Genomic DNA, 54834 nt, shown 5'->3' on the forward strand with positions numbered 1-54834 from the left:
CGAGCTCGGCGGCGTGGTCGATGAACCTCGCCATGATGTCCGGGGTGAACAGGTACAGGGCGTCCCGTTCGTAGCCGGCCGGGCAGTAAAGCGTGAAGTGCTGGTCGAAGTCGCCTTCCAGCGACAACCGCTGGGCGCGCTGGAACGCCGCCGGGAGGTTCGAGCCGAACCCGTTGTTGCCGATCGCATCGAGCACGATGTTCGGCAGGGGGACGTCGAGCTTCACCGCGACGTACCCCAGTGGTGCGTCGTCGAACTCTTCCCGTGGCGGACCGTGTACCGGTAGTTGCCGAACTCCACGGGGCGGGGACGAGCGCCCCGCAGCACGTCGGTGGCCTGCCGCGACGATCCGATCCCGAAGATCATGCCGGGGAACGGCGGGTAGCTGAGGTCGGCGGTGTAGGTCATCCCGTTGGCTGCGGCGAACTGGGAGAGGCGGAAGCGCTTGATGCGCCTCGTGCGCCAGGAGAGGACCGCGACCACCGCGACGGCGGCGGCCGCGAGGAGTCCGATCCCGAGCAGCGGCGTCGGGCCGGAGCCGCCTCGAGAGGCCGAGGACACCGTTCCCAACAGGACGAACCCGGCGACGACGACCACGACGACTCCCGCGATCAGGCCGATGAACAGCCGTGCGGAGGGCGCGCGGTGGTACGCGGGCGCCTTCGCCATGGCCTCGCTGTCGACCGGATCGATGAGCGCTCGGGTGTCGATCGTGCTGTCCATGCCCACACGCTACCCGCCCCCGATCGCGGGCCTCGGTCACATCGAGCGGCGGAGCCAGCTCTCCACGCCGCTCACATGCACCGTCACGAGGGCCCGGGTGAGTTCGATGTCGCGTCGCTCCAGGGCGTCGATGATCGCGTGGTGCTCCTGCAGGGTGCGGGCGACGGCCTTCTCCTCGGTGAGGCCGCGCCAGATGCGGGCGCGGACCGTCTTGCTGCCGAGGGCGGCCAACAGGCTCGCGAGGTAGGCGTTGCCGCTCAGCTCGATCACGCGGGCGTGGAATTGGAGATCGTGAGCGACGAGGTCCTCGACCGTGGTCGACTCGTCCACCTCGTCGACCATCGCGCGCAGTTCGGCGATCTTCTCGTCGTCGAGATGCTGGATCGCCATCACCGACGCGGACGGCTCGAGGATCCGGCGCACCTCGAACATCTCGATGAGGGAGCCGTCGGCGTGCATGTCGATGACGAACGACATCGCCTCGTGCAGCAGGCTCGGTTCGAGCGTCGTGACGTAGGTGCCGTCGCCGCGACGCACGTCGAGCACGCGGATGAGTTCCAGCGCCTTCACGGCCTCGCGGAGTGAGCTGCGCGACAGCCCGAGCGTCTCGCTGAGTTCCTTCTCCGGAGGGAGCCGCTGCCCGGGCTTGAGATCGCCCGAGACGATCATCGCCTGGATCCGCGCGATCGCCTCGTCGGTGACTGCCATGAAGACCCCCTGCTCATGCGCGGCGGTCGTCGGTCGCACCGCCTCGCGCCATGATACATCCGACGTTTCGCGTGGCCGGGCCCGGCGGCTGGTCCGCGCCAGGCGTTGTGTTACGTCAGGTTGAGCGGCCTCTCGCGGCCCTCCCCGTCCGTCCCTACTGTTACTGCAACCCCGACGTCCCGGTGCAGGTCACCACCGCACCGACAGCGGACGGCGGCCCCGACCCACCCCCGCACCGTCCCGCGCCCCACCGTCCTCTGGAGTCCCCATGCGTCGTCGATCGCGCCTCGCGCTGTCCATCATCTCGCTGGCCGTCGTGGCCGGTCTCGCCACCGGCTGTTCGCTGAAGCAGTCCTCGTCCGGCGAGTCGACGAGCGGCCCCGCGGCCAGCTCCGCTGCGTCCGACGCCGACGTCCCCTCGCTCGAGGGCAAGACCGTCGGCGTGGCCGCGAAGGACGTGGTGCGTGACTTCGGTCGCCTCACCTACCAGGGCGTCCAGGACCGCTTGGAGGAGCTCGGCGCGAAGGTGGTCGCGACCCAGGCCGACGCGCAGGACGACAAGCACCTCGCCAACGTGGAGAACCTCGTCTCGCAGAAGGTCGACGCGATCGTCGTCATCCTCGGCGACGCCACGACGCTCGCGCCGGCGCTGCAGCAGGCGAAGGACGCCGACATCCCCGTCTTCACCATCGACCACGCCAGCGAGAACTCGGTGAACAACATCGGTTCCGACAACTGGCAGATCGGCTCCACGCTCGCCCGCACCCTCGCTGAGGACATCGGCGGGAAGGGCAAGGTGCTCGTCTTCAACGGCTTCTACGACGTCACCCCCTGCCAGATCCGCTACGACGAGTTCAAGCTGGTGCTGAAGAACTACCCGAACATCGAGGTCATCGAGCCCGAGCTGCAGGACGTCTACGAGGGCACCATCGAGGACGCCAAGCAGAAGACGAACGACGCTCTGACCCGCTACCCCAAGGGTGAGATCTCGGCCGTGTGGTCGTGCTGGGATCTCCCGGCCATCGGTGCCGCCCAGGCCATCGACGCAGCCGGTCGGAACGAGATCAAGGTGTACGGCGTCGACGCCGAGCCCGGCGCGCTCGACCTCATCGAGGACCCCGCCTCGGTCTACCAGTTCACCGTCGCGCAGCAGCCGACCCTCTTCGGCACGACGAGCGCCGACAACGTCGCCCGGTACCTCGGTGGACAGCAGGACGAGGTGCCGCTGAGCACCTACCTCGACGCCGTGTTCATCGACAAGGCGAACGTCGCCGACGAGCGCAAGCGGCTCGGCCTGGAATGACGGACCGCACCTCGATCGACGAGTCGACCGTCCAGCGCACGCTGGACGGTCGGCCCGGTGCGGCTGCGTCCGGCTCACCCGTGCCGGCGGTGACCATGCGGGGCATCGCGAAGGACTTCGGCGGCGTCCGCGTGCTGCACGACGTCGACCTCGAGGTGCAGCCCGGCGAGGTCGTCGCCCTCGTCGGCGAGAACGGTGCCGGCAAGTCCACGCTCATCAAGATCCTCACCGGGCTCTACACGGCGAGCGAGGGGACGATCGAAATCGATGGCGAACCCGCCGTCATCCGGAACCCCCGCGACGCCGAACGCCTCGGCATCCGGGTCATCCACCAGGACCGCCACCTCGCCGGACGACTCACCGTCGCCGAGCAGCTGTTCCTCGGCTCACGCACCGCGTTCCTCACCGGCCGGCAGCTCGACCGCCGGGCCGAACGCGAGCTGCTCGACCTCGTCGGCCTCGACGTCCCCGGCAGCACGCTCGTCGACGAGCTCAGCGTGGCCGAGCAGCAGCTCCTCCAGCTGGCCATCGCGACGATCACCCGCCCGCGCGTCCTCGTGCTCGACGAACCGACGGCCCCGCTCGCCGCGGGGGACGTGGAGCGCCTGTTCCGCACCGTCCGCGCCCTGCAGGCCGAGGGTGTCGCCGTCATCTACATCTCCCACTACCTGCAGGAGGTGCGCGACATCGCGTCCCGCGTCGTCGTCCTCCGCAACGGCGAACGCGTCGGTGCGCTCGATCTCGCCGACCCCGACGCCACGCTCGACGCCATCGTGCAGCTCATGGTCGGCCGGAGTGTCACCGAGTTCGGCGACGATGAACGCGTCGCGGCGGACGCAGGGAGCGAGCCGGTCCTCGCGATCGACGCGCTGACGGTGCCGGACCGGCTCCACGGCGTCTCGATCACGGTGCGGCCGGGTGAGATCGTCGGGGTCACCGGCCTCGTCGGCTCCGGGCTCGAGGAGCTCGCCGACGCCGTCGTCGGCCTCCGCGCCCACGGTGGAACGGTGCGCCTCGGCCGGGCTGGCACCATCCGATCGCCGCGTGCCTTCGTCCGCGCCGGCGGCGCCTACGTGCCGGCGAACCGTCACCGCGACGGCATCCTCAACCGGCAGTCGGTGCGGGAGAACCTGACGCTCGCGGCGCTCGACCGCATCGCGGGCTTCGGCGGCATCCTGCGCGGCCGACGCGAGCGGGCGATCGCCGCCGACCTCGTCGAGCGACTCGACATCCGACCGGCGAACGACGCCGCGGTCGCCGGCAGCCTCTCCGGCGGCAACCAGCAGAAGGTCGTCCTCGGTCGCTGGCTGGCCGCCGGATCGACCGTGTTCGTGCTCGATCAGCCCACCTCCGGGGTCGACATCGGCTCGCGCCAGCAGATCTACGCGGAGATCGATGCGCTCGTCGCCCAGGGTGCCGGGGTGCTGCTCGTGAGCGTCGACCTCGAGGAACTCATCGGCCTCGCCGACCGTGTGCTCGTGCTCTACCGCGGCACGATCCGCACGGAGCTTCCGCGGTCGCAGGCGACGGCCGACACGATCCTCGCGTGGTCGACGGGCGTCGCCGAGCTCGCCCCGGTCCCTGAGCCATCCCCGGTCCCTGAGCCATCCCCAGACCCTGAGCCATCCCCGGACCCTGAGCCTGTCGAAGGGCCCTCGACCACCTCCCGGAACGCAGCATCGCCCACCCGAGGAGCCTCCGCATGACCGCCCTGTCCGCACCGCCCGCCGCGCCCTCGGCCGCCGCCGAGTCCACGACGAAGCGCCGCCCGGTGTCCCGACTCGGGCTGATCGGCTACGCGATCGTCGTGATCGAGATCGTCGTCTTCGCGGTCGCGTCACCCGGCTTCCTCGATCCCGCCAATCTCGCGACGATCCTGACGCAGTCCGCGGTCTACGCCATCGCCGCCTTCGGCTTGTCCGTCGTCGTGGTGACGGGTGGTGAGGACGTCGTGCGTGGTGGCATCGACCTCTCGATCGGCGCCGTCCTGGGCTTCTCCGGTGCACTCGTCGCGGTCCTGCTGCAGGCCCAGCTCGGCCTACCGCTCGCCCTGCTCCTCGGCCTCGGCGCCACCGCGCTCATCGGGCTCGTGAACGGACTCGTCGTGGTCGCCGGGATCCGCCCGTTGCTCGTCACGCTCGCCATGATGAGCATCGTCACGAGCCTCACCATCGTCATCACCGACAACGTGAAGGTGCCCGTGTCCGACGGTGGACTCGTCTGGCTGCGCAGCGGTCATGTGCTCGGGGTCCCGGCCGCGGTCGTGGTGCTCGTGATCGTCTTCGCGATCGTCGCCTTCGCCACCGGTCGCACCAGCTGGGGTGTGCGGAACGCCGCCGTCGGTCAGAACCCCACCGCCGCGCGGGTCGCCGGGATCAGTGTGAACCGCCATCTCGTCGGCAGCTACGTGCTCGCCGCCGTGCTCGCCGGCATCGCGGGGGTGCTCATGACGAGCCGGCTCTCCGCGGCCCTCCCGGGGATCGGGGAGCAGTCGTTGATCGACATCCTCCTCGCGACCTTCCTCTCGATCGCGTTCTCCCGTCGCCTGGTCGTCACGATCACCGGCACGCTGTTCAGCGCCGTGTTCGTCGCGATCCTCACGAACGGGTTCAGTCAGCTCGGCGTCCCGAGCCAGTGGATCGGCATCACCAAGGGTGTGCTGATCCTGCTGGTCCTCGCGGTCGCCGCGATCCGTGAACGGAGCGTCAAGCGATGAGCATCGACACCCGGGAGGACGCCACGTCCGCAGCCGACTCGTCCACCACCACCACCGGCGGGCAGCAGCACGACACGTCGGGTCACCGGGGGAACGGCCCGGGCAAGCGGGCCGGCGGTCCGCTCTCCACCCTGACGGTCAGCGGACTCGGGGCGGCCGTCCCGCAGGCCCTCGCCCCGACCGTGCTCGCCGTCCTGCTCATCGTCTTCGCGGTCCTGTCGCCGTCGTTCCTGACCGCCGACAACCTGCTCGGCGTGCTCAATCAGAACGCCCTGCTCCTGCTGGCGGCGGTGGCGATGACGGTGGTCGTGCGGGCCGGCGGCATCGATCTGTCGATCGGGGTCGCCATCGACCTCGCGGCGCTGACCGCCTCGGCGCTCCTCGCGGACGACTACGTCGCCTGGGTCGCGATCGTCGGCGGACTGGTCGTCGGCCTCCTCGTGGGTGCGGTGAACGCGTTCCTCATCGTCGTGCTGCGCATCCGCCCGTTCCTCGCCACGTTGAGCGTCTGGTTCATCGGTGGTGGCGTGCAGCAGGTGGCGACCGACGGCGGCTCGCCCATCTACCTGTCGCGCAGCAGTGTGCCGGACGAGTTCGCGTGGCTGGGTGCCGGTTCGCTGCTCGGGGTGGCCGCGCCGATCGTGATCGCCGTGATCGTCCTCCTCATCGTGTGGGCGGCGCTCGAGCGGAGCCGCTGGGGGCGCGTGCTGACGGCCGCCGGGGAGCAGCCGACCGCCACGCGGATCGCCGGGCGGATGGCGGGCACGTCGATGGCGACGGCGTTCGTCTTCGCGGCGGGGATCGCGGCGATCGCCGGGTTGATCCTCGCGGCGCGGAGCAACGGTTTCGTCGCGAACAGTGGGCAGCTCTACGTGCTCGACTCGATCGGTGCGGTGTTCATCGGGACGACGCTCAGCCGGACCGGGCGGCCGAACCTCTTCGGGACGCTCGTCGGAGTACTCATCTTCGCGTTGCTGACGAACGGGATGAACCTCATCGGCCTGTCCTTCTACTGGCAGGGCCTCGCGCGTGGGGTCGTCCTCATCCTGATCCTGCTGCTCGGTGTCCTCCTCGCGCGAGACCGAGCCCGCAAACCCCTCACCTGACGTCCTTCGAAGTCTCGCTGTGGTGGTGTGGTCTGGCCAGCGCGGTGCGCTGACGCGAGCGCGACCCATACGCGTGAGCGCGGGTCTCTGGAGACCCGCGCTCACGCCCATGACCCGCGGCGAGGCCCAGCGCACCGCGCTGGCGCCGGGTACGCGTGGTCGGGCCCCGACGCCCCGCGCTCGGGTCAGCGCGGTGCGCTGACGCGAGACGTCGCGACTCGGCGTGGGCGCGCCCCGCACGACTGAGCGCGGGTCTCTGGAGACCCGCGCTCACGCCACAGACCTGCGGTGACGTCAGCGCACCGCGCTGGCGCCCCGCCACAGACCCGCGCTCGCGTCAGCGCACCGCGCTGGCACCACCCGAGGGACGCGCTCAGACTCGGAGGTCGAGCCAGGCCACCTGCTCCGGCGTCAGCTTCAGCGACAGCGCGTCGGTCGACGAGCGGGTCTCCTCGATCGACCGCGGCCCGATGAGCGCGAACGTCGGGAAGTCCTGCGCCAGCACGTAGGCGAGGGCGATGGCGGTCGGCGCGACACCGAGGTCGGCACCGAGCTTCCGCGCACGGGCGAGCCGCTCGAAGTTGTCGTCGCTGTAGTAGCAGCGCACGAGATCGGGATCCGACAGGTCCTCGGGCTCGGCACGGCCCGTGAAGAACCCGCGAGCCTGCGACGACCACGGCAGCAACGGCGTCTTCGTCTCCTCGAGCCAGGCGCGGCTCGTGGGGTCGGTCACCTCCACGCAGCCGGCCCACGGCACGTCGAGCGCCCGCGCGAGACCGAAGTGGTTGCTCAGCGCCGCGAAGCCACGCTTCCCGTGTGCCGCGGCGTACGCGTTCGCCTCCTCGAACCGCTCGATCGACCAGTTCGACCCACCGAAGGCGCGGATGCGGCCGGCCTCGGCGTGCTCGTTCAGCACGTCGACGAACTCACCGACCGGCACCTCCACGTTGTCGCGGTGCATGAGGTACAGGTCGAGGTGGTCGGTCCCCAACCGCTCGAGGCTCTCGAACAGTTGACGTGAGATCGACTCGGGGTCGCAGAACGGCGTGTGCGCACCCTTCCCGATCACGACGACGTCGTCGCGGACACCACGGTTCGCGAGCCACCGCCCGAGGAGCTGCTCCTGGAGTCCGTCGCCGTACAGCCAGGCGGTGTCGAAGGCGTTGCCGCCGCGCTCGAAGAAGTCGTCGAACATCGCGGAGGCCTGCGGCAGGGTCTCCTGGTTGTCGACACCCATGACCAGCCGCGAGATGTCGTGGTCGATGCCGGCGATCCGACCGGTGGGCATCGGCAGTTCGGCACGCACGGTGAGCGGACGGCCGGAACCGGTCGGGACGTCCGTGTCGATCGACTCGAAGGGGTACTCGAGGCCGATCGCGGCCCGCCAACGGTCGAGGGTGGCGGCGTTGCCGATCGAGTCGGCCCAACGCATCTGCGGCGCCTGTCCGGCATCGGCGAACTCGGCGAGCGCGTCGGCCTGGATCGCGTACTGGGGTGCTCCGGGGATCAGGATCGACTCGGTGCCCGTGATGGTGCGGATCTCGATCGTCGAGCCGTCCTCGACGGAGGGCAGCCACGGATCGGCGACGATGATCTGCCCGGCCGAGCCCGTGACGACGACACGATTGTCGTCCTGCACCCGGACACCGCTGGTGACGTGCGCCGTGATGCCGGAGGGGAAGACGAGTGACGCGCTGGCCCATTCGTCGACGCCCGTCGAACCGATGGTCCCGTTGCCGGTGACCTCCGTCGGGTCGGCGAACGGCGCGCCCACGGCGGCACCGGCGATGAGGCGCGCGATCGAGACGGGGTAGCCGCCGACGTCGAGGATGCCGCCGCCGGCGAGCTCCGGGTTCATGAGCCGGTGGTCGGCGGGCAGGTTCGCGGCGAAGGCGAACGACGCCTCGATGTGCTGGACCTCGCCGATGGTGCCGGAGGACACGAGCTCCACGAGCTTGGCCGTCTGCGGGTGGAAGCGGTACATGAACGCCTCGGCGAGGTAGACGCCGGCGCGACGGGCGGTCTCCGCGGCGAGCATCGCTCCGGCGCGGTTCACCGAGAGCGGCTTCTCGCTGATGATGTGCTTGCCGGCCTCGGCGGCTTCGATGACGAGCCGGACGTGCTCGGTGTGCGGGGTCGCGATGTACACGGCGTCGACGTCCGGGTCGGCCAGCAGCTCGGCGACGGAATCGTAGGCGCGGACGGGTGCCGTGCCATCGCCGAAGCGATCGCCGAACTCCTGGGCGCGGGCCGCATCGCGACTGGCGACGGCCGCGAGGCGCCCGGTGCGACTCTCGCGCAGTTGCGTCGCGAAGCGCTCCGCGATGGTTCCGGGTCCGATGATTCCCCAGGCGACGTGTTCCATGTGGTGGTGCTCCTCGACGTTGATCGGCGGTTCTGTGGTCTTCGTGAACGCCACCGTGAACGTTCACGGCGATGGTATCAGTACGATGTGTCCATGACCAGACCCCGCGACGATCAGGCTCCCGCACGAGCGACGATCATCGACGTCGCCCGGGTCGCCGGGGTCTCCAGGCAGACCGTGACCCGCTCGCTCAACGGCATGCGCGACGTCAGCGAGGCCACCAGGCAACGCGTCATCGAGGTCGCGGCGTCACTCAACTACCGGCCGAACCGGGCCGCACAGCACCTCGTCAGTGGGCGCACCACGACGCTCGGTCTCGTCGTCGACGACCTGCGGAACCCCTACTACCCGGAACTCGCCGCGGCACTCGTGCAGCAGGCCGCCGAGCGCGGATGGACCGTGCTGGTCGCCGAGGTCGGGGGAGCGGGTGGCGCCTCGGGCGAGCGGCCGACCGCTGCCGACCGGGGTCCCGAGCTCCCCGATGCGGAACGCGCGCAGCTCGCCGAACTCGCGAGACAGGTCGACGCGGTCGTCGGACGCAACGGCGCCGACCACGGCGCCCTGCAGGGGGCGTTCGCGGCTATCCCCTTCGTGTCCCTCGGCGACCAGCGCGCCCGCGAGCACGACGATCCCGAAGCGTCGGGGGAGTCGGCTGCGGCGCCGGTGGCCGGCGTCGACATCGACTTCGACGACGGCATCCGTCAGGCCATCGCCCACTTCGTCGCCACCGGTCGGCGCTCCATCGCGATGATCGACGCCTCGGCCGAGCCGTCCGGGCGTCGCCTCGCGTATCGGGCGTTCCTCGCGGAGCACGGCCTGCCCTGGTCGGAGGCGTCGGAGACGTGGGCGGACGACACGCACCAGGGCGGCGTCGCCGCAGCCCTCCGCTGCCGCGACGCCTTCCCCGAGGTCGACGCGGTCCTCGTCTTCAACGACGTCATGGCGGTCGGGGTGCTCAAGGGCTTCGCGCGCGCCGGGGTGCGCGTGCCGGAGGACGTCGCGGTGATCGGCATCGACGGCCTCGACCTCGGCCGCTTCGTCACCCCGGAGCTGACGAGCGTCGCCGTCGACAAGCGCGACCTCGCCCGGCTGAGCCTGGAGCTGCTCGACGGCATGATGTCCGGTTCGTTGCCGCTGACAGGGCCCACGGTCCGGCGGACGGTGGGCGTCTCGCTCGTCGTGCGCGAGTCCGCCTGAGCCTGACCGGGCGCCGTGCCGCTGCCTGCTCCCGGGACACGGCAGACTGGTCCCATGCCTGAACTCCTCGCCCTCTGCCGTGTCGACGCCCTCCAGATGGACGACGGGTCGATCGGCGTCACCGCCATCGACAAGCGCGCGGTCGACGAGCCGCTGCACGTCCGGCCGATGGGTCTCTACGGCGACGTGCAGGCCGACCGCAAGCACCACGGCGGCCTCACGAAGGCGCTCTACGCCTACGCCGAGGAGGACGCGCGGTTCTGGGAGGGTGAACTCGGTCGCGAGATCACCCCTGGGTTGTTCGGTGAGAACCTCCGCACGCAGGGGCTCGACGTGAACGGCGCCGAGATCGGTGAACGCTGGCGCATCGGCGACACCCTCGTCGTCGAGGTGACGTGCCCGCGCACCCCGTGCGGCACGTTCCAGCGTCGGCTCCGCGAGCCGCGCTGGGTGAAGCGCTTCGCCGACGCGGCACGGCCCGGCGCCTACCTCAAGGTGGTCAAGAGCGGGACGGTCCAGGCGGGCGACACGATCGAGATCGTCCGGCAGCCCGGCCACGGCGTGACCATCGCCTCCTGGTTCGCCGCCGCGGACGAGACCCAAGCCGTCGCCCTCGAACAGTCGGAGCAGTCGGGTGCCGTGGCCCTGGCCCCCGAGATCCACGAATCGATCAAGCAGCTCCGTCGCACGGCGAACCGGTAAGGACGGCCGTCTCCGCGCACCTGGGGGACTCCTGAGTGCAACCCCCGGGCGGAACAGTCCGGAAGCGGACGCTGTTGCATACCATGGAGCCGAAGACCGGAGCACGCGGGGACCCCGCACGGTGCTCGGCACGAAGGAGGAGTCACGATGAGTGCAGCAGACGAGCAGAGCACGACGACCGAGCGCGCGGTGCTGGCCGGCGGATGCTTCTGGGGCATGGAAGACCTCGTCCGGAAGATGCCGGGCGTGAAGTCGACGCGCGTGGGCTACAGCGGTGGCGATGTCGCCAACGCCACCTACCGCAACCACGGCACACACGCGGAGGCCCTCGAGGTCGTCTTCGACCCGAGCAAGCTGTCCTTCCGCGAGCTCCTGGAGTTCTTCTTCCAGATCCACGACCCGTCGACCAAGAACCGCCAGGGCAACGACGTCGGCCTGAGCTACCGTTCGGCGATCTTCTTCACCTCACCCGAGCAGGAGCGCGTCGCACGCGACACCATCGCCGACGTCGACGCGTCCGGGCTATGGCCGGCCAAGGTCGTCACCGAGGTCGAGCCGGTGTCCGAGTTCTGGGAGGCCGAGCCTGAGCACCAGGACTACCTGGAGCGCATCCCGTGGGGCTACACCTGCCACTTCGTGCGCCCGGGCTGGAAGCTCCCGCGTCGCGAGGCGGTCGCTGAGCAGGCCACCGCATAGTCCGTCATCGCAGCGCCCGGCACCACTGGTGTCGGGCGCTGTGCTGCGCTGCGCAAGCACCGTGCTGTGCTGTGCTGAGCCCGGACCGTGCTGCAGACGCGGTGGGTCAGACGCCGTCGGCGCGCGAGGAGTTGACCGCGTCGGAGGCGAGCCTCGGAGCGAACCGGGGGTCGAAGGTGAGCGGCGGATCGTCGGGTGACGCGAGCGACGGCTTGCCCAGGCGTACCCATTCCAGGTACTGGAGGTACGGATCGGACCCGGCATCGACCGGCGCATCGACGATGCGCTTGCGTCCCCACGGCCACTTCCACCCCACGGTCAGCATCCTACGGACGCTTCCTGAGGATCCGCGGACCATCGCGCCACGATCTCGCAACGATGTCTTGGAGGCGCGCTGGTTTCGTCTGATGGATACGGAGTTGTCCATCGGTCGTCGGTGCTGTCATGATGAAGCCCGGCGGAGATAGCTAGACAGTCGAGATACTTCGAGGGGTTGTCCGGACCCGGTCGCTGCACCTGCCGAGAGAGGTCGTTCCATGGGCTCCACCGGTAGCGAGACGTCTGAACTCCGCCGAGCCTGGGTGGAGCAGCTCACGCCAGACCGCTTCAGCGTCTTCGAGGGCGACCGGCGAATCGGGTTCATCGACGTGGACTGGCCGCTGCACATCGCCCTGCGTGGGGCCGACTACGAGACGGCGGTCGAAATCGATCGGGCGATCCGGTTCGATCAGGCGCTGCGAGCGGTCCTCGGCGACTGAGCCGCCTCCGGTGTCCGGCGACTATGATCGCAGCACGGTTCAGGTGGGTGGTTCGCCGGGCGGTACCCGGTGGGACCTGCGAGACGGAGGGAGGCTGACGTGACCGACTCCTTCAGTGCCGAGCCCTGGGCCTCCGGGCTCCCCGTCCTCGAGCTCCCGATGTTCCCGCTCGGCTCCGTGCTGTTCCCGCACATGCCGCTCGCCCTCCGGCTGTTCGAGGAGCGCTACCTCACGATGCTCGCCCACCTCCTCGAGGCAGAGGACCCCGCGTTCGGCGTGGTGCTCATCGAGCGTGGCCGCGAGACGGGCGGCGGCGAACACCGCTTCCGGACGGGCACGGTCGCCGAGATCGTCGAGGTCGACGGCGGCGAGGGGTTCGTCGCGGTGATCGCCGAGGGCGGGCAGCGCTTCGAGGTCACCGACTGGCTGCCGGACGACCCGTATCCGCGTGCCGAGATCCGAACCCTCGACGACCTCGAGTGGGACGACCGCTTCGAGTCGCTGCGCGGCGAGACCGAGGCGGCCGTCCGTCGCTCGCTCGCCGTGGCGAGCGAGTTCAGCGAGCAGCAGTGGGCTTCGGTGGTCGAACTCGCCGACGACCCGCTCGAGTCGTCGTGGCAGCTCGCCGGCATCGCGCCGGTGAGCGAGCTCGACCAGATGCGGTTCCTCGCAGCAGGCTCCCTCGAGGAGTTGCTGCTCGCGGTGCGCGATCGCGCGACCGAGGCCGGCGAGGCGTTCATCGCGGGCGGCATCGCCGACGCGGACGACGAGGACTGGGACATCCTCGGCAGCTGAGGCGACTGCGCCTCGACAGGCTCGGTGACCAGGAGGGCTCGGTCACCGAGCCTGTCGGCGTGCTCTTGCGCATTCCCGGAAACGGTTTACTATTTCCTATAGGATCTTTTTCACCGGGAGCATCATCCCCGGACAGCAGTCCCTGAGCGCAATGGAGCATCATGACGGATACGAACGCGACCGCATCGTCGAACCCGGCGGCGTCGAAGACCACCTGGACCGCTGAGACCTGGCCCATCGCCACGTGCCTCCACGGCATCCCCCCGGTCGACCGCAACGGCGTCTCACTGCACGACGCCGAGCCCGAAGCCTGGGACGACCTCTTCGCACAGGTCGCCGGCGTCGGCTTCACCCTCGCCGAACTGCCCGACAGTCACGTGCGCCCAGCCGACCTCGAACCCTCGCGTCGTGACGAGTTCCTCGCCATCGCCAAGTCGCACGGCGTCGGCGTCCCCTCCGTCCACCTGCAGCGCCAGAGCGTGATCATGCCGGGCCACGAGGAGCGGAACCTCGAATACGCACACCGCACCATCGACGCCGCCGCGGAGTGGGGCATGCAGGTCTTCTCGACCGGTCTGCACCAGCCCTTCAGCGAGGCGCAGCGGAAGGCGCTCTGGTTCTGGACCGCCCAGGGACCGAAGGACCCCGACGACCCCGAGGTGTGGAACGCGGCCGTCAGCCGCATCCGCGAACTCGGCAAGCACGCCGCGGACGTCGGGCTGCCCCTCGCCCTCGAGCTGTACGAGGACACCTACCTGGGCACCGCCGACAGCGCGGTCCGCTTCGTGGAGGAGGTCGGCCTCGACAACGTGGGCCTGAACCCCGACGTCGCGAACCTCATCCGCCTGCACCGCCCCGTCGAGGACTGGCGCGAGCTGTTCGCCAAGACCCTGCCGTACGCCAACTACATGCACGTGAAGAACTACACGCGTGACGAGTCGGCCGACGGCAGCTGGGCGACGTCCGTCCCCTCCACCATGGAGGCCGGCCTCATCAACTACCGCCAGGTCTTCCGTGACGCCGTCGAACTCGGCTTCAACGGCATCATCCTGGCCGAGCACTACGGCGGCGACAGCCTCGGCATGTGCTCCACCAACCAGAAGTACATCAGGACCCTGCTGCCGCAGGCCTGACCACGACGACCAACAGGAGTGACACCATGACCGCACACACCATCGCCGTCGTCGGATCGGGGTACATGGGCGGCGGCATCGCCCAGGTGCTCGCACTGTCCGGCGCCACCGTCCGCATCGCCGACATCTCCGAGGAGATCGCGCGCAAGAACTCCGACCGCCTCATCGCCGAGGCCGAGCAGTTCGTCGCCGACGGTCTGTTCCCCGCCGACGCCGTCGAGCGGATCCGCGCGAACGTCTCGCCGGCCGCGTCCATCGAGGAGGCCGTCACCGGTGCCGACTTCATCGAGGAGGCCGTCCCCGAGAAGATCGAGATCAAGCACGAGACCCTCCGCCGCATCAGCGCAGCGGCCTCGCCCGACGCGATCATCGGCTCGAACACCTCGACCATCCTCATCGGCTCGCTCGCCGAGGCCGTCACGAACCCGGAACGGTTCCTCGGCGTCCACTTCTCGAACCCGGCACCGTTCATCCCCGGCGTCGAACTGATCCCGCACGAGACCACCGCCGACGCGGCCATCGCGACCGTCGAGGAGATCGTCGCCGCCACCGGCAAGGAGACCGCCCGGGTCAAGGACTCCACCGGCTTCGTGCTCAACCGCCTGCAGTACGCGCTGTTCCACGAGGCGACGCAGCTCGTCGAGGAGGGTGTCGCGACGGCCGAGGACATCGACACCATCGTGCGCACGACGTTCGGCTTCCGGCTGCCCGTCTTCGGCCCGTTCGCGATCGCCGACATGGCCGGGCTCGACGTGTACTCGTTCTGCTACGCCTCGCTCCAGACCCGCTGGCCCGAGCGCTTCGCCACGCCGGACTCCCTCAAGGAGCTCGTCGATGCCGGCAAGTTCGGCACCAAGTCTGGTGCCGGCTACCTCGACGTGCCCGCCGACCGCACGCCGGAACTCATCGCCTACCGCAACAAGGCCTACGTCGCGATCAAGCAGCTCATGGACGAGCTCGGGCCGGCCCCCATCCACTGAGCCGGCCGTCCGGTCCGACCGGACACCACAGCCCTCGACCCCTCACGCAGAAAGGCCGGCCATGACCGCCACCACCTTCCCCGAGTCCAAGACCGTCGTCCTCACCGGGGCGGCGTCCCCGCGCGGCATCGGGCGTGCGTCCGCCCACCACCTCGCCGAGCTGGGGTGGAACATCGGGATCATCGACCTCGACGAGGCGGCCGCGCAGGCCGTCGCCGCGGAGATCGCGGAGCAGCACGGCGTGCAGGCGGCCGGAGCCGGGGCGAACGTCGCGGACGAGGCACAGGTGCGTGCCGCGTTCGACGCCCTCGAGTCCGCCCTCCCGCAGCTCGTCGCGCTCGTCAACCTCGCCGGTGTGGCCTCGCCCGTGCCGTACCTCGAGGTGGGTGCCGACGAGTGGAAGCGCGTCATCGACATCAACCTCAACGGCGTCCACTACACGACCCGTCGTGCGGTGGAGTCGATGGTGGCGAACGGCGTCGGGCGCGTCGTCAGCCTGTCGTCCGTCTCCGCCCAGCGCGGCGGCGGCACGTTCAGCAAGACCGCCTACTCGGCGGCGAAGGCCGGCGTCATCGGCTTCACCCGCAGCGTCGCGCGCGAACTCGGTCACGACGGCATCACCGTCAACGCCATCTCGCCCGGCCCCATCGACACCGACATCATGGGCGGCACCCTGACCGAGGAGCGCAAGACGGCGATGGCCGCCGACGGCGTCCTCCCGCGCATCGGCACCCCGCGCGACATCGCCGCCGCGATCGCCTACCTCATCAGCGAGGACGCCGGCTTCGTCACCGGCCAGACGCTGAACGTCGACGGCGGCCTCTACATGCACTGAGTCGTCTCCCGCACCGAGCCGGCCGCCCCGATCCCCGGGTGCGGCCGGTGCATGCACCACCCCGCACCACGAGCGAACGGAGCAGCACATGCAGCACCTCACCGGTCAGTGGACCAAGTCCCGACTGATCTTCCTCGGCCTCGGCATCGTCTTCGTCGGCATCGGCCTCTGGATGATCATCCCGTCACTGGTCTCCTGACCACCTCACGCAGCAGCAGCAGTACCAGCAGTACCAGCAGCGCCCACCCGCACCAGTCATCTCAAAGGAGAGTGTCTTGTCCACACCCAATCCGCCGGCGATCGGATCGACCAACGATCCGGCCCTGAAGTCGGCGATCCGCAAGGCGTCGAAGCACCTGATGCCCATGCTCGTCATCCTGTACTTCGTCGCGTTCCTCGACCGCACGAACGTCGGATTCGCCGAGGAGGCGCTCAGCGTCGACCGCGGCATCTCCAACGGCGCCTTCGCCCTCGGCGCCGGCATCTTCTTCATCGGCTACGCGATCTTCGAGATCCCCAGCAACCTGTTGCTGAAGAAGTTCGGCGCGCGGTTCTGGCTCGCCCGCATCGCGGTGACCTGGGGCATCGTCGCCGCCTTGTTCGCGTTCACCACGGGTGACACGATGTTCATCATCCTGCGGTTCCTGCTGGGCGTGACCGAGGCCGGGCTCTTCCCGGGCGTCATCATGTTCCTGTCGGAGTGGTTCCCGAACAAGGTCCGCGTCCAGATGTTCTCGATCTTCTACCTGGCGCAGCCGTTCTCGCAGATGCTCGGTGCCCCGTTGAGCGGTGGCCTCATCAGCTTCGGCGACGCCCTGACCCCGTGGCACGGCTGGCAGGTGATGTTCTTCGCCGAGGGCATGCTCGCGGTCCTTGCCGGGTTCGCGGCGCTCTACTTCCTCACCAACTCGCCACAGCAGGCGAAGTGGCTGAACCAATCGGAGAAGGACTCGTTGACTGCCGCGATGGAACGCGAGGACACCGTCAGGCAGTCGGACGGCCCGACCGGTATCGCCAAGGCGATGACGAGCTGGAAGGTGTGGTACTTCACCATCATCTACTTCTGCCTCCAGATCGCGGTCTACGGGACGACGTTCTACCTGCCGCAGCAGGTGGCCAACCTCATCGGCCAGGACGTCGGCTGGCAGGTCGGTCTCGTGGCGGCCATCCCGTGGCTCGTGGGTCTGTTCGCCTGCTACTACGTGGGCCGCAACGCGAACACCGTCGTCCGTCGGCGCACCTGGGGCACGATGTTCTACATCTCGACCGGTGTCTTCATCCTTGCCTCGGCCTGGGCCGGCGCGAACAACCAGCCGTTCCTCGGGATCCTGTTCATCACGATCGCCGTGGCGAGCTTCCTCTCGGTCGGGCCGATCACGTGGGCCTACCCGACGGCGTTCCTCACCGGAACCGCTGCCGCGGCCGGCATCGGCCTCATCAACTCGCTCGGCAACCTCGGCGGCTTCGTGGCGCCGATCATGCGGACCGGGATCAACGAGAGCGTCCCGACCGACAGTGGCGCGTGGGGCGTGGTGTCGCTCGGCGTCTTCGCGTTCCTCGCGGCGGCGATGTTGTACTGCACGAGGTACTTCCGCGGCGCCAAGGCGGACGAACTCCTCGAGACGACGGCGAACCGCACGCACTAGTCACGACGCAGCACCCGGACGGGGGCGATCGCTCACGCGGTCGGCCCCGTTCTGTGCGCCCTTCGACAAGCTCAGGGACCGGAGGAGCGGGGCTCAGGGACCGGAGGAGTGCGGCTCAGTGCTCGGCGTCGCTCCGGGCGCGCATGCGGACGAGCTCGATGTGGGAGCGCATGGCGGCCGCGGCGGCCTCCGGCCCCTCGGCGAAGGCCTCGAGGATCGCCCGGTGCTCGACCACGGCCTGGTCGGCGTCGGTGACGCCCGTCTCCACCGTCTGGCGCATGCGGTGCACGCGGGTCGAGATGCCCTCGGACATGTCGAGGAGGAACGGGTTGCGGGTGCCCTCGAAGATGAGGTGGTGGAAGTTCCAGTCGACCGCGAAGTACTCCCGCAGGAGCGCGACGGGGATGTCGCCGGTCGACGCCGACGCCCGCACCCTGGCGGTCATCTCGACGTGCTGGGCGAGGGCGACCTCGAGGGCCGGGACGAGCTCGTCGGCCTGGGCTGCGGCGAGGGCGGTCGCGCCGCTCTCGAGCACGATGCGGGCGTCGAAGAGCGCCTCGAGCTGATCGTCGGCGAGCGGCGGCGCGACGCGATAGCCCTTGTGCGTGACGCGGGTCACGAGGCCGGTGCGCTCCAGCTGGACGAGCGCTTCGCGGACGGGCGTCGGGGAGACGTCGAGGTCGCGGGCGATGGCGTCGATCGACAGCCGGGCGCCGGGCTCGATGCCCGAACTGAGGAGCATGTCGAGCACCAGCTCGTAGACCCGGTCGCGGAGCCCGCGGCGTTCGAGCGAGGAGGAGGCGCCGAGCGGGAAGACGGCATCAACCACGGCGGTCTCCGAAATGTGTGCTCGGGGCGTCGTCACGGAGGGGGACCCCCGGTCGAGCTGCCGCGATGATCGTCGAGGTCCAGTTTACGGGGCCGTCAGGCGTCATCGCGGCAGGTCGGCGTCCGCGCTCCGCAGGGAGGCGGCTTCATCGAGGACGAGCGCGAGCGCAGCCGGCTCGTGGGCGAACCGCCCGAGGAAGAGGCCGTCGACGGCGTCGCCGATGATGGTCAACAGGCCGGGGCCGGCGCTGCCGCCGTAGATGACGGCCGAGGAGGTGCCGACCGAACCCTGCTCGGCGAGCGCGTCGAGATGGCCGCGGAGCCGCGCGCACACCGTCCTGATGTGCTCGGGAGCGGCGGGCTCGGCGGCACCGATGGCCCAGTGCGGCTCGTAGGCGACGATGACCCGGCCGACGATCCCCGCGGCCAGTGGTCCGGCCAGGGCGTCGTCGAGTTGCTCGATGCAGGAGGCGGCCGCGTCCTCGGGGTCGCCCTGCGCGGCCTCGCCGATGCAGAGCACGGGAGCGAGTCCGTTGCGGAGGGCGGCGGTGGTCTTCGCGCGGACGATGTCGGGTGTCTCGCCGAACAGTCGACGGCGCTCGGCGTGCCCGACCTCGACGACTTCGCAGCCGACCTCGCGGAGTGCTGCGCCGCTGACCTCACCCGTGAACGCACCGCTGTCCTCGGTCGCGAGGTCCTGACCGCCAACGGAGGCGACGCCGCGGAGCCGTTCGACCGCCCCGGTCACCGACAGGTACCCGGGGATGACGAACAGCTCGGCGGCGCCGCTCCGGAGAGCGTGGTGCTCGGCCGTGACCCCCGCGACGGCCGAGCACCAGTCGAGCGTCTGCACGTGGCCGAAGTACATCTTCAGACTCACGCCGACGAGGATCGGGCGGGGGTGATGGGTCATCAGGAGGCTTCGTACGCGCTGATCTCCTGCACCTTGTCGTTCGACGCGCTGGTGGTGTCGAACTCGTAGGTGAGCCATTCGCGGACGTTGCGGCGGGCCAGCTCGATGCCGACGACCCGCTGGCCCATGCAGAGCACCTGGGCGTCGTTGGAGAGGACGGCGCGTTCGACGGAGAAGCCGTCGTGGGCGGTGACGGCCCGGATGCCCTGGACCTTGTTGGCCGCGATCGCGACGCCGAGGCCCGTGCCGCAGATGAGCAGGGCCCGGTCGGCTTCGCCGCGGGCGACGATCTCCGCGGCCGTCACCGCGACGGTCGGGTAGTTGGTGTGGCCGTCGGCGTCGACCCCGACGTCGACCACCGAGGCGACCAGGTCGCTCGCCTCGAGGTCACGCTTGAGGATCTCCTTGTAGTCGTAACCGGCGTCATCGGAGCCGATGACGATTCGCCAGGTGCGGGTCATGGTGTGCCTTTCGTGGGAGTGCGGGACGGGTCAGCGGTCGGACAGCAAGGCGCCGACGCGTTCGACGATGAGGGCGAGGGAGACGGCTCCGGGGTCCTCGACGCCGACGGCCTTCGAGCCGTGCGATCGGGCGCGACCCATGCCGGGCATGAGTCCGGCCGTGTCGTGGGCGGCCGTGGTCGCCACGGCGGCCGCCGCGGTCCAAGCGGTGGGGAGGTCGTCGCCGTCGCCGACGCGTGCTGCCAGGGTGTCGGCGAACGGGACGAGGGCGTCCACGAGGGTCTTGTCGCCGACGGAGGCCTTGCCGTAGCGCATGACGGCGTCCTTCGCGGCGGTGACGCCCTCGCTGACCGCGGTGGCCGTCGGGCGTTCGGTGTCGCCGAGGCGCTCGCCGAGGGTGCGCAGCATGACGCCCCAGAGGGCTCCGGACGTGCCGCCGGCCCGGTCGGACCAGGCGTCGCCCGCTCGGTCGAGCACGGTCGCGACGCCGGCGCCGGCCGCTCGCAGACGTTCGGCCTCCTCGGCGGCTGCGGTCGCCCCGCGGTCCATCCCGATGCCGTGGTCGCCGTCGCCGACGATGGCGTCGAGGCGGCCGAGTTCGTCGGCGTGCTCCGCGATCAGTTCGTGGATGGCCGTGATGGCCGTGGCGACGACGGCCGCGGACTCCTGTGACTCGGCGGACGCCTCCGGAACGACGAACTCGGCGGTCTCGGTGTCCTCGGCAGTCACGGTCTCGAGGGCGCCGGTGTCCACCGCGCCGGTGCGGTAGGCCGGGGTGTCGGCGGGCGCACCCCACAGCCGTTCGAGCTCCTCGTCGACCCACAGCAGGGTCAGGGAGACGCCGGCCATGTCGAAGCTCGTGCAGAATTCGCCGACCTGCGGGTCCACGAGGGTGACGCCCGCGTCCTCGAGGAGGGTCGCGACGCGGTCGTAGACGACGAAGAGCTCCTCGGACTTCACCGAGCCGAGGCCGTTGAGGATGGGGACGACGCGCGCACCGTCCACCGTGACGCCCTCGGGGATCTCGGCGCCGTCGAGCAGGTGCCGCACGAACAGCTCGGCGAGGCCGTCGGCGGACGGGATGTCGGTCTCGTCGATGCCGGGTTCGCCGTGGATGCCGAGCCCCACGGCCATCCGCCCTTCCGGGACGGAGAACAGGGGCTCGTCGGCACCCGGCAGGGTGCATCCGGAGAACGCGACGCCCATCGAGCGGGTGCGGGCGTTCGTGAGGATCGCGACGCGCTCGACGTCGTCGATGCGGTAGCCGCTGGAGGCTGCTCCGCCCGCCACCTTGAAGACGGTCAGGTCGCCCGCGATCCCGCGGCGCTTCTGGAGTTCCGTCGCCGGGGCGCTGAAGATGTCGTCGGTCACGGTGACCGTGCGGCAGTCGATGCCGTCGGCGCGCACGGCGTCCTGGGCGGCGGTGAAGTGCAGCACGTCCCCCGCGTAGTTGCCGTAGCTGAGGAGAACGCCTTCGCCCTGTTCGCTCGCGCGGATGACGCTCTCGACCTGGTGGGCCGAGGGGGAGGCGAACAGGTTGCCCATCGCCGCACCGTGGGCGAGGCCGGGGCCGACCAAGCCGGCGAACGCGGGGTAGTGCCCCGACCCGCCGCCGATGACGAGCGCGACCTCCGGTTCGGCGGACCGCGTGGACCGGGAGACGCCACCGGAGACCTTGCGCACCCAACGACCGTTGGCTCGGACGAAGCCGTCCACCATCTCATCGGCGAAGTCCGCCGGCCGGTTCCAGAGCCTGGTCATCTGCATCTCCTCGTCATCGAGTCCGTCGTTCCGGCACCAGCCGGTACATCGCGATAATCCTATAGGATATTGGAACCGAGCGGAACCCTGGGTTGCACGACGCAGGAGCCCGACGGTGCATCGGGACGGTCGGGCATCGGCCTGCCGCGGCACGCGGAGGCGCTTCGGCGTCGTCCAGGCACGCATCGCCGCCCCGATGGCTGAACCTGCCGGGGCCAGTGTGGGGGAGACACGGCCCCGACAGGTTCGGCGATCGGGACGGCGAGCGTCAGGGGCGACGTGCTGCGGTGTCGCCCTGCGGCATGCCGGCGGCAGCGCGTTCGGCGCGTCGAGCGTCGAGCAGGGACCGCGTGATCGCGAAGGTGATGCTCGACGAGCGGCGGGGTGCGTCCTCCCGGAGGAAGCCGAGACGCTCCGCGAGGGCGATGGACCGGGTGTTCCCGGGTTCGATGACGGCTGTCACCGTCGTCGCCCCCACCTCGGTGAACGCCAGGTCGAGCATCGCGGCCGAGGCCTCGCTCGCGAACCCCTGGCCGCCGGCAGCCGGGTCGAGCACCCAGCCGATCTCCACCGAGCGTTCGGTCGGCCGCACGTCGCGGAGGTGCAGGGAGACGTCGCCGACGAGCTCCCCGTCCCGTTCCACGGCCAGCGCGAGGAAGTCGCCGGACTGCCACAGGCGGCGGTGTCCCATCCGATGGCGCAGGTGCTCCAGGGACGCCTGGCGGTCGCGGACCGGCCACGGCAGGTGCTCGACGACCTCGGGGGAGGACTGGATGCGGTACCAGGCCTCGGCGTCCTCGAGGCGGTGACGCCGCAGGACGAGGCGGTCGGTGCGGATCGGGTGCGCGTCGACCGGCGTCTCGATCCGCGGCCCGCGGAAGAGGCGAGGGCGCGAGACCCCTGCCGGGATCAGCGGACGGAGTGCTCGGACGACCTCGCCGAGGGTGACCCGCAGACCCTGCGTCGCTCCGGGCGCGTCACCCGGCCGCCGGCGATGGCGGGAGGTGTACGGCGTGCCCAGGGGCTCTGCTCGGGTCATGCCCTCCACGGTAGGCACCTCGCTCATGCGCTCGGCCTGAAAAGATATGAGCCCGCTATGAATCGCCCGTCGCTGCGTGTTCCCCGCACCGGACGACGGATAATCGATGCATGCCCTCCGACCTGCCGACGCAGGTCGTCGACTCGGGGCGCCGCCGGGCGGTCCTCGCCAAGCTTCCGCGGATGTACCGGGCCGACGGCTCGCCGATCCGTGTCCTCCTCGTCGACGACGAGGCGGTCCTCACCGACCTCGTGAGCCTCGCCCTCGGCTACGAGGGGTGGGTCGTGGACGTCGCCACCAACGGGCGCGAGGCCGTGCAGCGGTACCGCGCCGAGCGACCCGACGTCGTCGTCCTCGACATCATGCTGCCCGACATGGACGGCTTGAGCGTCCTCCGCCAGCTCCGCAGCTTCTCGCAGGGCGAGCCGGAGTCGGGCACACCGACCCTGTTCCTCACGGCGCGGGACTCCGTGGACGACCGCATCATGGGACTCACCGCCGGTGGTGACGACTACATGACGAAGCCCTTCTCGCTCGAGGAACTCGTCGCACGCCTCCGCGGCCTGCTCCGCCGGACCGCCCACGTCGTGTCCGACGACGACTCGCGCATCACGATCGGCGGCCTCTTCCTCGACGAGCGCAGCTACGAGGTCAGCCGCGATGGTGAGCCCGTCGCGCTCACCACCACCGAGTTCGAACTCCTGCGCTACTTCATGCGCAACCCGAAGCGCGTGCTGAGTCGCGCACAGATCCTCGACCGGGTGTGGAACTACGACTTCGCCGGCAAGGCCAGCATCGTCGACCTCTACGTCTCCTACCTGCGGAAGAAGATCGACGCCGACCGCGCGCCGATGATCCACACCGTCCGCGGGGTCGGGTACGTGCTGCGGCCCGTCGAATGAGCACCGGAGCGGTCCCGACCGCGGGCGTCCCGACGTCCCCACCGAAGCAGCGGCACCCGTGGACCCTGCAGCGCCGCCTGGTGACCGGCATCGCCGCCGTCATCGCCGCGGTCCTCGCGGTCTCCGGCGTCCTGACCATCGTCACGGTCGAGGCGTCGGTCACCACGGTCGTCGACACCCAGCTCACCGGTTCGATGGAGGCCTTCGAGCACTCCGTCGTGAAGTTCCACGACCAGCAGTCCCGCGACGGGGCCGTCGCCGACCCGGATGCGACGCGGGGCGAGCCCGGCTACGTCAAGCCGTTCGTCGACTACGTCGGCCACGGGCCGGGGACCCTCATCGCCCTCATCACCGATGGCCAGGTGGTCGACTCGGCACGGTTCACCCAGTCCAACGCGAAGGCGCTCGACGTCCGCACGCAGGCGCTCATCGAGGAGGCCGCAGCCGCCGGTGGCACCGAACGGCAGAACATCGGCCTCGGGTCGCTCGGCGGGTACCGGCTCGAGTTCCTCGACCACGGCGACGGCGAGACGCTCGTCGCCGGGGTCTCCCTCGCCACCCCTCGCGCGGCCGTGCAGCAGGAGGCGATCGTCATCGCGATCCTCGCCGTCCTCGCCCTCGCCGTCACGATCGTCGGGGCGATCATCGTGGTCCGGCTCGCGCTCCGCCCGCTCTCGCGGGTGGCCGCCGCCGCAGCCGAGGTCTCGACGCTGCAACTCGAGCGAGGCGACACGGGGATCGACGTGCGCGTGGATCAGGCCGACACCGACCCGCGGACGGAGATCGGCAAGGTCGGCGAGGCGCTCAACGGCCTCATCGACCACGTCGACCGGGCGCTCGCCGTGCGCGCGGCCACCGACAAGCGCATGCGGCGCTTCGTGACCGACGCGAGCCACGAGCTGCGGACGCCGCTGGCCGCGATCCAGGGCTATGCGGAGCTCACCCGCCAGGACAGCGAGAACCTCCCGCCGATGACGGAGCACGCCCTCGCCCGTATCGAGTCGGAGGCGACGCGCATGAGTTCGCTCGTGAGCGAGCTGCTCCTCCTCGCTCGACTCGACGAGGGCCAGGACCTCCACCTGGACGACGTGGACCTGAGCGACCTCGTCGCCGCCGCGGTGAGCGATGCGGCGGTCTCGGCTCCCGGGCACCACTGGTCGGTCGACGTGCCGGAGCGCGCGATCATCGTCCGGGGCGACCGCGAGCGGCTGCACCAGCTCGTCGTGAACCTGCTGTCGAACGCCGCGGTGCACACCCCGGCCGGCACCTCGGTGGTGACGCGCATCGCCGCGCCGAAGAACGCCGACGAGCCGCAGCGCGCGGCCCTCACGATCGCGGACGACGGCCCCGGCATCGACGAGGCGTTCCTCCCTGAGCTGTTCGACCGCTTCGCGAGGGCCGATTCGTCCCGGTCTCGGGCCGCGGGAAGCACGGGACTCGGTCTCGCGATCGCCCTGTCGATCGCCGAAGGGCACGAGGGCGCGATCGAGGTCGCTTCCTCGCCCGCCGGCACGACGTTCACGGTGACGTTGCCGTGGTCGGGGCCGTCCGACGAGCACCCGGCCGTCCGGTCGTCGGCCGGTGGCGCGGCCGCGGTGCACCCGGACGAGGTCCCCTCGGCCCGGTCCTGACCGCCGCCCTTCGACAGGCTCAGGGACCGGGGGCCACCGAAGCACCCGCCCCGGTCACCGACCCACCCACCGCGGCCACCGACCCACCCACTCCGGTCACCGAGCCTGTCGAGGTGCGGCCTCAGCCGGCGGCGTGGCGGAGCGCCACGATTTGCTCGGCCGAGTGCGCGAGGTGTGCACGCAGTTCCGCCTCGGCGTGGTCGCCGAGGAGTGCGTCGACGAGCCGGTCGTGCTGGCTGATGAGTTCCTCCGGCGGGAGGACGCTCCGGAGCTGCACCATGAACAGCCCGAGCTCGGCGAGCAGCCCGGCGTGGGCTTCGAGCAGCCTCGGACTGCCTGCGGCGGCCACGATCGCGTGATGCAGCTCGGCGTGGGCCCGCTCGATGCGGCGTTGCCCGTGGGGTCGTGTGGTGCAGGCCGTCCGGAGCGCCTCGTTCGCCGCGACGATCGCATCGTGCGGTCGCGGTCCTGCCGCCGATCGCGTCCGGAGCAGCCGGAGCGCCTCGACCTCGATCGCCGTGCGGTACTCCATGAGGGCCAGGACGTCCGCATCGCTGAACGACCGCACTCGTGCGCCGCGGTAGGCCTCGAACGTCACGAGGCGTTCGGCCGCGAGCATCTGGAGCGCCGCGCGGACGGTGTGCCGGTTGACGCCGAACCGGGTGGTGAGGGCGGCCTCCCGGAGCGGCTCGCCCGCGACGGTTCGGCCGTCCAGGATGTCCTCCCGCAGCGCGTGCGCGACGGTCTCGACGGCGGTCATCGGATGCCCGCGCGACGGCTCCGGCGCGCCGGCGTCACGAGGATCGCCAGCCCGGCGAGCAGGAGCGCGGCGCCGACGACGGTGGTCGGTCCGAACGATTCGCCGAGCAGCAGGATGCCCAGCAGCGTGGCCGTCATCGGTTCGAAGAGGGTCAGCGTCGCGACCCGTGATGCGGGCAGTCCGCCGAGCGCGTAGCCGAAGAGCAGGTACCCGGCGAGCGTGTTCACGAGCGCGAGCCACGCGACCGCGAGCGCTCCGGGGACGGTGGCGATCCAGGCGATCTCGGTGGCGAGGAGCACGGGCAGGGAGACGACCGCGGCCGAGCCGAAGAGCGCCGCCATGGTGCCGAGCGGGCTCCAGCCGTGGTCGATGAGCGCTTTGCTGCAGAGCGTGTAGAGGGCGTAGGAGGCGCCAGCACCCACCGAGGCGAGCAGCCCGTCCACGGTGACCTCCCCGACCCCGCCGGTCAGGCCGGACAGGACGGCGACGCCGGCGGCCGCGACCACGGTCGCGAGGAACCAGCGGGCGCTCGGGCGACGTCGCTGGATCGCCCATTCGAGGAGCCCGGTGATGGCGGGTGCCGAGCCGAGCGCGGTGAGGGTGCCGATCGCGACGCCGTTGCGCTCCGCACCGAGGAAGAAGAAGGGTTGGTAGGCCGCGACACCGACGGTTCCGAGGACGATCGCCGCGATGAGCGCCGGCCGCGCGAGCGTCGTGACCCGCGGACGAGCCGCGGAGGGGGAGTCGGAGCGGGTCACCGTCGCTCGCCTCGCCACGACGGCCCACACCACGACGAGGAGGACGCCACCGAACACGATCCGCGCGGCGCCGAAGGCGACCGAGCCGACCTCGATGGGGAGGAGGGCGTGCACCGTCCCCGTCGTGCCGAAGCACACGGCGGCGAGGATCGCGGCCGCGACCGGGAGGCGCTGCGCCGCCGGGGCTGGAGCGCTCTGGCCGGCCGAGGTGGCTGATCGGGTCATGGGGACAGCCTGGCGGAGGATTGTGTAACAATCAACGCCCGATGTCATGGGACCACATACGACGACGCCCGCCGGCTCGAGGGGCAGGCGGGCGTCGTCGCGATGGCGGATCAGTTAATGGAGGCGACCATCGAGACGCCGAGCAGCAGGGCGGCACCGGCGGCGACGATCAGGGCCAGCGCGAGCATGGTGCCCGAGATGATGACGGCGGTGAGCGCGAAGCCCTTCGAGCGCGGTCTGCGGGCCAGGGCGATGATGCCCATGACGAGCGAGGCGATCGGGAGGAGGACGAACGAGGGGGCCACGATCGCGGCGATCGACAGCGCGAAGGCGATGATCGACAGCGTCTGCGTGGAGCTCTCGCGGTCTGCCGCCGCGGTGGCCGGCACCGGCGGGAGGGCGGCGAGGGCGGTGGTCTGGGTGGTGGGGATCGTCTGGACGGGTGTCGTCTGATCCGGGAGGGGTGTCGTCTGGGCGAGCGGGTCCGTGCCGAACGACTCGGTCGGGGCGTCGGCCAGGGTCACGTCCTCGGCGGGCGAGGTCGTGGGGGACTCGGTGGTGGCTGAGGCGGACATGGGCTTCTGTTCCTTCCTCCGCGGTGGCGGAGCTGCCTCCGCGGTTGCGGAGCTGTTCGGTTGATGCTGCAAGCCTCCTCCGATCGTGTCCGTCGCGGATCGCCCGCGCGCCCGATCTTCCCTCGTCCTGCGGGACCACCCGGGGTGACCGGTCCGTGGGTCGGTGGTGCCACCACGGTGGACATCTCACGGATCGTCCAAGATGTCCCGCATCAGATTCGGGCTTCCTGCGCCGCAAGGGGAGTGCCTATCGTGGCGGGCATGACCCGCCGCATCGGAGCCGCTGTGCTCGCCCTGCTCGGAGCCTCCGCGCTCGCCCTCACCGCAGCCGTCCCGGCGGCCTCGGCCGCGACCACCTCGAGTTGGGCGACGTGGCCCACCTTCTCCGGCGTCTCGGGGTCCTATCAGGGCACGATGACCCTTGGCCGGGCAGCCCGCCCTGACCGCGACGCTCACGAGCGACTCGCTCGGCGGCGCGAACGTCGTCTCGGGCGCCTCGAACTGGCTGGCGGCGTCGACCCCGGTGGGTGCGAAGTACGGCAGCAGTCGTGATCAGCCCTATCTGAACCTCCGGCCGAAGGCGAACAACCCGGCGTCGCCCTCGACCACGACCTACTCCTTCTCGACGCCGACACCGCCGTCCGGCTGGACGTTCGTGCTCGGCGACATCGACGCCGACCAGGTCACCGTGACGGCGATCGGTCCCGACGGGGTCGCCCTGGCAGCGGACGAGCTCGGGTTCAACGGAGGATTCAACGCGTGCGCTCCCGGCCTGACCGGCAAGCCCTCCTGCACCGGTTCCGCGACGGACGTCCCCACCTGGGATCCCGCGACGCAGGTGCTGCGCGGCAACGCCGCCGCCGCCGACACGAGCGGTGCGGCGGCCTGGTTCGAGCCTTCCGCTCCCATCTCCAGCCTCACCTTCTCCTTTCAGCAGCGCGCAGGGTTCCCGGTGTTCCAGACGTGGTTCGCGTCGATCGCGCGTGACGTGACCGGTACCGTGACCGACCAGGTCACCGGTGGTCTGGACGGCGTCGGCGTGCGGCTCATCGACCGCGACGGCCGGGTGGTCGCCTCGACGACCACTGCCGATGGAGGCGCCTACGCCTTCCAGGGCTACTTCGCGACCGACGGCTACACCGTGCAGCTCGTCCCGCCGGCCGGCAAGATCGCCGTCGAGGCGACGCGGGTCGGCGCCGACCTCACTGACACCGACGCGATCGCGGACTTCGTCGTCCGCGACATCGTGCCCGTCGCGGTCTCCGGCACCGCCCTCGACGCCGATGGTGTCCCCATCGTCGGGGCCACCGTCACGATCGACGGCGTGGGGAGCGTGACCACCGACACCGACGGGGACTATCTCTTCGACACCGTGCCGGTCGGCGACCACACGCTCGTCATCACGCCACCGGCGGGGTACGCCGTGCAGATCGCGCCGTCCCCGTTCTCCGTCCCGGCCGGGAGCGAGACGCCCATCACGGCACAGGACTTCGTGCTCGTCGCGAACCCGCGCCTCGGCGGCGTGATCAGTTCCGGCGGGGTCGGCGTGGCCGGGGTCACCGTGAGCGCCGAGGGTCCGAGCGGCGTCGAACGCGCCGTCACGGCCGCCGACGGCTCGTACAGCTTCCCGCTCCTGCCGGCGGGGTCGTACACCGTCTCGATCGTCGCGCCCGAGGGCTACGTCGTCTCCGGAACGGCGACGCGCTCCGAGGAGCTCGCCGACACGGATCTGGACGCGGTCGACTTCGAGCTCGCCCGGCTCGGCACCGTCATCGGTGATGTCCTGACGGACACGGGTACGCCCATCTCCGGAGCCACCGTGACGGTCGAGACGCCGACGGGCCCGGTGGTGTTGACGACGTCCGGTGAGGGCTCCTACGGGCTCGCCGACCTGCCACCCGGCGACTACCCGGTGACGCTGACCGTGCCGGCAGGGTATTCCGTCCCCGATGGCGGGGTGACGACCGCGGTCGCGGTCGTCGGCTCGGACGGTTCGGTGCAGACGGTGCCGAGCTTCGTGCTCGTCGCGGACGCGGTGCTCGGTGGGCTGACCGGAACCGTCGAGACGGATGCCGGTGCCCCGCTCGCGGACGTCGACGTGACGGTCGACACCCCGGCCGGCGAGGTCGTCGTCACGACGGACGCCGAGGGCGCCTATCTCCTCGACGATCTCGCCGCGGGTTCGTACGAGGTCACGGTGACGGTGCCGTCGGGCTACACCGCCGAGGGTGCCACCTCGGCCGTCGCGATCGTCGCGGCCGACGGATCGGTGGTCTCCGTGCCCGCGTTCGTCCTGGTCCCGGATGCCGTCACGCCCGTGCCCTCGGCGAGCCCGAGCGACCCCGCCGTGCCGGGCACCTCGGGCCGCCTGCCCTCGACCGGCGCGGACACGATGCCGTGGATCGTCGCGGCCGGAGTGCTCTTCGTGCTCGGAGCCGCCGGCGTCGTGACGGCCGCGGTCCTCCGACGTCGACGTGCCGAGCGGGACACCCCGTCCGACGTTTGACCGCTCCGTCGTCCCGAAGGGGATCGGAGCACGCGGCTCGTCCGTAGACTTGGGCGAGCCGCGCTCCGACCAGGGGCGCGGATCGCATTCGTGAACGGGGACCCGTGGACGTCATCGGCTGGGTGGACGGCGCCACGACGGCGTTGCCCGATCCGATGATCTGGCTGGTCGGCCTCCTCTTCGCCGTGGCGGAGTCAGGGCTCTGGCTCGGCCTGCTGGTGCCGGGGGAGCCCGTCGTGCTCCTCCTCTCGGCGATGCTCGACTCCGGTCCGGCCGCGCTCGTCCTGTTCCTCGCCATCGCGCTCGGTGGATCGCTCGGAGACCACCTCGGCTTCCTCATCGGTCGTCGGAGCGGCGGGCGCCTCCGCGACACGGCCGTCGTCCGGCGCCTCGGCGTCGGCGGCTGGGACCGGGCGGTCGAGGCGCTCGAACGACGCGGAGCCCAGGCCGTCTTCCTCACCCGCCTCGTCCCCGTGCTCCGGTGCCTGACGCCGGCCGCGGCCGGCGTCGCCCGCGTGCCGTACCGGTCGTTCCTCCTGGCGTCGGTGCTCGGTTCGCTCCTGTGGTCCGCCATCTTCGTCGGGGTCGGTTCACTCGTCCGCGTCGTGCTCGACGGGGTCCGCCAGTACCTCGGTTCCGCCGGGTGGGTGCTGCTGCTCGCGCTCGTCGTCGTGGTGTCGGCCGTCGCGATCGTCCGCGCTCGACGGGGCCTCGCGATCCCGGGCGACGAGGCGATGATCCCGGTGACCCTGCACGAGAAGACGCCGCTCGCGCGCCTCCGCACCCAGCTCTTCGCGGACGACGACTGGCGGAACCTGCCCAATGCGATCACGGCGGGACGCATCCTCCTGCTCCCCGTCTTCGCCGTCCTCGTGATCACCGGCTCCTACTGGGCGGCGCTCGTCGTGGGGGCGGTCGTGTTCCTGAGCGACGTCGCCGACGGGCAGATCGCGCGCCGGACGGGGGCCGTCTCGGCGCTCGGCACCTGGCTCGACGGCGTCGCCGACCGTTTGACCGTCGTCGTGGTCGCAGCGTCCTTCGCCGTCGCGCAGATCATCCCATGGCAGGTGTTCGTCGTCATGATCGTGCCCGACCTCCTCCTCGCGTTCATCGCGGTCGTCGCGTTCCGCGGGACGCCCGAGGTGCCGGTGAGCCTCGCCGGCAAGATCCGTACGGTGCTCCTCTTCGTCGGCTTCTTCGCGTTGCTCACGGGGCTCGCGCTCGGCGGTGGTGATCCGGCCTCGCCGCTGTCCCGCGTGTTCGGCGGTATCGGCTTCGTCGCGATCCTCCTCGGGCTCGTCGGGCACTTCGTGGCGGCGACCCAGTATGCGCGACGCATGATCGTCACCTGGCAGCGGCAGGGCGTCAGCCTGTCCCGCTGATCCCGGCCGGCTGTGCTGCCGGCAGCTTCCCCGAGACGCGCCCGGCGTGGACGCAGGCGGTGTCGTTTAGGCTCGGAGCATGCCAGTCGACTATCCGGACCTCGTCATCTTCGACTGCGACGGCACCCTCGTCGACACGGAACGCATCTCGGTGCGGGTGAACCTGCAGCTCCTCAACGAGGTCGGCGGCGACTACACCGAGGCCGAGGTGCGCGAACTGTTCGTCGGCGCATCGCTCGAGACCTACGCGACGCTCGTCGAAGCGCGGCTCGGCAAGCCCCTGGAGGCCGACTGGATCCAACGCTGGAGCGACATGTTCCGTGGGATCTGCGAGCGCGAGCTGGAAGCGGTCGACGGCGTCGTCGACGCCCTCGACGGCATCGCGGCGACCGGGGTGCCGCTGTGCGTCGCCTCGAACGGCATGTTCCACGACGTCGTCCGCAACCTCGGCCAGGTGGGCATCCACGACCGGTTCGCCGGGCGGATCTTCAGCGCCACCGACGTCGCCGTCGGCAAGCCGGCCCCGGACCTGTTCCTGCATGCGGCCGCCGACTTCGACACGGCCCCCGAGCGGTGCGCGGTCGTCGAGGACAGCGTCGTCGGCGTCCTCGCCGCGCGGGCCGCGGGGATGACCGTGTACGCCTACGCCGGTGGGATGACCCCGGCCGAGCGGCTCATCGGCGACGGCACCCACGTCTTCGACGACATGCGTGAGCTGCCCGACCTCATCCGAGACACCTGGGCGGAAACCGCCACCACGCGCTAGCCGCGACTCCGCAGTTCCGGGAACCGGCCGTCGTCGTCAGGCACGGTGGCTCCTCCGGCGTCCGGGGCGGTCGCATCCTGCTCCTCGACGGCTCGTCGTGGGCGTTCACCGCCGCGCGCGACGGCCTGGCCGAACGCCTGCGGTCCCGTCGTCGCGAGGCGTCTCCAGGGCAGGGTCCCTTCGATCTCGATCTGCAGGGAGAAGCTCAGCAGGGTGCGGATGACGACGATGATCGCCAGGACGGCTGCGTCGGTCAGCGACGGGGTGGAGGTGACCGTCTTCACCAGGTCGGCGGCGACGAGGATCTCCAGCCCGAGCAGGATCACCGAGCCGATCGTCTCCCGCAGCATCCGGAAGGCCCGCCCGCCGTCACGGGTGCGGAGCCACAGGCGGGCCGACAGGGTGACGGCGATCACGAAGCCAACGACCATCGCCCCGACACCGGCGACCTCGAAGACGATGGTGACCAGCTCGAAGAAGTCCATGCGCCCATCATCCTCGTCGCCTCGCCGGACGGGAAGCGGCACCGACCCGCTATGGTGGTCGCGAGTGACACGGGGTGCCGATCCCATGACGACCGGCTGAGAACACACCCGTCGAACCTGATCTCGTTAGTCCGAGCGAAGGGATGTCGCGAATGAGCATTCGCACACCGCAGCAGTCTGCCCACCCGTCCACCGACGAGTCCGCCGCCGGCGGGTTCGCGAGCGCCGCGGGGGACCTCCTCGACCGCCTGCGCGAACGCACCCCGCTCGTCCAATCGATCACGAACGCCGTGGTCACGAACTTCACGGCGAACGTCCTCCTCGCCGTCGGTGCCGCCCCGGCGATGACCGACATCCCCACGGAGGCCGGGCCGTTCGCCCGCATCGCCTCCGGCGTGCTCCTCAACCTCGGCACACCGCAGGCGGAGCAGCGCGAGGCCATGATCGAAGCCGCGACCGCTGCGAACGAGGTGGGCACCCCGTGGGTGCTCGATCCCGTCGCGGTCGGGTCCCTCCCCGTCCGGACGGCGCTCGCCGCAGAGCTCCTCGCACTCCGGCCGACGATCGTCCGGGGCAACGCGAGTGAGATCATCGCCCTCGCCGGCCTCGGCGCCGGCGGTCGCGGGGTCGACAGCACCGACTCCGTCGACAGTGCGATCGAGGCGGCGACCGCGATCGCGCGCCGTTCGGGAGCCGTCGTGGCGATCTCGGGGCCGACCGACGTCATCACCGACGGGGAGCGCATCGTCCGCTGCTCCAACGGGCACGCCTGGCTCACGCTCGTGACGGGCGGCGGGTGCGCGCTCGGTGCCGTGTTCGCCGCGTTCGCCTCGCTCGACGACGACCGGTTGCTGACGACGGTGGCCGCCACGAGCGTGTACACGGTCGCCGCTCAGCTGGCCGCGGCGGAGAGCCGCGGGCCCGGGTCCTTCGCCCCGGCGTTCCTCGACCGCCTCCACCTCCTCGACGCGGAGACCGTCCACCGACTGGCGGTGGTGGCATGAGCGCCGGGACGATGTCCGACGGGGTGCACGCGGCCCGTTCGCACGCCGCCCTCGTGCGCCGGGCCATGGCGACGTACCTCGTCACGGACGCCTCGGCGAGCGGCGCCCGGGGCGTGCTCGACGTCGTGCGCCGAGCCGTCGACGGCGGGGTGACCGCGGTGCAGCTCCGGGAGAAGACCGCGACGGCCCGCGAGCTGTTCGAGCTGACGCTCCGTGCCGCGGAGCTCGTCTCGGGTCGAGCCCTGCTCCTCGTCGACGACCGGGTCGACGTCTTCCTCGCCGCCCGTTCCGCCGGCGCCGTCGTCCACGGTGTCCACGTCGGGCAGAGCGACCTCCCGGTCGACGCGGTCCGCCGGATCGTGGGTGACGCGGCCGTGGTGGGCTTGACGGCGAACACGCCAGCCCACCTCGACGCGGTGGCCGCCCTGCCCGCGGGGACCGTCGACTACCTCGGCGTCGGCGTGATCCGCCCGACGGCGACGAAACCGGACCACCCGGAGCCGCTCGGCGTGGACGGGTTCGCCGCGATCGCCGCCGCCACCCAGCTGCCCTGCGTGGCGATCGGCGGGGTCGAGCTCGCCGACACCGCGGCCCTCCGATCGGCGGGTGCCGCCGGGCTCGCGGTGGTGTCCGCCATCTGTGCTGCCGACGATCCGGCCGCGGCGGCTCGCGCGTTCCGTGCCGCGTGGGACGAGGTGCCCGCGTGAGCGCCACCGACTCGCTGAGGACAGCCCCGGCCCGGCCGTCGCACGACGCGGGGATCGGGCGACGGACGCTCGTCACGAGGACCACGCCGCGGGTGCTGAGCATCGCCGGGACGGACCCGACCGGCGGCGCCGGTGTCCAGGCCGACCTCAAGAGCATCGCCGCGAACGGTGGATACGGCATGGCGGTCGTGACCGCCCTCGTCGCGCAGAACACCCGCGGTGTCCGTTCCGTGCACACCCCGCCCGTCGGGTTCCTCCGGGAACAACTGGACGCGGTGGCCGACGACGTCGTCATCGACGCCGTCAAGATCGGCATGCTGGGCGACGCACGGATCATCGAGGCCGTCGCCGCGTGGCTGCGCGAGACCGTGACCGGACCCGTCGTGCTCGACCCCGTCATGGTGGCGACGAGCGGCGACCGCCTGCTGCGGCAGGACGCCGAGGCCGCCATGCGCGAGCTCCTGCCGCTCGTCGACCTCGTCACCCCGAACCTCCCCGAGCTCGCGGTCCTCGCGGACGAACCGGTGGCGGAGCGCTGGACCGACGCCCTCGCGCAGGCACGACGGGTGTCGGAACGGGCCGGGGTGATCGTGCTCGTGAAGGGTGGGCACCTGTCCGGCGTGGTGGACTGCCCGGACGCCCTCGTCGACGCCGGCGGCGGCCTCGGTGCCGGCCGGTCGCTCGTCGAGTTCGACGGACCTCGCGTCGCCACGACGAACACCCACGGGACCGGCTGCTCCCTGTCGAGTGCGATGGCGACCCTCGTCGCCCGCACCGGCTCCTGGTCGGAGGCGCTCGGCGCGGCGAAGTCGTGGCTCACCTCGAGTCTCGAGGCGGCGGATGCGCTCGAGGTCGGCGCGGGGAGCGGGCCCATCAACCACTTCGCCACGGTGTGGGAGTCGGCGGGCCTCGGTGCGCGCCGGGCGGACGGTGCCGAGCTCGTCGCGGGCTGGTGGGACGACATCGCGGAGCTGCGGGCGCGGATCGACCGGCTACCCTTCGTCGCGACGCTCGCCGACGGCACTCTCGATCCGGCCCGGTTCGCGTGGTACCTGCAGCAGGATGCGATCTACCTCCGCGCCTATTCGCGGGTGCTCGCGCGGGCGAGCGCGCTGGCCCCGACCCCCGAGGAACAGGTGTTCTGGGCGACGGGCGCCGCCGGCTCGATCGAGGCCGAGATGGAACTCCATCGCACCTGGCTCGAAGCCTCGGCGGCAGCCGGGGAGGAGATGGAACCGTCGGCGACCACGACGGCCTACCTCGACCACCTGCACGCTGCGAGTGTCGACGGCGACTACGGACGGGTGATCGCCGCGGTCCTCCCGTGCTACTGGATCTATCAGGATCTGGGGGAGCGGCTCGTCCAGGCGTCGCACGCCGCGCACCCGTTCGCCGCGTGGCTCGACACCTACGCCGATCCCGCCTTCGCGATCGCCACCGCGCGCGCGATCGAGATCGTCGCCGGTGCCGCCGAGCGCGCGGACGCGACGGGACGTCGGGCGATGCGTCGGGCGTTCCTCGCCTCCGCGGCACACGAGGAGGCCTTCTTCGCCGAGCCGATACGATGAATGGCGGATCGGCCACCGCGGTCGTGGACCACGAGGGAGGCCCCTGATGCTGACGAGCAACGAGTACTTCGACGGCAACGTGAAGTCGATCGGCTTCGCCACGCACGAGCCGGGAGCCGAGTCGGCGAGCGTCGGGGTCATGGCTCCGGGGGAGTACACCTTCACGACCGGCAAGGCCGAGGAGATGTCCGTCATCTCCGGCCGACTCCGCGTCCTGTTGCCCAACACGAGCGCCTGGCAGGACTTCGGCCCCGACGCCCAGTTCAGCGTCCCGGGGAGCAGCAGCTTCCAGGTCCAGGTGGAGGTCGCCACCGCCTACCTCTGCCGCTACCTGAACATCTGAGCGGCTGCCCTTCGACAGGCTCAGGGACCGGTGGGTGCGTCTCCGGCCGGTCCCGGCTCAGGGTCCGGCGACGACCTCGAGGGTGAAGACGACGGTCGAGTCGTCGGAGCGGTTCGTCAGCGTCACGTCGGTGCTGCCGACGGCGAGGGGCTGCAGGCCGGGGTTGAAGGAGGCGCCGCCCCGGGAACCGCCTGGCACGTACTCGGCGATCGACGGGTCCTCGATCTCGGCGGACCAGGCGTTCGGGTCGACGGCGACGAGGTCCACCACGTTGTCCAGCCCGACGGAGATCGTGCGGCCGTCCTGATCGACGAGCTGGACGATGACGGGCGCGATCACGCCGGCGGCACTCGCGGAACCCTGGCCGGAGGGTTCGTCCGAGCCGCCGGTGCACGCGCTGGTGCCGAGGAGGGCTCCGACGATCGCGATCACGGTGAGCCCTCGGGTGGCGCTGCGCATGGTGATCCTCTCTCGGCGTGACCTCACCCTACCGTCGGGCGGCGGCCGACCTCAGGACCGCTGGGCCAGCGCGTCGGCGGCCGTGCTGAGACGACCGTCCTCCATGACGAGCACCTGGTCCATGCGCCCGAGGTGACTCCGATCGTGCGTGACGAGCAGGGTCGCTGCGCCCGACGATGCGGTGAGTTCGAGGATGAGCTCGATGATGGCGGAACCGCGTTCGTGGTCGAGCGCACTGGTCGGCTCGTCCACGACGAGCGCGTCCGGCTCGTTCATGAGCGCCCGGGCGATGTTGACCCGCTGCCGCTGGCCACCGGAGAGCTGGTGCGGCCGTTTGCCGGCCTGGTCCGCGAGTCCCACCGCGGCGAGCAACATCGTGGCCCGATCACGGGTCCGTGCCCGGTCGGTCCGGGAGGCGCGGCCGCCGAGGGTCCCGAGCACGCACAGCTGTTCGAGGGCGGTGAGGGACGGCAGGAGGTTGGCCTGTTGGAAGACGATGCCGAGGTTCCTCCGGCGGAAGTCGGTGGCGGCTCGACGGTCGAGCGAGGTCACGTCGATCCCGGCGACCTCGACGGTGCCGCTGTCGGGGCGGATGAGCCCGGCGGCGACGGCGAGGACACTCGACTTGCCCGAGCCGGACGGCCCGGTGAGCGCGGCGACGGTCCCGGCCGGGACGATGAGGGTCGCGTGGTCGACGGCGGTGACGCGGTGGTCGCCGTCGGGGAAGGTGAGGGAGACGTCGGTGAGTGAGATCATGCGGGGACTCCGATGGTGACGGGGGTGGGTGCTGGCGTGGATGCGGTGGCGGTGCCCGGCTTCACCGGTTGCCGCCGAGCGCGGTCAAGGGATCGGCCGACAGGATCGACCGCAGCGCGAACGCTGCGCCGACGAGCCCGAGGGCGATCATGATGACGCCGGGCAGGAGCGTCGTCAGTGGGCTGAGGACGAACGGCAGCGCCGTGCCGGCGGCGGAACCCAGCACCGCCGTGAGCCCGATGCCGAGCCCGACGCCGAGCAGGAGCAGGACGGACGCCTGACCGAGCGCGTCCAGCGCGAGCCGCCGGGTCGTCGCCCCGAGCGCTTTGAGGATCGCGACGTCACCCGCGCGCTGCATGGTCCACACCGTGAAGAACGCGCCGATCACGAGCGCCGAGATGCCGAACAGCATGCCGACCATGAGCAGCAGGGATCCGATCTCGGAGCGGAACGAGCCGATCGCCAGCAGCGAGGAGAGGACGTCCTTCGACACCGTGCCGGTGGCCTGCTCTGCGGACGCGACGGCGTCGGCGTTCGGAGTGCCGGAGATGGCGAGGGCCGTCGCGCCGTCTGCCGGGGCGCCGGAAGCGCCTTGGATCGACCGCCAGCTCGCGAGGCTCGTCCAGACGACCGGCGTGTGGCTGTACCACTGGTCGTCGACGACCGCGCCGACCGTGAGCGCCTCGCCACCGACCGAGACGGTGTCGCCGCGGACCACGTGGAGGGCTTCCGCGGCGGTCCGGCTGAGCCGGGCCGTGCCGTCGGCGGGTGCGTCGGGTGTGCGCTCGGTGCCTGCGGCGTCGGCGGTCCCGAACACCGCCACCGCGGTGCGCGCGTCGTCGGTCGTCAGGCGCGTCTGGCTGATGCCGATCTCCAGGACGTGGTCCACGCCGGGGACGGCGGCCCACCGGTCGGCCGTGGCCTCGTCGATCGCCGAGTCCGCGAACGTCGCCGGTCCGTCGTCGGCCGGGCCGGCGAGGACGATGCTCGACGCGCCGAGCCCGGTGATCGCGGAGATGTTCTGGTTCGCCAGGCCCGCCGTCAGGCCACTGAGGAATCCGACGAGCAGGGTGATGAGGGTGACGACCGCCCCGATCAGCACGAAGCGACCGGTGGCGAAGCGCATGTCGCGCCAGGCGACGAACATGGGGACTCCTTGTCGGCCGCCCGACGGCGTCTCCGTGGTGCGGCACCCTCTCAGCGTCGTCGAGCCGAGGCGGCACGGCATCGTCGGACGGGAGGGTCTCCTGGCACGGTCGGATGGAGGCGACGTTCCACCTTTCTGATGATTCGCCCCGACGGCTCGCGTCGTACGCTGGGCGGATGAAGCACTCGGCACTCAGCCCCGTGTTCACCGGCCTGCAGCTCGGCCTCCACGGCCTCGTCACCGCACTCATCGCGCTCGTGATCGTGCGATCCGTCTCGGTCGGTGGCCCGACGATGTCCGCGGCGCTCGTGTTCGCCGTCGTCATGCTGGCCACCTACACCGCCGGTGCCGTGGTCGGTGGTCGGCTCCGCCGGACGGCCACCGCGCCCTCCGACCACGGTGCCGCGGCGACCGGGGCTCGTCGAGGTCGCTCCTTCGTCCTCGCCTGGTTGGTCTTCCTCAGCGTCGAGTGGGTGGTCCTCGTCCTGCTCAGCCCCGACGCGGCCTACCTCGTCTTCCCGTTGTTCTTCCTCTACCTCCACCTGCTTCCGCGGGCCGTCGCGGTCCCAGCCGTCGTCATCGCCACGCTCTCGGCGATCGTCGCGATCGGTCTGCACGCCGGGTTCAGCGTCGGAGGCGTCGTCGGTCCGCTCGTCGGTGCGGCGGTCGCCGTGGCGATCGGCCTCGGCTACGAGGCGCTGGCCCGGGAGGCGGCCGAGCGTGAGCGACTCATCGCCGACCTCGTCGCCGCCCGGGAGGAGCTCGCCAGGAGGGGGCAGGAGGCCGGCAAGCTGGCGGAGCGGGAGCGCCTCGCCGCCGGACTCCACGACACGGTCGCTCAGGCCCTGTCGAGCATCCAACTGCTCCTGCATGCGGCCGAACGCTCCGCGGGCGAGGGGTCTGGCACCGGACAACTGCGCTCCCACATCGGCCTGGCGAGGGACGCCGCCGCGACCGCGCTCGCCGAGACACGCAGCCTCATCGACGAGCTGAGCCCGCCGGCGTTGGTGGGTGCCACGATCGCGGACGCGCTGGGCCGGCTCGCGGAGACGACGACCGCGGAGAGCGGCACACCGGTCGCCACGACGGTCACCGGTGACGCCTTCGTCCTCGGCACGCCGGTGACCACCGCGCTCCTCCGGGCCGCGCAGAGCAGCCTCGCGAACGTCGTCCGTCACGCCGGGGCGACCCGAGCGGACGTCACGCTCAGCTACCTCGACGGAGAGGTCATCCTCGACATCGACGACGACGGTGCCGGGTTCGATCCGGCGACGGTCGTCGAGCGGGCTGCGGGCGGCTCGTTCGGCATGGTGTCCATGCGTCGTCGCATCACCGAGCTGGGCGGCGCCGTCGACGTCCGGAGCGCACCCGGTGCCGGGACGACCGTCACCGTCCGGTTCGCCGCACCGACCGCGACACCGACACCGACACCGGACTCGACACCGGCACCGGATACGAGCAGGGAGGAAGCGACGATGCGCGACGGTGGGACCGATGCCTGAGGGCGCGAGCGAAGCCGGGGCCCGAGTGGTCGTCCGGGTGGTGGTGGCCGACGATCACCCGATCGTCCGAGCCGGCCTGCTCGCCGTCCTGGCTCCGATCGCCGACATCGAGGTCGTCGGGACGGCTGCGACCGCGGCCGAGGCGGTCGCGGCGGCACCTCGAGCCGACCTGGTGCTCATGGACCTGAGCTTCGGCGACGGCCCCAGCGGCATCGATGCGACGCGGGAGATCAGGGCGCTGCCGGAACCACCCTCGGTCCTCGTGCTGACGAACTACGACTCCGACGCAGACATCCTCGGTGCGATCGAGGCCGGGGCCGCCGGGTACCTCTTGAAGGATGCCGCGCCCGAGGACCTCGTGGACGGCATCCGCTCGGCGGCCGGCGGGAACTCGGTGCTCGGCCCGGCCGTCGCGACCCGCCTGGTCGCACGGGTGAGCGCGCCGCAGCAGGCCTTGAGTGCACGCGAGATCGAGGTGCTCGCACGCGCCGCCGAGGGGCTCACCAACCTGGAGATCGCCGGACGACTCCACGTCGGGGAGACGACGGTGAAGTCGCACCTCGCCCACATCTACACGAAACTCGACGTGTCGAACCGTTCGGCCGCCATCGCGGCAGCGCAGCGCGCGGGCCTGTTCCGCACCCGCTGAGCCGGGCTAGGCGCCCTTGACGTGCTCGTACGCGGCGAGGGCCGCCTGCCTCGTCTCACCGAGGTCGACGATCGGCTCCGGGTAGTCGGGCGTCCCGAACTCCGGCACCCACCGCTTGATGTAGGCGTCGTCGGGATCGAACCGTTCCCGCTGGCGTTCCGGGTTGAAGATCCGGAAGTACGGCGACGCGTCGAAGCCGCTGCCGGCGACCCACTGCCAGTTGAACGGGTTGGACGCCGGGTCCGCGTCGACGAGGGTGTCCCAGAACCACTCCTCGCCGAGCCGCCAGTGGATGAGGAGGTTCTTCGTCAGGAACGACGCGACGACCATCCTGATCCGGTTGTGCATGCTGCCGGTCGTCCACAGCTCGCGCATGCCGGCGTCGACGAGCGGGATGCCGGTGTGGCCGGTGGTCCAGGCGGTGAAGGCGTCCTGGTCGACGTCCGGCCAGGGGAAGCGGTCGAAGGCCTGCCGCCAGTTGCGGGTGGCGAGGTCGGGGAACGCGAAGAGGCAGTGGTAGGCGAAGTCGCGCCAGCCGAGTTCCTTGAGGAACGTGGCGCCGTCGTCGCCGAGGTGTCGGCGGCGGTCGCGAGCCGCGTGCCAGATCTGCGGTGAGCTGATCTCCCCGAACCGCAGGTGCGGCGACAGCCCGGAGGTCGACGGCTGGGCTGGGAAGTCGCGATCCTCCGCGTACCCGGAGACCCCACCGTCGAGGAAGTCGGCGAGTCGTGCGTCCGCTCCGGCCTCGCCCGGCGTCCACTGTTCGCGGAGCCCACCCGCCCAGTCCGGCTTCGTCGGGAGGAGGTCCCACGATCCGAGCTCGTCACCGTCAGGCGCGTCCGAGACGCCGGTCAGCTCGGTGGGCGCGGGGAGCGGATGCCTCGGCGGGTTCGCCGAGTGACGTTGTAACGACGCCTTCCAGAACGGGGTGAACACCGAGTACGGCTGGCCCTGTCCGGTGACGATCTCCCAGGGTTCGGCGAGCAGGTTCGCGGCGAAGCTCCGGGCGTCGAGACCGGCGTCCTTCAGCTCCGTCTTGATCCCGGCGTCGATCTCCCGTTCCGCGGCTCCGTAGCGACGGTTCCACAGTACCGCGCCGGCTCCGAGGGAGGTGGCGAGTTCAGGAACGATCGTGGCCGCACTCCCCGAACGGAGGAGGAGGGTGCCGCCGAGCCCGCGGATGTCCTCCCCGAGCGCCTCGAGGCTGTGATGCAACCACCAACGGGAGGCCCCGCCGAGCGGTCGCAGCTCTTCGCTGTCGTCGAGGACGAACAGGCAGAGGATCGGTGCGCCGAGCTCGACGGCCGCGTGCAGTGCAGGGTTGTCGGCCAGGCGGAGGTCGTCACGGAACCATACGATCGTCGGGGCAGTGGCCATTCCGTCAGCCTACGCGGCGCGCTCGTCCGAGCTGCGGGGTTGACCTCAGCCGTCCGCTCCGGTCTCCGAGCGGTTCCGGTCACCGAGCCTGTCGAGGTGCGCTCAGCTCAGCGCGGCCTCGCGGTCGAGCAACGAGCGCTTCACGTCGAGTCCCCACGCGAAACCGCCGAGCGAGCCGTCCGTCCGCAACACACGGTGGCAGGGGACGAAGAGGGCGGGTGCGTTCGTCGCGCAGGCGCTCGCCGCGGCACGGACCGCGGACGGTCGACCACTCGCCGCGGCGAACTCCGTGTAGGTCACCGGACGTCCTGCGGCGATCGTCCGCAGAACCGTCCAGGCGTGGGTGCGGAACGGGCCGCCGAACTGGGCGACCGGGACCAGGTCGATCGCCGTCAGCTCACCGTCGTAGTACGCGCGGACGGCGTCCATCGCCTCGACGGTCCCCGCCACCGTCTCGCCGGGTCGGTCGGCGGGCCGGATCCGTTCGAGCATCACGCCGATGTCGTCGGACCACCCGGAGGAGAGCACCGCCCCATCCTCCCGCGCGAGGACGGTGAAGGGGCCGTCCGGGGTGTCGACGGTCTGGCTGATCGCGGCGAGCTGCGCGCCGGACGCCCGACCGTCGCCGCGGCGGACGCTCGTGCTGGAGATGATGGTGGTCATGCTGCTGGGCCTTTCTCGAGGGCTGATGGTCTGGCGGTCGGTGCCGGTGTGGACGCCGCCTTCCACAGGTGGAGGCAGACATACGAGCGCCACGGGGCGAACGCCTCCGCCTCCGCCGTGAGGGTCCGGGCGTCGGAGGACAACCCGAGCCGGCCGGCCCCGGTGCGGACGGCGACGTCGCCGGGAAGGAACGCGTCGGGGTTCCCGAGCACCCGCATGCTGACGTAGTCGGCCGTCCAGGGGCCGATCCCCTTCATGGCGAGCAGGCGGGTCCGGAGCTCGTCGCGGTCGTCGCCGAACCCGATGGCCAGCTCCCCGGAGACGAGTGCCCGCGCCACACCGAGCAGACTGTCGATCCGCGCTCGGGGCCCGACGAGTGCCGCCTCCCCGCCGTCCGCGATCTGCGTCGCCGTCGGGAAGAGGCGATGCAGTCCGTGCCGTTCGGGGACCATCGTGCTCACCGCGTCCGCGAGACGGCGGAGCTGGGTGCGCGCTGCGGCCACGGTGATCTGCTGGCCGACCATCGCCCGGACCAGCATCTCCTCCGGGTCGACCGCCCCCGGGAGTCGGATGCCCGGTGTGGCCGCGACCGAGGGAGCGAGCCGAGGGTCGGCCGAGAGCACCGCGTGGGCGGACGTCGGGTCGGCGTCGAGGTCGAAGAGTCGGCGGACCCGGGCGACGAGCACCGGCAGGTCGGCGAGGTCCGTCACCTCGGCGGTGAGTCGGAGGTCGTCGCCGAGCTGCCGGACCTCGAACCACGCCGTGCCGCCGGGGAGTGCGAGGAGCCGCGAGTAGTGGTCGGGTCCGGCCAGCTCGACACCCGGGACGGCTCGTGGCGCGAGCCAGGCGAAGACCCCAGCGGCGTCGAAGGGTCGTCGGAACGGGAGCGAGAGGGTGATGGAGCCGGGGTCCGGTTCGCCGATCCTGCGGTGCTTCGCCCGGAGTTCCCCCGGGGTCAGCTCGAACACCTCGCGCATCGTGTCGTTGAACTGCCGGATGCTCGAGAACCCCGCGGCGAACGCGATGTCACCGAAGGGGAGGTCGGTTCCGGTGAGGAGCTGGCGCGCGCCCTGGGCGCGATGGGCCCTGGCGAGCGCGAGGGGTCCGGCGCCCAGCTCGGCGGTGAGGATGCGCGTCAGATGACGGGTCGAGTAGCCGAGGCGCGAGGCGAGTCCCGGAACGCCCTCGCGTTCCACGACCCCGTCGGCGATGAGCCGCATGCTGCGAGCGGCGACGTCGTTGCCGAGGTTCCAGGCCGGCGTCCCCGGCACCGCCTCGGGCAGGCATCGTTTGCAGGCGCGGAAGCCTGCCTCGTGCGCGGCGGCGCTCGTCGCGTAGAAGGTGACGTTCTCGGGCTTCGGGGTCCGCGCCGGGCAGGACGGACGGCAGTAGATCCCGGTGGAGCTGACGGCCGTGATGAACTGCCCGTCGAAGCGCTGGTCGCGAGCCTGGATCGCGCGGTAGCGTTCCGCGAAGTCCGTGCGCCGTGTGTCGTCCATGACCCGAGTCTGACACGCACCACCGACCCGGACGAGCGGGAATCGGACACGGCAGTGGGGCGGCGCGGGCTCGCTCTCCGACCGTGTCAGGCGCCGCGGAGCTTGTCGCTCAGCGTCGCGAGCGCGGTCATCTCCTCGGGGCTGAGCGAGGTGGTCACGCGCTCGGCGATCGTCGCGCCGTGGGCGATGGCGACGGTGCGGTACACGTCGTAGCCGGCCTCCGTCATGCGCACGAGCGTGCCGCGTCCGTCGTCCGGGTCCGGGCATTTGCCGACGAGGCCGCGGGCGACCAGCCGGTCGACGAGGCGGCTGATGCTCGGTTGCGACAACAGCACGCTGGAGTTGAGATCGCGCAGGCGGATGCGGTGGTCGGGCTCGCGCGACATCGTGTGGAGGACGTCGTACTCGTTCAGGGAGATGCCGTGGCTCGGGAAGTCGTGCGAGATGTGCCGCATGACCTCGACCTGGGCGCGGAAGAGCGATTCCCATGCGGCGATCGCGAGTCGCCTCTCATCCATGCTGTCTCCTGGTGCTGTCCGACGATCCACCACCTGAATCTATCCTGGACGGCGCATGAGCAGCACTTCAGGACGGATGCTTGCGCATCGGGCGGACCCCGGACATGGCGAGAGCCGGTCGCAGAGGCTACGACCGGCTCTCTTTCCCTTGCACCAAGAGTGTCCTGCAATCACATTCCGTCAGCTGCCACAGCAAACATCTGACGTTCCAAAACCATATAACGGATCGGTAACGAGCGGTAGTTATCGAACTGTTATTTTTACTGGGAATTCCCCGAGTGACGCTACCTGAGCGGAGCGTCCGGGCTCACTCCTGCGAGCCACTCGGCACGACGTCGACGACGCGCACCGTGATCGTCGGAGCGGCAGCGTCGTCGGGCGAGGGGAGCAGCTCAGCGATCGCGCGGTGCACCGCCTGCGCAACGGCGGGCGACGCGTGTTCCGCGGCGACGGCGACGTTCGCGTGCACGGACACGGCGCCGCGGACCCGCTTGACGCTCACGCGCGCGCTCTGGTCCGGTGCGCCGAGGAGCGCTCCGACGCCCTCGCGCGCGGCACGCACCAGCGTCGGTTCGGCCGCCGTGAGCCGGACGACCCCCGGCACCGCCTCGACCGCCGCGTCGAGGACCATCGCGAGCGTGTCGAGCTCGTCGCCCGTGTCCGTCAGGTCACTCATCGTCCTCCACCTCTCCGTGCTGCTCGGCCTCGAAGTGCAGGTCGTCGACGACGACGTCGAGCCCCGCCACCACCAGGTCGGTGTGCTGCACGAGACTCGCGCGCACCTCCTCGCGGAACTGTGCCACAGCCTCGGCGACCGAACGGCCCCAGCCGATGCTGACCGTGACGTGCAGGGTGATCGGCTCGCCGACCACCGTCACGTCGCCGTCGAGCACACACCGGCCGACGAGCACGCCGGGGGTGCGGTCGCCGGCACCGCGGACCAGGCCGCGGACCGTCCCCTCCGTGATGACGAGTGCCGCATCGTCGTCGACCGTCGCGAACGGGATGTCGCGGCCGGCCTTGGCCTCGCGGCCGATGTTCTCCATGATCCCGCGGATCCAGTCCTGGTCGAGCGTCGTCACCGCTTCCTCGTCGGCCTCGAGCAGCGGCGCCGCGAGTGAGCGGACCCGCCGCAGCGAGCGGAGGATCCGCTGGCACTCGGGGGAGTCGTCGATCGTGGGGTCCGCCGGCAGCATGTCCCGTTCGAGGTAGTCGGTGAGGGCGTCGATGCCATGTGCGCACCCGCCCGGCTCGAACCCGTCGCTCTGCGTCCCGTCGGTCATCGCCACCCCTCCATCTCCGTCATCAGTTTCGCTCTCGCCCTGGCGAGGCTCCCTCGCACGCTCGCGACACTCTGCCCGAGCTGCTCGGCGATCTCCTCATAGGAGTACCCGCCGATCTCGCGGAGCACCCAGGCCTGGTGCTGTCCGTGCGGCAGTCTGTCGAGCGCGGCTGACAGGGCTCCCAGCTGTGAGGACGCCTCGGCCTTCCGCTCCGGCCCGTCGCGTTCCGGCGCCTCGATGACGGCGTCGTCGGTCGAGTCGGTGTCCTTGCGCTGCCGCATGAGGTCGATCGCCCGCCGGCTGACGATGCGCATCAGCCAGCTCTTCACCATCGCCCCGTCCTCGAGCGTGTCGATGCGCTTCCAGGCCGAGATGAGCGCCTCCTGGACGACGTCGTCGCCGTCAGCGGAGGAACGGGTGAGTCGGACGGCGTAGGCCTTCATCATCCGGCCGTATCGGGTGATGAGCACCTGGAAGGCGCGGGTGTCGCCGTCGACGCAGCGCTCGACGAGGGTGCGGTCCGTCGCCTGATCGAGCAGGCTCACGGGTGTCCGCGCAGGCTCAGCTCCCACCGTGCAGCCACCTCTCTGATCCGACCCGCGACATCGTGCGACCGCTTTCCCCAGAAGGGAGCGTGACATCAGCGGGCCACGCTCCGTCTCACTACTGTAGGCACAGAGCGGCGGTCCGAGCGACCGCCGTACGAAGGAGACGCAGGATGTACCGATTCCGACCAGCTCCAACCCGTATCACCACCGAGGAGACCGCACGATGAAGACCCCCAAGCTCCGGTTGCCGGGGTTCTCCTCCACCCCGGAGGAGCGCGAAGCCAGGCGCGCCAAGCACGAGCAGGCGAAGCAGGAACGGGCAGCGAAGGCGGCGGCGTCCTCGCCGCCCTCCGCCGCGGTGGTCGCGGCGCTGCAGCCCTCGGCACCGAGCGTCCGGATCAACGCGTTCCGCATCGGCCTCGTCGGCGGTATCGGCGTGCTCGTCGCGCTCGTGCTGGGCAGCATCGTCACCCAACTGAGCACCACGCTGATCTACGTGGGCGTCGCCCTGTTCATCGCCCTGGGTCTCGACCCCCTCGTGTCGTGGCTGGAACAGAAGCTGCCCCGCGGCCTCGCGATCGCGGTCGTCTTCCTCGCGGTGATCGGTGCCTTCGTCGGGATCATCTTCGCCATCGTCCCGCTGCTCGTGACGCAGATCACGAACTTCGTGAACGACTACCCGCGGATCTCGCAGCAGTTCCTGAACAGCGACTTCGTCGGCTGGGTTCAGAACACCGTGGGCAACACCCTCGACATCGACTCCGCGCTGAACGACGTCTTCGCGTTCTTCAAGGACCCGAACAACCTGCTGAACATCGGCGGCGGCATCGTCGCGGTCGGCGCCGGCGTCGCCTCGGGGATCACCGGCGCGATCATCGTCCTCATCCTGACGCTGTACTTCCTCGCGTCGCTTCGCTCGATGAAGGCCGTCACGTACCGCTTCCTCCCCGCCTACCGTCGCGAGGGCTTCGCGCAGGTGCTCGAGGAGATCACCCAGGCCGTCGGACGATACGTCGTCGGCCAGGTCGGCCTCGCGCTCGTCAACGGTGTGCTGAGCTTCATCTTCCTCAGCATCATCGGCGCCCCGTTCCCGCCGCTGCTCGCGCTCCTCGCCTTCATCGGATCGATGATCCCGCTCGTCGGAACGCTGAGCGCGTCGATCGTGAACAGCGCCCTGTGTCTCTTCGCCTCGCCGGTGACCGCCCTCTTCGCGATCGGGTACTACCTGATCTACATGCAGATCGAGGCGTACGTCCTCAGCCCGCGCATCATGAACAAGGCCGTCGCCGTGCCCGGCGCCCTCGTCGTCATCGCGGCGTTCGGTGGCGGTGCGCTCGGCGGCATCCTCGGTGCGCTCGTCGCGATCCCGGTCGCCGCGTCGATCATCATCATCGTCCAGAAGGTCGTCTTCCCGAGCCAGGACGCCAAGGTCGTCCCGGAGCAGAAGCTCGGAGACGCCGAGACGGCGGCCGTCGGCACGAGTGCGGCGGCCAAGTGATGGGGATCGCGACGTTCCCGGCCCTCGCCGCCGGCGCCCTGGTGCTCTCCGGCTCCGCCGGTCTCGTGGCCGAGTCGCTCCGGACGGCCGGAGACCTCGACCTGCCGACGATCTCCGTCACGCCGTACCAGGCCATCGGCATCCCGATCGCGCTCGTCGGCGCGTTCTTCCTCGCGGTGGGGACGCAGCTCCAGTCCCGTGGCGTCGGCAAGGTCGAGGCCGCATCGTCGGCCTTCGGTCTGAAGCAGTTGCCGCAGTTGCTCGGTCGGCCGTCGTGGCTCATCGGCACGCTCCTGCTGGCGCTGGCGATCGTCTTCCAGCTCGTCGCCCTCGCGTTCGCGCCACTCATCGTGGTCCAGCCGCTCGGCGCGATCGCCCTCGTGATCACGGCCCTCCTGAACGCCAGGGTGACGAAGGTCCGCATCACGAAGGAGCAGACCCGCGCGATGGTGCTCTGCGTCGCGGGTATCGGGCTCTTCGTGATCGTCGCAGCCCTGTACGCGATCGAGGAACCCATCCGCCAGCCGCAGCTGATCATCATCCTGATCATGCTCGCGGTCGTGACGCTCGCGCTCGCCGGCGCCTACGCGCTGTGGCGCCGCAAGCTGCACACGGTGTTCTACGTCGTCGCGGCCGGGGTGCTGTACGGCTTCGTCGTGACGCTCGCGAAGGTCGTCATCAACCGGGTCATCACGCAGAACTTCGAGGGCCTGACGGTCGTCGGCATCGTCGCCCTGCTCGTCGCTGCCGGACTGGGCGGCTTCTTCGTCCAGAAGGCGCACCAGAGCGGTCAGCCCGACCTGGTGGTCGCCGGCTTGACCGTCGTCGATCCGCTCGTCGCCGTCGGTATCGGCATCGTGGTGCTGGGCGAGGCCTCGAGTGCCCCCTGGTACGCGCTCGTCCTGTTCGTCGTCGCCGGAGCGATCGCGGTGTTCGGTGTCTGGAAGCTCGCGATGCGTCCGGTGCCGGCTCCCGGAGAGACCCCGAAGCGCCCACGCGTGCAGTGACCGGTGGCATGAGAACGGGCCCGGCGGGTGGATGTCCACCCGCCGGGCCCGTTCGTGTGCGCTGCCCCGCTGCGGCTCAGAAGAGGTCGGGCGACGGCGTGCTGGCGTAGCGGATCGACACGTCCGCGTGGCGGTCGAAGCGGTAGCCGACCCCGCGCACGGTGCGCACGATGTCCTCGTAGCGACCGAGCTTGGCGCGGAGACGACGCACGTGGACGTCGATGGTCCGCTCGTTGGGCACTTCCTCGTCGTCGCCGGCCCGCCACAGGGACGAGATGAGCTCGGCACGCTCGATGGTGCGACCCTCGCGGAGCACGAGGTACTGCAGGAGCTCGAACTCCTTGTAGGTGAGGGCCGCGGGCTCGTTGTCGAGGACGAGGCGCTTGCGGGAGATGTCGACGACGACGCCGGCGTGGGCGACGTCCTGCTCCTCCTCGTCGACCTCGTCACGGTGGGCCGCGAGGGCCGACGGGTCCTGGAGGGCGAGGCGGACGACGTCGAGGTCGCGTCCGCCGGCACCGCGGGGTGCGAGGGCGACGGCGGCGTGCGTCTCGGCGTCAGGGGCGAACTGGGCGGTCAGGGCCTTGATGGCCTCGACGATCTCGCCGAGGCTCGTACCGGCTGCCTGCGCCTTGGCCTCGTCGAGTCCCACGTAGAGGACGAAGCCGCGGGCTTCCGGACCGGCCGGAACGGCGCGGACGTGCGGCGTCGCGGTACGAGGGGCGTCCTCGACGGCGGCGAGCTGGCGGGCGGGGCGGGTGGTGTGAACGGCTGCAAGAGACATGAGCGGGAAGTCCTCGGGGTGATGATGCTGCGGCGGATCGTGCGCGGTGCGCTCGGGCTGATCCCGCCTGCCGGTGGGCAGTGGCGGTCCCGCGATCCGGGAAGGTGGCGCGTCGGCCGGGTGCGGACGGGGTGCGTCCGGGAGTCGGCTCACCGGGTGGGGGAGCGACGGACTCTGTCGTGCTGGAGCAGTGGAGCGGATCCGACGGGATCGCTACCGATGCTGGAGGTGTCGGATCAGCGACACATTCGGCAGCACATGACCGCACGGCCGGGCATCATCATGCCGGCGTCCCCAGGGGCCTCGAAGGAGGTCAGGGTGGGCGCGTTGGTCGTCATAGTCCGCAATACAACAGGAACGGCCCGGATCCTGTCAAGTATCTGCGCCAGATGACGGTTTGTTGCGTGGGGGTGTTGCGGGCGCCCGTGGAACGGTTCGAGGCGGACCGCCGCCCGTCAGGGCGCCGATCCGCCTCGGGTGAGCGGGAGGTCGCGGCTCAGACGACGCCGTAGAGGCGGTCGCCGGCGTCGCCGAGGCCCGGCACGATGTAGCCGTTCTCGTCGAGGCGCTCGTCGAGGGCGCCGAGGACGATGGTGACGTCCTTGCCCGCGGTCTCGGCCTCGAGGCGCTCGAGGCCTTCGGGGGCGGCGAGCAGGCAGATCGCGGTGACGTGCACCGCTCCGCGCTGGAAGAGGAAGTCGATCGCGGCGGCGAGCGAGCCGCCGGTCGCGAGCATCGGGTCGAGGACGAAGCACTGGCGGTCGGAGAGGTCGTCCGGGAGTCGCTCGGCGTACGTGGTGGGCTCGAGCGTCTCCTCGTTGCGCACCATGCCGAGGAACCCGACCTCGGCCGTGGGGAGCAGCTTCACCATGCCCTCAAGCATGCCGAGTCCGGCGCGCAGGATCGGGACGACGAGTGGACGCGGCTCGCTGATCTTGACGCCGACGGTCTCGGTGACCGGGGTCTGGATCGTGATCTCCTCGACGGTGACGCCACGGGTCGCCTCGTAGGCGAGCAGGGTGACGAGTTCCTCGGTGAGGGCCCGGAACACGGGCGACGGTGTCGTCTTGTCGCGGAGCACCGTGAGCTTGTGGGTGATGAGAGGGTGGTCGGCTACGTGCACTCGCATACGATCAATCTAGTCGCTCGCGTGGTGACGAGGATTTCGGGGAGATGACGGATGCACGCACCGGCCGAGTTCGTCGCTTGGATGGACCTCGCCCTCGCCGAGGCGGAGGCGGCGCTGGAGACCGACGACGTCCCGGTCGGCGCCGTCCTCGTCGCTCCGGACGGGACCGTCGTCGCCGCAGGCCGCAACGAGCGGGAGCTGCACACCGACCCGACGGCCCACGCCGAGGTCGTCGCGATCCGTGCCGCCGCGAGCGCGCTCGGCGACTGGCACCTCACGGAGCTCACGCTCGTCGTCACCCTCGAGCCGTGCGTGATGTGCGCCGGAGCGATCCTCGCGGCCAGGATCCCGCGCGTCGTGTTCGGTGCCTGGGACGAGAAGGCCGGCGCGGTCGGCTCGGTCTACGACGTCCTGCGCGACCGGCGGTTGCAGCACCGCGTGGAGGTCTACGCCGGTGTCGAGGCCGAGCGCTGCTCGACGCTCCTCACCGACTTCTTCCGCGGGCCGAGCGGCGTCACAGCTCCTTGAGTCGCCCCCGGTCCTTGAGCCTGTCGAAGGGCTCCCAGCACTTCCGGAGGCCACTGTCGGTCGGTGATGGCAGGATCGCAGGATGCAACCCGGCGTGATCCTCGACATCGTCCTCGTCGTCATCCTGATCGTGTTCGTGATCCGCGGGTGGCGCGCCGGGCTCCTCGGGAGCCTCGGCGGACTGGTCGGCCTCGTGGCGGGTGGTGTGGGCGCCTTCTTCGCGATCCCGCTCGTCGCCTCCTGGGTTCCGGACATGGCCTGGCGGGGCTGGGCGGCCGTCGCCGCAGCCGTCGTCCTCTTGAGCATCGGGTACACGATCGGTGCCGTGATCGGTGGGGCCATCGGTTCGGTCGTCCGGAAGACCCCGCTGCGCGGGCTGGAGCGACTCCTGGGAGCCGCCCTCAACCTGGTCGTCACCGCGCTCGTGCTCGTCACCGCCGCGCTCGGTGTGGGGTCACTCGGCATCCCGCTCCTCGCGCAGGCCGTGGGGTCCTCGGCGGTGATCGGCACGATCGACCGCGTCACGCCCGTCCAGGTGAAGAGCACGCTCGCGCAGCTGCGTTCCACGGTGGTCGACGGCGGCGCGCAGCGAGTCATCGAGGCCTTCGGTGGAACGGCGGACGTCCCGGCGGCCCCGCAGCTCGACACCTCGACGCCGGCGCTGCAGACGGCGTCCGAGTCCGTCGTGCGCATCAGCGGCACCGCCGAGTCCTGTGCGCGGAGCCTCACCGGCAGCGGCTTCGTCTTCGCCGACGACCTGGTCATGACGAACGCGCACGTCCTCGCCGGCGTCAGCGAGCCCGTGGTCGAGGTCCCGGGGTCCATGCCCAAGCCGGGGCGGATCGTCTACTTCGACCCGGTCGACGACCTCGCCGTCATCCGCGTCGACGGGCTCGGTGCCAGGGTGCTGCCGCTCGCCCCGAACCCCGCGCCAGGGGCGAAGGCGGTCGTCGCCGGCTACCCGTTCGGCGGCCCGTACACCGCGGGTGGCGCGCAGGTCATCGTCGTCGGGCCGAGCCTCGTCGCCGACATCACCGGAGCGAACCCGACGAGCCGACAGGTGGTGACGCTGTCGGGGACGGTGCAGCCGGGGAACTCCGGCGGTCCGCTCCTCACCGAGTCCGGTGAGGTGGAGGGCGTCATCTTCGCTCGAGACGCGGACTCCGCGCCGATCGGCTACGCCTTGGCGATGGACGAGGTCCTGCCGGTCGTCGCGCTCGCGACCTCCCTCCAGTCGGCGGTGCCGTCGGGCGCCTGTCTCGCCGACTGACCCGATCCGGGCAGGTGCCGACGAGCACGCGGGTCCCTAGACTCGCAGGGTGAGTGAAACGATCAGCCTGCCCAGCATCGCCATCCTCGGAGCCGGTTCGATGGGAGGGGCCGTGCTGCGTGGCCTCGTCCAACCGGGTGTCGAGGTCGACGGTGGCATCACCGTCACGAACCGGACGATCGCCAAGGCGGAGGCCCTGGCCGAGCTGCCGGGGGTCACCTCGATCGCGCTCGAGCAGGATGCCGACGGCAACCGCCGGGCGGCGGCTGCGGCGAAGATCGTCCTGATCGGCGTGAAGCCCTATATGGTCGCCGACCTCCTCGCCGAGATCGCCGACGCGCTGCAGCCGGGGACGATCGTCGTGAGCCTCGCCGCAGGCATCCGCGGAGCCGCGTTCGAAGCCGCCCTGCCGGCGTCGGTGTCCGTGCTGCGGTCCATGCCGAACACCCCGTCCTACGTCGGCCTGGGGGTCACGGGGCTCGCCCCGGGCACCCGTTCCTCCGACGAGGACCTCGCCGTGGTGACCGCGCTCTTCGAGACGGTCGGCCAGGTCGTCGTCATCCCCGAGTCGAAGATCGACGCGCTGAGCGCCATCTCCGGCTCCGGTCCCGCCTACGTCTACTACCTCGTCGAGGAGCTGACCCGCACGGCGATCGGCCTCGGCTTCACGCCTGAGCAGGCGTCGCTGATGGTCAACGGCACCTTCCGGGGCGCCACGGAGTTGCTCGCGACGACGGGGGAGAGCGCCGAGCAGCTGCGCATCAACGTCACGAGCCCGAAGGGGACGACGGAGCGTGCGCTCGCGGTCCTCGCCGAGGCGGGCTTCAGTGAGACCTTCGACCGTGCCGCGGCGGCCGCGATCGCACGTGCCGAGGAGCTCTCGGCGTCCTGACCCGCTGAGGACCCGATCAGTCCAGCGACCGCACGAAGCAGTCGAGGCCGGGCCTGTCGTCCCAGGAGGCGACCGCGACGAAGCCGGACCGTCGGTAGAGCGCGATCGCTGCGGACCGCCAGTGCCAGACGGAGAGACGCACCGTGTCGTCGCCCCGTCGCCTGGCGGTGGTCGTCGCAGCCTCGAGCAGGGTCGCGGCCACGCCCCGGCGTCGGGCGCGAGGGTCGACCCAGAGGCGCTTGAGCTCCGGCGACGGGCCGGCCGTCAGCACGACGCAGCCGAGCACCCGACCGTCCTCGACAGCCAAGAGGATCTCGTCGGCGGCGAAGGCCGTGCCCGGGTCGGCGACCTCGGCCCGGTAGCGGGCGGGGAGGGTGGTCGTCGGAACGGCCTCGTCCTCACGCGGCTCCCGGCCGAGGAGTTTCTCGTGCTCGGTCCGCCGGTGGTACCCCTCGAGGAGCTCGGAGAACCGTTCGCGGTGGTGGGCGGTCGCCTCCGCCCATCGGTGGACGACGATCATGCGTCGCTCGTCTCGTCGAGCCCGAGGGTGGACAGCAGTCGGTCCAGCGCGGCGAGCTGGGCTGTGGCGTCGTAGTGGTCGTCGTCGGCCGTGCTCAGGGTGCTCACGCCCTCGATGAATCCGACGATGATCGTGGCCGTCGCCGCGACCTCGTCCGCGCTCAGCTCGGGCCGGATCTCGGCGACGAGGCGCCGGGTGCGGGCGACGAACACCGCGTGACCCGCTCGATGCCGTTCGGCGAGGACGTCGTCGTCGAGCGCCGCCGCGAGGTACCCCAGCCAGACTCTGGCCTCCTGGTGGGTCTCCTCGGTGAGGGAGAGGGCTTGGTGGAGGACGGCGCGCAGGGCGAGTCGTGGGGTGTCGGCGGACGCTTCGAGCTGGGCCGTACGCGCCGCCGTGCGTTCGTGGAGGAGGTCCCGTGCGTGCAGCAGCAGCGCCCGCTTGTCCGGGAAGCGGTGGAGGACGAGGCCGGTCGTGCACCCGGCGCGGTCTGCGACGGCGCGCAGGGTCAACCCCTGGGGACCGTGC

The 54834-nt window shown here is 71.0% G+C and carries 58 protein-coding genes and 1 riboswitch (2 of these 59 only partly in view); of the genes, 30 read left to right on the top strand and 28 right to left on the bottom strand.

The genetic code is table 11. The features are described 5' to 3' along the window. The 3 genes in view from ASF68_RS19280 to ASF68_RS16595 are tightly spaced (at most 36 nt apart) and all read right to left on the bottom strand, a layout consistent with a single transcriptional unit that may run on beyond the window. Positions 1–226, bottom strand: partial view of a DUF3137 domain-containing protein gene (locus ASF68_RS19280; RefSeq protein WP_235526859.1) — the start only. 344 nt of this gene lie to the left of the window's left edge; 226 of the gene's 570 nt are visible here — the first part of the coding sequence; its start codon is at positions 224–226; its stop codon lies beyond the left edge, outside the window. Continuing rightward, on the bottom strand, positions 223–723 hold the full coding sequence (locus ASF68_RS19285; protein WP_235526860.1) for a hypothetical protein: 501 nt from the start codon (positions 721–723) through the stop codon (positions 223–225). Before ASF68_RS19285 ends, ASF68_RS19280 begins: the two co-directional genes overlap by 4 nt. Before the next feature lie 36 nt (positions 724–759). After that, complete coding sequence (locus tag ASF68_RS16595) at positions 760–1431, bottom strand: FadR/GntR family transcriptional regulator (RefSeq protein WP_056014645.1); 672 nt, start codon at positions 1429–1431, stop codon at positions 760–762. 268 nt (positions 1432–1699) lie between these two features. On the opposite strand from ASF68_RS16595, the gene ASF68_RS16600 reads away from it, so the two are divergent. From ASF68_RS16600 to ASF68_RS16615, 4 genes are read left to right on the top strand one after another with little or no spacing between them, the layout of a single operon-like run. Then, a complete protein-coding gene (locus tag ASF68_RS16600) occupies positions 1700–2734 on the top strand; it encodes a sugar ABC transporter substrate-binding protein (protein ID WP_082498773.1) in 1035 nt (344 codons plus the stop codon). Then, positions 2731–4440, top strand: a complete 1710-nt coding sequence (locus ASF68_RS16605; protein WP_056013782.1) for a sugar ABC transporter ATP-binding protein — start codon at positions 2731–2733, stop codon at positions 4438–4440. Before ASF68_RS16600 ends, ASF68_RS16605 begins: the two co-directional genes overlap by 4 nt. Then, complete coding sequence (locus tag ASF68_RS16610; protein WP_056013784.1) at positions 4437–5450, top strand: ABC transporter permease; 1014 nt, start codon at positions 4437–4439, stop codon at positions 5448–5450. Before ASF68_RS16605 ends, ASF68_RS16610 begins: the two co-directional genes overlap by 4 nt. Further along, positions 5447–6556, top strand: a complete 1110-nt coding sequence (locus ASF68_RS16615) for an ABC transporter permease (protein WP_056013785.1) — start codon at positions 5447–5449, stop codon at positions 6554–6556. The genes ASF68_RS16610 and ASF68_RS16615 overlap by 4 nt, the downstream gene beginning before the upstream one ends. A gap of 373 nt (positions 6557–6929) precedes the next feature. Here the strand turns inward: ASF68_RS16615 and ASF68_RS16620 are convergent, their stop codons facing one another. Continuing rightward, positions 6930–8975 (bottom strand): aldo/keto reductase, encoded by a 2046-nt coding sequence (locus ASF68_RS16620; RefSeq protein ID WP_369796514.1) that lies wholly within the window; start codon positions 8973–8975, stop codon positions 6930–6932. A 39-nt stretch (positions 8976–9014) separates the two neighbouring features. On the opposite strand from ASF68_RS16620, the gene ASF68_RS16625 reads away from it, so the two are divergent. From ASF68_RS16625 to msrA, 3 genes are all read left to right on the top strand, one after another. Continuing rightward, positions 9015–10118: a LacI family DNA-binding transcriptional regulator gene (locus ASF68_RS16625; protein WP_056013788.1), complete on the top strand. Its 1104-nt coding sequence runs from the start codon at positions 9015–9017 to the stop codon at positions 10116–10118. Between the two features lie 54 nt (positions 10119–10172). After that, complete coding sequence (locus ASF68_RS16630; protein WP_056013791.1) at positions 10173–10820, top strand: MOSC domain-containing protein; 648 nt, start codon at positions 10173–10175, stop codon at positions 10818–10820. A 147-nt stretch (positions 10821–10967) separates the two neighbouring features. Continuing rightward, the gene (msrA, locus tag ASF68_RS16635; protein WP_056013794.1) at positions 10968–11516 is read left to right on the top strand and encodes a peptide-methionine (S)-S-oxide reductase MsrA; all 549 of its coding nucleotides are present in this window, start codon (positions 10968–10970) and stop codon (positions 11514–11516) included. A gap of 106 nt (positions 11517–11622) precedes the next feature. On the opposite strand, the gene ASF68_RS16640 is transcribed toward msrA, so the two are convergent. Further along, positions 11623–11841, bottom strand: a complete 219-nt coding sequence (locus tag ASF68_RS16640; RefSeq protein WP_056013797.1) for a hypothetical protein — start codon at positions 11839–11841, stop codon at positions 11623–11625. A 211-nt stretch (positions 11842–12052) separates the two neighbouring features. Between ASF68_RS16640 and ASF68_RS18900 the strand changes: the two genes are divergently transcribed. The 6 genes from ASF68_RS18900 to ASF68_RS16665 all read left to right on the top strand — a co-directional run bounded on the left by ASF68_RS18900 (position 12053) and on the right by ASF68_RS16665 (position 17663). Beyond that, positions 12053–12274 carry a hypothetical protein gene (locus tag ASF68_RS18900; RefSeq protein ID WP_157580571.1) on the top strand — a complete coding sequence of 74 codons (222 nt, stop codon included), beginning with the start codon at positions 12053–12055 and terminating at the stop codon, positions 12272–12274. Between the two features lie 99 nt (positions 12275–12373). Continuing rightward, positions 12374–13069, top strand: coding sequence for an LON peptidase substrate-binding domain-containing protein (locus ASF68_RS16645; protein ID WP_235526861.1), 696 nt, complete (start codon positions 12374–12376; stop codon positions 13067–13069). Positions 13070–13230: 161 nt separating this feature from the next. Next, positions 13231–14202 carry a sugar phosphate isomerase/epimerase gene (locus ASF68_RS16650; RefSeq protein ID WP_056013799.1) on the top strand — a complete coding sequence of 324 codons (972 nt, stop codon included), beginning with the start codon at positions 13231–13233 and terminating at the stop codon, positions 14200–14202. Positions 14203–14228: 26 nt separating this feature from the next. After that, entirely contained in the window at positions 14229–15182 is a 954-nt protein-coding gene (locus tag ASF68_RS16655; RefSeq protein WP_056013801.1) for a 3-hydroxyacyl-CoA dehydrogenase family protein, read from the top strand. 61 nt (positions 15183–15243) lie between these two features. Next, positions 15244–16017 (top strand): SDR family NAD(P)-dependent oxidoreductase, encoded by a 774-nt coding sequence (locus ASF68_RS16660; protein ID WP_056013803.1) that lies wholly within the window; start codon positions 15244–15246, stop codon positions 16015–16017. Positions 16018–16292: 275 nt separating this feature from the next. Further along, the gene (locus tag ASF68_RS16665) at positions 16293–17663 is read left to right on the top strand and encodes an MFS transporter (RefSeq protein ID WP_056013806.1); all 1371 of its coding nucleotides are present in this window, start codon (positions 16293–16295) and stop codon (positions 17661–17663) included. Between the two features lie 115 nt (positions 17664–17778). Here the strand turns inward: ASF68_RS16665 and ASF68_RS16670 are convergent, their stop codons facing one another. From ASF68_RS16670 to ASF68_RS16690, 5 genes are all read right to left on the bottom strand, one after another. Beyond that, a complete protein-coding gene (locus tag ASF68_RS16670) occupies positions 17779–18492 on the bottom strand; it encodes a GntR family transcriptional regulator (protein ID WP_056013809.1) in 714 nt (237 codons plus the stop codon). A 102-nt stretch (positions 18493–18594) separates the two neighbouring features. Further along, the gene (locus ASF68_RS16675; protein ID WP_056013812.1) at positions 18595–19404 is read right to left on the bottom strand and encodes a triose-phosphate isomerase family protein; all 810 of its coding nucleotides are present in this window, start codon (positions 19402–19404) and stop codon (positions 18595–18597) included. Next, positions 19404–19865 (bottom strand): ribose-5-phosphate isomerase, encoded by a 462-nt coding sequence (locus tag ASF68_RS16680; RefSeq protein WP_056013815.1) that lies wholly within the window; start codon positions 19863–19865, stop codon positions 19404–19406. The genes ASF68_RS16675 and ASF68_RS16680 overlap by 1 nt, the downstream gene beginning before the upstream one ends. A 30-nt stretch (positions 19866–19895) precedes the next feature. After that, the gene (locus tag ASF68_RS16685) at positions 19896–21626 is read right to left on the bottom strand and encodes a dihydroxyacetone kinase family protein (protein WP_056014657.1); all 1731 of its coding nucleotides are present in this window, start codon (positions 21624–21626) and stop codon (positions 19896–19898) included. Positions 21627–21894: 268 nt separating this feature from the next. Further along, a complete protein-coding gene (locus ASF68_RS16690; RefSeq protein WP_082498774.1) occupies positions 21895–22665 on the bottom strand; it encodes a GNAT family N-acetyltransferase in 771 nt (256 codons plus the stop codon). A 110-nt stretch (positions 22666–22775) separates the two neighbouring features. Here ASF68_RS16690 and ASF68_RS16695 point away from each other — a divergent pair, with 110 nt between their 5' ends. Further along, positions 22776–23567 (top strand): response regulator transcription factor, encoded by a 792-nt coding sequence (locus ASF68_RS16695; protein ID WP_056013818.1) that lies wholly within the window; start codon positions 22776–22778, stop codon positions 23565–23567. Continuing rightward, a complete protein-coding gene (locus ASF68_RS16700; protein ID WP_056013821.1) occupies positions 23564–25198 on the top strand; it encodes a cell wall metabolism sensor histidine kinase WalK in 1635 nt (544 codons plus the stop codon). Before ASF68_RS16695 ends, ASF68_RS16700 begins: the two co-directional genes overlap by 4 nt. A 121-nt stretch (positions 25199–25319) precedes the next feature. Here ASF68_RS16700 and ASF68_RS16705 read toward each other — a convergent pair whose 3' ends face one another. From ASF68_RS16705 to ASF68_RS16715, 3 genes are all read right to left on the bottom strand, one after another. After that, positions 25320–25958 carry a GntR family transcriptional regulator gene (locus ASF68_RS16705; RefSeq protein ID WP_056013824.1) on the bottom strand — a complete coding sequence of 213 codons (639 nt, stop codon included), beginning with the start codon at positions 25956–25958 and terminating at the stop codon, positions 25320–25322. Next, positions 25955–26941, bottom strand: coding sequence for a DMT family transporter (locus ASF68_RS16710; RefSeq protein WP_056013826.1), 987 nt, complete (start codon positions 26939–26941; stop codon positions 25955–25957). Before ASF68_RS16710 ends, ASF68_RS16705 begins: the two co-directional genes overlap by 4 nt. A 110-nt stretch (positions 26942–27051) precedes the next feature. Continuing rightward, on the bottom strand, positions 27052–27516 hold the full coding sequence (locus ASF68_RS16715) for a hypothetical protein (protein ID WP_056013829.1): 465 nt from the start codon (positions 27514–27516) through the stop codon (positions 27052–27054). 261 nt (positions 27517–27777) lie between these two features. Here ASF68_RS16715 and ASF68_RS19290 point away from each other — a divergent pair, with 261 nt between their 5' ends. From ASF68_RS19290 to ASF68_RS16730, 4 genes are all read left to right on the top strand, one after another. Further along, complete coding sequence (locus ASF68_RS19290) at positions 27778–28068, top strand: hypothetical protein (protein WP_235526862.1); 291 nt, start codon at positions 27778–27780, stop codon at positions 28066–28068. Positions 28069–28516: 448 nt separating this feature from the next. Continuing rightward, positions 28517–30022: an SdrD B-like domain-containing protein gene (locus ASF68_RS16720; protein WP_255357347.1), complete on the top strand. Its 1506-nt coding sequence runs from the start codon at positions 28517–28519 to the stop codon at positions 30020–30022. Positions 30023–30126: 104 nt separating this feature from the next. Next, positions 30127–31404 carry a CDP-alcohol phosphatidyltransferase family protein gene (locus ASF68_RS18580; RefSeq protein ID WP_082498775.1) on the top strand — a complete coding sequence of 426 codons (1278 nt, stop codon included), beginning with the start codon at positions 30127–30129 and terminating at the stop codon, positions 31402–31404. A 79-nt stretch (positions 31405–31483) separates the two neighbouring features. Further along, positions 31484–32170: an HAD family phosphatase gene (locus ASF68_RS16730; protein WP_056013833.1), complete on the top strand. Its 687-nt coding sequence runs from the start codon at positions 31484–31486 to the stop codon at positions 32168–32170. Here the strand turns inward: ASF68_RS16730 and ASF68_RS16735 are convergent. Further along, entirely contained in the window at positions 32167–32655 is a 489-nt protein-coding gene (locus tag ASF68_RS16735) for a DUF1622 domain-containing protein (RefSeq protein WP_082498776.1), read from the bottom strand. The two genes, ASF68_RS16730 and ASF68_RS16735, sit on opposite strands and share 4 nt — an antisense overlap. A gap of 60 nt (positions 32656–32715) precedes the next feature. Then, a riboswitch (TPP riboswitch) is annotated at positions 32716–32816 on the top strand. On the opposite strand from ASF68_RS16735, the gene thiM reads away from it, so the two are divergent. The 4 genes from thiM (at position 32799) to ASF68_RS16755 (ending at position 36277) form a co-directional block, all read left to right on the top strand. After that, positions 32799–33659 (top strand): hydroxyethylthiazole kinase, encoded by an 861-nt coding sequence (gene thiM / locus ASF68_RS16740; RefSeq protein ID WP_369796515.1) that lies wholly within the window; start codon positions 32799–32801, stop codon positions 33657–33659. It overlaps the preceding riboswitch by 18 nt. After that, on the top strand, positions 33656–34366 hold the full coding sequence (thiE, locus tag ASF68_RS18905; protein ID WP_235526863.1) for a thiamine phosphate synthase: 711 nt from the start codon (positions 33656–33658) through the stop codon (positions 34364–34366). Before thiM ends, thiE begins: the two co-directional genes overlap by 4 nt. After that, on the top strand, positions 34363–35934 hold the full coding sequence (locus ASF68_RS16750) for a bifunctional hydroxymethylpyrimidine kinase/phosphomethylpyrimidine kinase (RefSeq protein WP_235526864.1): 1572 nt from the start codon (positions 34363–34365) through the stop codon (positions 35932–35934). Before thiE ends, ASF68_RS16750 begins: the two co-directional genes overlap by 4 nt. Before the next feature lie 46 nt (positions 35935–35980). After that, positions 35981–36277 carry a pyrimidine/purine nucleoside phosphorylase gene (locus ASF68_RS16755; RefSeq protein ID WP_056013836.1) on the top strand — a complete coding sequence of 99 codons (297 nt, stop codon included), beginning with the start codon at positions 35981–35983 and terminating at the stop codon, positions 36275–36277. 57 nt (positions 36278–36334) lie between these two features. Here the strand turns inward: ASF68_RS16755 and ASF68_RS16760 are convergent, their stop codons facing one another. The 3 genes from ASF68_RS16760 to ASF68_RS16770 form a co-directional block, all read right to left on the bottom strand. After that, positions 36335–36736: a hypothetical protein gene (locus tag ASF68_RS16760; RefSeq protein WP_056013839.1), complete on the bottom strand. Its 402-nt coding sequence runs from the start codon at positions 36734–36736 to the stop codon at positions 36335–36337. Between the two features lie 51 nt (positions 36737–36787). Then, complete coding sequence (locus ASF68_RS16765; protein ID WP_056013842.1) at positions 36788–37492, bottom strand: ABC transporter ATP-binding protein; 705 nt, start codon at positions 37490–37492, stop codon at positions 36788–36790. A 61-nt stretch (positions 37493–37553) separates the two neighbouring features. Then, entirely contained in the window at positions 37554–38639 is a 1086-nt protein-coding gene (locus ASF68_RS16770; RefSeq protein WP_056013844.1) for an ABC transporter permease, read from the bottom strand. A gap of 176 nt (positions 38640–38815) precedes the next feature. Here ASF68_RS16770 and ASF68_RS16775 point away from each other — a divergent pair, with 176 nt between their 5' ends. Next, positions 38816–40141, top strand: a complete 1326-nt coding sequence (locus ASF68_RS16775) for a sensor histidine kinase (RefSeq protein ID WP_082498778.1) — start codon at positions 38816–38818, stop codon at positions 40139–40141. Then, positions 40134–40790, top strand: coding sequence for a response regulator transcription factor (locus ASF68_RS16780; protein ID WP_200936464.1), 657 nt, complete (start codon positions 40134–40136; stop codon positions 40788–40790). The genes ASF68_RS16775 and ASF68_RS16780 overlap by 8 nt, the downstream gene beginning before the upstream one ends. Before the next feature lie 6 nt (positions 40791–40796). Here ASF68_RS16780 and ASF68_RS16785 read toward each other — a convergent pair whose 3' ends face one another. From ASF68_RS16785 to ASF68_RS16815, 7 genes are all read right to left on the bottom strand, one after another. Next, a complete protein-coding gene (locus ASF68_RS16785) occupies positions 40797–42167 on the bottom strand; it encodes a deoxyribodipyrimidine photo-lyase (protein ID WP_056013850.1) in 1371 nt (456 codons plus the stop codon). Between the two features lie 102 nt (positions 42168–42269). Further along, positions 42270–42830: a methylated-DNA--[protein]-cysteine S-methyltransferase gene (locus tag ASF68_RS16790; RefSeq protein WP_082498779.1), complete on the bottom strand. Its 561-nt coding sequence runs from the start codon at positions 42828–42830 to the stop codon at positions 42270–42272. Continuing rightward, on the bottom strand, positions 42827–44329 hold the full coding sequence (locus ASF68_RS16795; protein ID WP_056013853.1) for a DNA-3-methyladenine glycosylase 2: 1503 nt from the start codon (positions 44327–44329) through the stop codon (positions 42827–42829). Before ASF68_RS16795 ends, ASF68_RS16790 begins: the two co-directional genes overlap by 4 nt. Before the next feature lie 86 nt (positions 44330–44415). Further along, the gene (locus ASF68_RS16800) at positions 44416–44847 is read right to left on the bottom strand and encodes a MarR family winged helix-turn-helix transcriptional regulator (RefSeq protein ID WP_056013856.1); all 432 of its coding nucleotides are present in this window, start codon (positions 44845–44847) and stop codon (positions 44416–44418) included. Positions 44848–45154: 307 nt separating this feature from the next. After that, a complete protein-coding gene (locus ASF68_RS16805; RefSeq protein WP_056013859.1) occupies positions 45155–45523 on the bottom strand; it encodes an Asp23/Gls24 family envelope stress response protein in 369 nt (122 codons plus the stop codon). Next, entirely contained in the window at positions 45516–46130 is a 615-nt protein-coding gene (locus tag ASF68_RS16810) for an Asp23/Gls24 family envelope stress response protein (protein WP_157580572.1), read from the bottom strand. Before ASF68_RS16810 ends, ASF68_RS16805 begins: the two co-directional genes overlap by 8 nt. Further along, complete coding sequence (locus ASF68_RS16815) at positions 46127–46675, bottom strand: RNA polymerase sigma factor (RefSeq protein ID WP_056013865.1); 549 nt, start codon at positions 46673–46675, stop codon at positions 46127–46129. The genes ASF68_RS16810 and ASF68_RS16815 overlap by 4 nt, the downstream gene beginning before the upstream one ends. A gap of 226 nt (positions 46676–46901) precedes the next feature. Here ASF68_RS16815 and ASF68_RS16820 point away from each other — a divergent pair, with 226 nt between their 5' ends. After that, the gene (locus ASF68_RS16820) at positions 46902–48176 is read left to right on the top strand and encodes an AI-2E family transporter (protein ID WP_082455621.1); all 1275 of its coding nucleotides are present in this window, start codon (positions 46902–46904) and stop codon (positions 48174–48176) included. Beyond that, entirely contained in the window at positions 48176–49183 is a 1008-nt protein-coding gene (locus ASF68_RS16825) for a DMT family transporter (protein ID WP_082455619.1), read from the top strand. Before ASF68_RS16820 ends, ASF68_RS16825 begins: the two co-directional genes overlap by 1 nt. 76 nt (positions 49184–49259) lie before the next feature. On the opposite strand, the gene ASF68_RS16830 is transcribed toward ASF68_RS16825, so the two are convergent. Together ASF68_RS16830 and upp are read right to left on the bottom strand one after the other, a co-directional pair. After that, positions 49260–49967, bottom strand: coding sequence for a winged helix-turn-helix domain-containing protein (locus tag ASF68_RS16830; protein WP_056013867.1), 708 nt, complete (start codon positions 49965–49967; stop codon positions 49260–49262). A gap of 496 nt (positions 49968–50463) precedes the next feature. Beyond that, positions 50464–51096 (bottom strand): uracil phosphoribosyltransferase, encoded by a 633-nt coding sequence (gene upp / locus ASF68_RS16835; RefSeq protein WP_056013869.1) that lies wholly within the window; start codon positions 51094–51096, stop codon positions 50464–50466. Positions 51097–51147: 51 nt separating this feature from the next. Between upp and tadA the strand changes: the two genes are divergently transcribed. The 3 genes from tadA (at position 51148) to proC (ending at position 53786) form a co-directional block, all read left to right on the top strand. Then, complete coding sequence (gene tadA, locus ASF68_RS16840; RefSeq protein ID WP_056013872.1) at positions 51148–51624, top strand: tRNA adenosine(34) deaminase TadA; 477 nt, start codon at positions 51148–51150, stop codon at positions 51622–51624. Positions 51625–51706: 82 nt separating this feature from the next. Next, complete coding sequence (locus tag ASF68_RS16845) at positions 51707–52894, top strand: MarP family serine protease (RefSeq protein ID WP_056013874.1); 1188 nt, start codon at positions 51707–51709, stop codon at positions 52892–52894. A 49-nt stretch (positions 52895–52943) separates the two neighbouring features. Next, positions 52944–53786 (top strand): pyrroline-5-carboxylate reductase, encoded by an 843-nt coding sequence (proC, locus tag ASF68_RS16850; protein ID WP_082498780.1) that lies wholly within the window; start codon positions 52944–52946, stop codon positions 53784–53786. Positions 53787–53802: 16 nt separating this feature from the next. Here the strand turns inward: proC and ASF68_RS16855 are convergent, their stop codons facing one another. Together ASF68_RS16855 and ASF68_RS16860 are read right to left on the bottom strand one after the other, a co-directional pair. After that, complete coding sequence (locus ASF68_RS16855; protein WP_056013876.1) at positions 53803–54306, bottom strand: GNAT family N-acetyltransferase; 504 nt, start codon at positions 54304–54306, stop codon at positions 53803–53805. Beyond that, positions 54303–54834, bottom strand: partial view of a TetR/AcrR family transcriptional regulator gene (locus tag ASF68_RS16860; RefSeq protein ID WP_056013879.1) — the 3' portion only. Its footprint extends 68 nt past the window's final position; the window shows 532 of its 600 coding nt (coding positions 69–600); its start codon lies off the right edge, out of view; its stop codon occupies positions 54303–54305. The genes ASF68_RS16855 and ASF68_RS16860 overlap by 4 nt, the downstream gene beginning before the upstream one ends.

Origin of the sequence: Plantibacter sp. Leaf314 (assembly GCF_001423185.1) — a bacterium.
Classification (GTDB): Bacteria; Actinomycetota; Actinomycetes; order Actinomycetales; family Microbacteriaceae; genus Plantibacter.

Excerpts from the sequence above, each read along its gene's own strand:
- ASF68_RS19285 (WP_235526860.1), bottom strand. The coding sequence starts at position 723 with ATGGACAGCACGATCGACACCCGAGCGCTCATCGATCCGGTCGACAGC.
- ASF68_RS16595 (WP_056014645.1), bottom strand. The coding sequence starts at position 1,431 with ATGGCAGTCACCGACGAGGCGATCGCGCGGATCCAGGCGATGATCGTC.
- ASF68_RS16600 (WP_082498773.1), top strand. The coding sequence starts at position 1,700 with ATGCGTCGTCGATCGCGCCTCGCGCTGTCCATCATCTCGCTGGCCGTC.
- ASF68_RS16605 (WP_056013782.1), top strand. The coding sequence starts at position 2,731 with ATGACGGACCGCACCTCGATCGACGAGTCGACCGTCCAGCGCACGCTG.
- ASF68_RS16610 (WP_056013784.1), top strand. The coding sequence starts at position 4,437 with ATGACCGCCCTGTCCGCACCGCCCGCCGCGCCCTCGGCCGCCGCCGAG.
- ASF68_RS16615 (WP_056013785.1), top strand. The coding sequence starts at position 5,447 with ATGAGCATCGACACCCGGGAGGACGCCACGTCCGCAGCCGACTCGTCC.
- ASF68_RS16625 (WP_056013788.1), top strand. The coding sequence starts at position 9,015 with ATGACCAGACCCCGCGACGATCAGGCTCCCGCACGAGCGACGATCATC.
- ASF68_RS16630 (WP_056013791.1), top strand. The coding sequence starts at position 10,173 with ATGCCTGAACTCCTCGCCCTCTGCCGTGTCGACGCCCTCCAGATGGAC.
- msrA (WP_056013794.1), top strand. The coding sequence starts at position 10,968 with ATGAGTGCAGCAGACGAGCAGAGCACGACGACCGAGCGCGCGGTGCTG.
- ASF68_RS16640 (WP_056013797.1), bottom strand. The coding sequence starts at position 11,841 with ATGCTGACCGTGGGGTGGAAGTGGCCGTGGGGACGCAAGCGCATCGTC.
- ASF68_RS18900 (WP_157580571.1), top strand. The coding sequence starts at position 12,053 with ATGGGCTCCACCGGTAGCGAGACGTCTGAACTCCGCCGAGCCTGGGTG.
- ASF68_RS16650 (WP_056013799.1), top strand. The coding sequence starts at position 13,231 with ATGACGGATACGAACGCGACCGCATCGTCGAACCCGGCGGCGTCGAAG.
- ASF68_RS16655 (WP_056013801.1), top strand. The coding sequence starts at position 14,229 with ATGACCGCACACACCATCGCCGTCGTCGGATCGGGGTACATGGGCGGC.
- ASF68_RS16660 (WP_056013803.1), top strand. The coding sequence starts at position 15,244 with ATGACCGCCACCACCTTCCCCGAGTCCAAGACCGTCGTCCTCACCGGG.
- ASF68_RS16675 (WP_056013812.1), bottom strand. The coding sequence starts at position 19,404 with ATGACCCATCACCCCCGCCCGATCCTCGTCGGCGTGAGTCTGAAGATG.
- ASF68_RS16680 (WP_056013815.1), bottom strand. The coding sequence starts at position 19,865 with ATGACCCGCACCTGGCGAATCGTCATCGGCTCCGATGACGCCGGTTAC.
- ASF68_RS16685 (WP_056014657.1), bottom strand. The coding sequence starts at position 21,626 with ATGACCAGGCTCTGGAACCGGCCGGCGGACTTCGCCGATGAGATGGTG.
- ASF68_RS16690 (WP_082498774.1), bottom strand. The coding sequence starts at position 22,665 with ATGACCCGAGCAGAGCCCCTGGGCACGCCGTACACCTCCCGCCATCGC.
- ASF68_RS16695 (WP_056013818.1), top strand. The coding sequence starts at position 22,776 with ATGCCCTCCGACCTGCCGACGCAGGTCGTCGACTCGGGGCGCCGCCGG.
- ASF68_RS16700 (WP_056013821.1), top strand. The coding sequence starts at position 23,564 with ATGAGCACCGGAGCGGTCCCGACCGCGGGCGTCCCGACGTCCCCACCG.
- ASF68_RS16705 (WP_056013824.1), bottom strand. The coding sequence starts at position 25,958 with ATGACCGCCGTCGAGACCGTCGCGCACGCGCTGCGGGAGGACATCCTG.
- ASF68_RS16710 (WP_056013826.1), bottom strand. The coding sequence starts at position 26,941 with ATGACCCGATCAGCCACCTCGGCCGGCCAGAGCGCTCCAGCCCCGGCG.
- ASF68_RS16715 (WP_056013829.1), bottom strand. The coding sequence starts at position 27,516 with ATGTCCGCCTCAGCCACCACCGAGTCCCCCACGACCTCGCCCGCCGAG.
- ASF68_RS19290 (WP_235526862.1), top strand. The coding sequence starts at position 27,778 with ATGACCCGCCGCATCGGAGCCGCTGTGCTCGCCCTGCTCGGAGCCTCC.
- ASF68_RS16730 (WP_056013833.1), top strand. The coding sequence starts at position 31,484 with ATGCCAGTCGACTATCCGGACCTCGTCATCTTCGACTGCGACGGCACC.
- ASF68_RS16735 (WP_082498776.1), bottom strand. The coding sequence starts at position 32,655 with ATGGACTTCTTCGAGCTGGTCACCATCGTCTTCGAGGTCGCCGGTGTC.
- thiM (WP_369796515.1), top strand. The coding sequence starts at position 32,799 with ATGTCGCGAATGAGCATTCGCACACCGCAGCAGTCTGCCCACCCGTCC.
- thiE (WP_235526863.1), top strand. The coding sequence starts at position 33,656 with ATGAGCGCCGGGACGATGTCCGACGGGGTGCACGCGGCCCGTTCGCAC.
- ASF68_RS16755 (WP_056013836.1), top strand. The coding sequence starts at position 35,981 with ATGCTGACGAGCAACGAGTACTTCGACGGCAACGTGAAGTCGATCGGC.
- ASF68_RS16760 (WP_056013839.1), bottom strand. The coding sequence starts at position 36,736 with ATGCGCAGCGCCACCCGAGGGCTCACCGTGATCGCGATCGTCGGAGCC.
- ASF68_RS16765 (WP_056013842.1), bottom strand. The coding sequence starts at position 37,492 with ATGATCTCACTCACCGACGTCTCCCTCACCTTCCCCGACGGCGACCAC.
- ASF68_RS16770 (WP_056013844.1), bottom strand. The coding sequence starts at position 38,639 with ATGTTCGTCGCCTGGCGCGACATGCGCTTCGCCACCGGTCGCTTCGTG.
- ASF68_RS16775 (WP_082498778.1), top strand. The coding sequence starts at position 38,816 with ATGAAGCACTCGGCACTCAGCCCCGTGTTCACCGGCCTGCAGCTCGGC.
- ASF68_RS16780 (WP_200936464.1), top strand. The coding sequence starts at position 40,134 with ATGCCTGAGGGCGCGAGCGAAGCCGGGGCCCGAGTGGTCGTCCGGGTG.
- ASF68_RS16785 (WP_056013850.1), bottom strand. The coding sequence starts at position 42,167 with ATGGCCACTGCCCCGACGATCGTATGGTTCCGTGACGACCTCCGCCTG.
- ASF68_RS16790 (WP_082498779.1), bottom strand. The coding sequence starts at position 42,830 with ATGACCACCATCATCTCCAGCACGAGCGTCCGCCGCGGCGACGGTCGG.
- ASF68_RS16795 (WP_056013853.1), bottom strand. The coding sequence starts at position 44,329 with ATGGACGACACACGGCGCACGGACTTCGCGGAACGCTACCGCGCGATC.
- ASF68_RS16800 (WP_056013856.1), bottom strand. The coding sequence starts at position 44,847 with ATGGATGAGAGGCGACTCGCGATCGCCGCATGGGAATCGCTCTTCCGC.
- ASF68_RS16805 (WP_056013859.1), bottom strand. The coding sequence starts at position 45,523 with ATGAGTGACCTGACGGACACGGGCGACGAGCTCGACACGCTCGCGATG.
- ASF68_RS16810 (WP_157580572.1), bottom strand. The coding sequence starts at position 46,130 with ATGACCGACGGGACGCAGAGCGACGGGTTCGAGCCGGGCGGGTGCGCA.
- ASF68_RS16820 (WP_082455621.1), top strand. The coding sequence starts at position 46,902 with ATGAAGACCCCCAAGCTCCGGTTGCCGGGGTTCTCCTCCACCCCGGAG.
- ASF68_RS16825 (WP_082455619.1), top strand. The coding sequence starts at position 48,176 with ATGGGGATCGCGACGTTCCCGGCCCTCGCCGCCGGCGCCCTGGTGCTC.
- ASF68_RS16830 (WP_056013867.1), bottom strand. The coding sequence starts at position 49,967 with ATGTCTCTTGCAGCCGTTCACACCACCCGCCCCGCCCGCCAGCTCGCC.
- upp (WP_056013869.1), bottom strand. The coding sequence starts at position 51,096 with ATGCGAGTGCACGTAGCCGACCACCCTCTCATCACCCACAAGCTCACG.
- tadA (WP_056013872.1), top strand. The coding sequence starts at position 51,148 with ATGCACGCACCGGCCGAGTTCGTCGCTTGGATGGACCTCGCCCTCGCC.
- ASF68_RS16845 (WP_056013874.1), top strand. The coding sequence starts at position 51,707 with ATGCAACCCGGCGTGATCCTCGACATCGTCCTCGTCGTCATCCTGATC.
- ASF68_RS16855 (WP_056013876.1), bottom strand. The coding sequence starts at position 54,306 with ATGATCGTCGTCCACCGATGGGCGGAGGCGACCGCCCACCACCGCGAA.